53 protein-coding genes, 1 tRNA gene and 1 pseudogene (2 of these 55 cut by a window edge) are annotated in these 57,671 nt (G+C 32.4%); 48 read left to right on the top strand and 7 right to left on the bottom strand.

The window, feature by feature from the left end; all coding sequences use genetic code 11:
* Together ICJ83_RS03855 and ICJ83_RS03850 are read left to right on the top strand one after the other, a co-directional pair.
* Positions 1 to 108, top strand: partial view of a head GIN domain-containing protein gene (locus ICJ83_RS03855; protein WP_188229024.1) — the 3' end only. The gene continues 567 nt to the left of window position 1, outside the view; the window shows 108 of its 675 coding nt (coding positions 568–675); its start codon lies off the left edge, out of view; its stop codon occupies positions 106 to 108.
* Between the two features lie 138 nt (positions 109 to 246).
* On the top strand, positions 247 to 927 hold the full coding sequence (locus ICJ83_RS03850) for a LysE family translocator (protein WP_188229023.1): 681 nt from the start codon (positions 247 to 249) through the stop codon (positions 925 to 927).
* Between the two features lie 36 nt (positions 928 to 963).
* Here ICJ83_RS03850 and ICJ83_RS03845 read toward each other — a convergent pair.
* The 3 genes from ICJ83_RS03845 to ICJ83_RS03835 all read right to left on the bottom strand — a co-directional run bounded on the left by ICJ83_RS03845 (position 964) and on the right by ICJ83_RS03835 (position 1,821).
* Positions 964 to 1,035 (bottom strand) — tRNA-Cys (locus tag ICJ83_RS03845).
* Between the two features lie 204 nt (positions 1,036 to 1,239).
* Positions 1,240 to 1,611: a dihydroneopterin aldolase gene (gene folB, locus ICJ83_RS03840; protein WP_188229022.1), complete on the bottom strand. Its 372-nt coding sequence runs from the start codon at positions 1,609 to 1,611 to the stop codon at positions 1,240 to 1,242.
* A 3-nt stretch (positions 1,612 to 1,614) separates the two neighbouring features.
* Positions 1,615 to 1,821 carry a zinc ribbon domain-containing protein gene (locus tag ICJ83_RS03835; protein WP_188229021.1) on the bottom strand — a complete coding sequence of 69 codons (207 nt, stop codon included), beginning with the start codon at positions 1,819 to 1,821 and terminating at the stop codon, positions 1,615 to 1,617.
* Between the two features lie 138 nt (positions 1,822 to 1,959).
* Between ICJ83_RS03835 and ICJ83_RS03830 the strand changes: the two genes are divergently transcribed.
* The 10 genes from ICJ83_RS03830 to ICJ83_RS03785 all read left to right on the top strand — a co-directional run bounded on the left by ICJ83_RS03830 (position 1,960) and on the right by ICJ83_RS03785 (position 11,512).
* Positions 1,960 to 3,975 carry a glutamine--tRNA ligase/YqeY domain fusion protein gene (locus tag ICJ83_RS03830; protein ID WP_188229020.1) on the top strand — a complete coding sequence of 672 codons (2,016 nt, stop codon included), beginning with the start codon at positions 1,960 to 1,962 and terminating at the stop codon, positions 3,973 to 3,975.
* 298 nt (positions 3,976 to 4,273) lie between these two features.
* Positions 4,274 to 4,756 carry a DUF1761 domain-containing protein gene (locus ICJ83_RS03825; RefSeq protein WP_188229019.1) on the top strand — a complete coding sequence of 161 codons (483 nt, stop codon included), beginning with the start codon at positions 4,274 to 4,276 and terminating at the stop codon, positions 4,754 to 4,756.
* A gap of 72 nt (positions 4,757 to 4,828) precedes the next feature.
* Positions 4,829 to 5,977 carry a GNAT family N-acetyltransferase gene (locus ICJ83_RS03820; RefSeq protein ID WP_188229018.1) on the top strand — a complete coding sequence of 383 codons (1,149 nt, stop codon included), beginning with the start codon at positions 4,829 to 4,831 and terminating at the stop codon, positions 5,975 to 5,977.
* A gap of 70 nt (positions 5,978 to 6,047) precedes the next feature.
* The gene (locus ICJ83_RS03815; protein ID WP_188229017.1) at positions 6,048 to 6,275 is read left to right on the top strand and encodes a hypothetical protein; all 228 of its coding nucleotides are present in this window, start codon (positions 6,048 to 6,050) and stop codon (positions 6,273 to 6,275) included.
* A 155-nt stretch (positions 6,276 to 6,430) separates the two neighbouring features.
* Positions 6,431 to 7,126 carry a hypothetical protein gene (locus tag ICJ83_RS03810; protein ID WP_188229016.1) on the top strand — a complete coding sequence of 232 codons (696 nt, stop codon included), beginning with the start codon at positions 6,431 to 6,433 and terminating at the stop codon, positions 7,124 to 7,126.
* A 266-nt stretch (positions 7,127 to 7,392) separates the two neighbouring features.
* Complete coding sequence (locus ICJ83_RS03805) at positions 7,393 to 8,310, top strand: NAD(P)-dependent alcohol dehydrogenase (protein ID WP_188229015.1); 918 nt, start codon at positions 7,393 to 7,395, stop codon at positions 8,308 to 8,310.
* 15 nt (positions 8,311 to 8,325) lie between these two features.
* Entirely contained in the window at positions 8,326 to 8,676 is a 351-nt protein-coding gene (locus ICJ83_RS03800; protein WP_188229014.1) for an SdpI family protein, read from the top strand.
* A gap of 127 nt (positions 8,677 to 8,803) precedes the next feature.
* Complete coding sequence (locus ICJ83_RS03795; RefSeq protein ID WP_188229013.1) at positions 8,804 to 10,462, top strand: sensor histidine kinase; 1,659 nt, start codon at positions 8,804 to 8,806, stop codon at positions 10,460 to 10,462.
* Positions 10,449 to 11,081 carry a response regulator gene (locus ICJ83_RS03790; RefSeq protein WP_188229012.1) on the top strand — a complete coding sequence of 211 codons (633 nt, stop codon included), beginning with the start codon at positions 10,449 to 10,451 and terminating at the stop codon, positions 11,079 to 11,081. The genes ICJ83_RS03795 and ICJ83_RS03790 overlap by 14 nt, the downstream gene beginning before the upstream one ends.
* A gap of 101 nt (positions 11,082 to 11,182) precedes the next feature.
* On the top strand, positions 11,183 to 11,512 hold the full coding sequence (locus ICJ83_RS03785; protein ID WP_188229011.1) for a hypothetical protein: 330 nt from the start codon (positions 11,183 to 11,185) through the stop codon (positions 11,510 to 11,512).
* Positions 11,513 to 11,574: 62 nt separating this feature from the next.
* On the opposite strand, the gene ICJ83_RS03780 is transcribed toward ICJ83_RS03785, so the two are convergent.
* Complete coding sequence (locus tag ICJ83_RS03780; RefSeq protein ID WP_188229010.1) at positions 11,575 to 12,501, bottom strand: SPFH domain-containing protein; 927 nt, start codon at positions 12,499 to 12,501, stop codon at positions 11,575 to 11,577.
* Positions 12,502 to 12,577: 76 nt separating this feature from the next.
* Here ICJ83_RS03780 and ICJ83_RS03775 point away from each other — a divergent pair, with 76 nt between their 5' ends.
* Positions 12,578 to 13,261, top strand: a complete 684-nt coding sequence (locus ICJ83_RS03775) for a hypothetical protein (protein WP_188229009.1) — start codon at positions 12,578 to 12,580, stop codon at positions 13,259 to 13,261.
* 73 nt (positions 13,262 to 13,334) lie between these two features.
* On the opposite strand, the gene gltX is transcribed toward ICJ83_RS03775, so the two are convergent.
* Positions 13,335 to 14,846 (bottom strand): glutamate--tRNA ligase, encoded by a 1,512-nt coding sequence (gltX, locus tag ICJ83_RS03770; protein ID WP_188229008.1) that lies wholly within the window; start codon positions 14,844 to 14,846, stop codon positions 13,335 to 13,337.
* A gap of 95 nt (positions 14,847 to 14,941) precedes the next feature.
* Between gltX and ICJ83_RS03765 the strand changes: the two genes are divergently transcribed.
* The 10 genes from ICJ83_RS03765 to ICJ83_RS03720 all read left to right on the top strand — a co-directional run bounded on the left by ICJ83_RS03765 (position 14,942) and on the right by ICJ83_RS03720 (position 29,966).
* Positions 14,942 to 18,322: a DUF4175 family protein gene (locus tag ICJ83_RS03765; RefSeq protein ID WP_188229007.1), complete on the top strand. Its 3,381-nt coding sequence runs from the start codon at positions 14,942 to 14,944 to the stop codon at positions 18,320 to 18,322.
* A complete protein-coding gene (ybeY, locus tag ICJ83_RS03760; RefSeq protein ID WP_188229006.1) occupies positions 18,315 to 18,725 on the top strand; it encodes an rRNA maturation RNase YbeY in 411 nt (136 codons plus the stop codon). Before ICJ83_RS03765 ends, ybeY begins: the two co-directional genes overlap by 8 nt.
* Positions 18,726 to 18,811: 86 nt before the next feature.
* The gene (gene mnmG, locus ICJ83_RS03755) at positions 18,812 to 20,683 is read left to right on the top strand and encodes a tRNA uridine-5-carboxymethylaminomethyl(34) synthesis enzyme MnmG (RefSeq protein WP_188229005.1); all 1,872 of its coding nucleotides are present in this window, start codon (positions 18,812 to 18,814) and stop codon (positions 20,681 to 20,683) included.
* A gap of 100 nt (positions 20,684 to 20,783) precedes the next feature.
* Positions 20,784 to 21,644 (top strand): class I SAM-dependent methyltransferase, encoded by an 861-nt coding sequence (locus ICJ83_RS03750; RefSeq protein WP_188229004.1) that lies wholly within the window; start codon positions 20,784 to 20,786, stop codon positions 21,642 to 21,644.
* 228 nt (positions 21,645 to 21,872) lie between these two features.
* Entirely contained in the window at positions 21,873 to 22,388 is a 516-nt protein-coding gene (locus tag ICJ83_RS03745; protein WP_188229003.1) for an OmpH family outer membrane protein, read from the top strand.
* A 142-nt stretch (positions 22,389 to 22,530) separates the two neighbouring features.
* On the top strand, positions 22,531 to 24,906 hold the full coding sequence (locus tag ICJ83_RS03740; protein WP_188229002.1) for a TonB-dependent receptor: 2,376 nt from the start codon (positions 22,531 to 22,533) through the stop codon (positions 24,904 to 24,906).
* A gap of 3 nt (positions 24,907 to 24,909) precedes the next feature.
* Positions 24,910 to 25,764, top strand: a complete 855-nt coding sequence (locus ICJ83_RS03735; protein WP_188229001.1) for a DUF4249 domain-containing protein — start codon at positions 24,910 to 24,912, stop codon at positions 25,762 to 25,764.
* Positions 25,765 to 26,051: 287 nt separating this feature from the next.
* Positions 26,052 to 26,564 (top strand): RNA polymerase sigma factor, encoded by a 513-nt coding sequence (locus tag ICJ83_RS03730; protein ID WP_188229000.1) that lies wholly within the window; start codon positions 26,052 to 26,054, stop codon positions 26,562 to 26,564.
* 52 nt (positions 26,565 to 26,616) lie between these two features.
* Positions 26,617 to 27,537 carry a FecR family protein gene (locus ICJ83_RS03725; protein ID WP_188228999.1) on the top strand — a complete coding sequence of 307 codons (921 nt, stop codon included), beginning with the start codon at positions 26,617 to 26,619 and terminating at the stop codon, positions 27,535 to 27,537.
* A gap of 74 nt (positions 27,538 to 27,611) precedes the next feature.
* The gene (locus ICJ83_RS03720) at positions 27,612 to 29,966 is read left to right on the top strand and encodes a TonB-dependent receptor plug domain-containing protein (protein WP_188228998.1); all 2,355 of its coding nucleotides are present in this window, start codon (positions 27,612 to 27,614) and stop codon (positions 29,964 to 29,966) included.
* Here the strand turns inward: ICJ83_RS03720 and ICJ83_RS03715 are convergent, their stop codons facing one another.
* The gene (locus ICJ83_RS03715; protein WP_188228997.1) at positions 29,967 to 31,121 is read right to left on the bottom strand and encodes a DNA polymerase III subunit; all 1,155 of its coding nucleotides are present in this window, start codon (positions 31,119 to 31,121) and stop codon (positions 29,967 to 29,969) included. It lies immediately after the preceding gene.
* A gap of 162 nt (positions 31,122 to 31,283) precedes the next feature.
* Here ICJ83_RS03715 and ICJ83_RS03710 point away from each other — a divergent pair, with 162 nt between their 5' ends.
* The 4 genes from ICJ83_RS03710 to ICJ83_RS03695 all read left to right on the top strand — a co-directional run bounded on the left by ICJ83_RS03710 (position 31,284) and on the right by ICJ83_RS03695 (position 36,169).
* Complete coding sequence (locus ICJ83_RS03710) at positions 31,284 to 32,132, top strand: T9SS type A sorting domain-containing protein (RefSeq protein WP_188228996.1); 849 nt, start codon at positions 31,284 to 31,286, stop codon at positions 32,130 to 32,132.
* Between the two features lie 179 nt (positions 32,133 to 32,311).
* Entirely contained in the window at positions 32,312 to 33,499 is a 1,188-nt protein-coding gene (locus tag ICJ83_RS03705; RefSeq protein WP_188228995.1) for a phosphoglycerate kinase, read from the top strand.
* Positions 33,500 to 33,578: 79 nt separating this feature from the next.
* Positions 33,579 to 35,141 carry a LysM peptidoglycan-binding domain-containing protein gene (locus ICJ83_RS03700; RefSeq protein WP_188228994.1) on the top strand — a complete coding sequence of 521 codons (1,563 nt, stop codon included), beginning with the start codon at positions 33,579 to 33,581 and terminating at the stop codon, positions 35,139 to 35,141.
* Between the two features lie 20 nt (positions 35,142 to 35,161).
* Positions 35,162 to 36,169, top strand: a complete 1,008-nt coding sequence (locus ICJ83_RS03695) for a DUF4837 family protein (protein WP_188228993.1) — start codon at positions 35,162 to 35,164, stop codon at positions 36,167 to 36,169.
* 71 nt (positions 36,170 to 36,240) lie between these two features.
* On the opposite strand, the gene ICJ83_RS03690 is transcribed toward ICJ83_RS03695, so the two are convergent.
* Positions 36,241 to 36,420, bottom strand: coding sequence for a Sec-independent protein translocase subunit TatA/TatB (locus ICJ83_RS03690; RefSeq protein WP_317173253.1), 180 nt, complete (start codon positions 36,418 to 36,420; stop codon positions 36,241 to 36,243).
* Between the two features lie 119 nt (positions 36,421 to 36,539).
* Here ICJ83_RS03690 and ICJ83_RS03685 point away from each other — a divergent pair, with 119 nt between their 5' ends.
* The 21 genes and pseudogenes from ICJ83_RS03685 to ICJ83_RS03585 all read left to right on the top strand — a co-directional run.
* Positions 36,540 to 37,409 (top strand): M23 family metallopeptidase, encoded by an 870-nt coding sequence (locus tag ICJ83_RS03685; protein ID WP_188228992.1) that lies wholly within the window; start codon positions 36,540 to 36,542, stop codon positions 37,407 to 37,409.
* Positions 37,410 to 37,412: 3 nt separating this feature from the next.
* On the top strand, positions 37,413 to 38,906 hold the full coding sequence (locus ICJ83_RS03680) for a GH3 auxin-responsive promoter family protein (RefSeq protein WP_188228991.1): 1,494 nt from the start codon (positions 37,413 to 37,415) through the stop codon (positions 38,904 to 38,906).
* Positions 38,907 to 38,943: 37 nt separating this feature from the next.
* Entirely contained in the window at positions 38,944 to 40,632 is a 1,689-nt protein-coding gene (locus ICJ83_RS03675) for a DUF6909 family protein (protein ID WP_188228990.1), read from the top strand.
* An 11-nt stretch (positions 40,633 to 40,643) separates the two neighbouring features.
* Positions 40,644 to 41,720, top strand: coding sequence for a hypothetical protein (locus ICJ83_RS03670; RefSeq protein ID WP_188228989.1), 1,077 nt, complete (start codon positions 40,644 to 40,646; stop codon positions 41,718 to 41,720).
* 10 nt (positions 41,721 to 41,730) lie between these two features.
* A complete protein-coding gene (gene rfbB, locus ICJ83_RS03665; RefSeq protein ID WP_223154583.1) occupies positions 41,731 to 42,738 on the top strand; it encodes a dTDP-glucose 4,6-dehydratase in 1,008 nt (335 codons plus the stop codon).
* Positions 42,739 to 43,602, top strand: coding sequence for a glucose-1-phosphate thymidylyltransferase RfbA (gene rfbA, locus ICJ83_RS03660; protein WP_188228987.1), 864 nt, complete (start codon positions 42,739 to 42,741; stop codon positions 43,600 to 43,602). It abuts the gene before it with no gap.
* Entirely contained in the window at positions 43,599 to 44,156 is a 558-nt protein-coding gene (gene rfbC / locus ICJ83_RS03655) for a dTDP-4-dehydrorhamnose 3,5-epimerase (protein WP_188228986.1), read from the top strand. The genes rfbA and rfbC overlap by 4 nt, the downstream gene beginning before the upstream one ends.
* Positions 44,146 to 45,015, top strand: coding sequence for a dTDP-4-dehydrorhamnose reductase (gene rfbD, locus ICJ83_RS03650; protein WP_188228985.1), 870 nt, complete (start codon positions 44,146 to 44,148; stop codon positions 45,013 to 45,015). Before rfbC ends, rfbD begins: the two co-directional genes overlap by 11 nt.
* Positions 45,016 to 45,199: 184 nt before the next feature.
* On the top strand, positions 45,200 to 46,318 hold the full coding sequence (gene gmd / locus ICJ83_RS03645; protein ID WP_188228984.1) for a GDP-mannose 4,6-dehydratase: 1,119 nt from the start codon (positions 45,200 to 45,202) through the stop codon (positions 46,316 to 46,318).
* 5 nt (positions 46,319 to 46,323) lie between these two features.
* On the top strand, positions 46,324 to 47,406 hold the full coding sequence (locus tag ICJ83_RS03640; protein WP_188228983.1) for a GDP-L-fucose synthase family protein: 1,083 nt from the start codon (positions 46,324 to 46,326) through the stop codon (positions 47,404 to 47,406).
* Positions 47,399 to 48,046 carry an acyltransferase gene (locus tag ICJ83_RS03635; RefSeq protein WP_188228982.1) on the top strand — a complete coding sequence of 216 codons (648 nt, stop codon included), beginning with the start codon at positions 47,399 to 47,401 and terminating at the stop codon, positions 48,044 to 48,046. Before ICJ83_RS03640 ends, ICJ83_RS03635 begins: the two co-directional genes overlap by 8 nt.
* A gap of 102 nt (positions 48,047 to 48,148) precedes the next feature.
* Positions 48,149 to 49,729: a lipopolysaccharide biosynthesis protein gene (locus tag ICJ83_RS03630; protein ID WP_223154582.1), complete on the top strand. Its 1,581-nt coding sequence runs from the start codon at positions 48,149 to 48,151 to the stop codon at positions 49,727 to 49,729.
* The gene (locus ICJ83_RS03625; protein WP_188228981.1) at positions 49,726 to 50,781 is read left to right on the top strand and encodes an NAD-dependent epimerase/dehydratase family protein; all 1,056 of its coding nucleotides are present in this window, start codon (positions 49,726 to 49,728) and stop codon (positions 50,779 to 50,781) included. The genes ICJ83_RS03630 and ICJ83_RS03625 overlap by 4 nt, the downstream gene beginning before the upstream one ends.
* Before the next feature lie 15 nt (positions 50,782 to 50,796).
* A complete protein-coding gene (locus tag ICJ83_RS03620) occupies positions 50,797 to 52,539 on the top strand; it encodes a thiamine pyrophosphate-binding protein (protein WP_188228980.1) in 1,743 nt (580 codons plus the stop codon).
* Positions 52,540 to 52,566: 27 nt separating this feature from the next.
* Positions 52,567 to 53,700 carry a polysaccharide pyruvyl transferase family protein gene (locus ICJ83_RS03615; protein ID WP_188228979.1) on the top strand — a complete coding sequence of 378 codons (1,134 nt, stop codon included), beginning with the start codon at positions 52,567 to 52,569 and terminating at the stop codon, positions 53,698 to 53,700.
* Positions 53,701 to 54,570, top strand: a complete 870-nt coding sequence (locus ICJ83_RS03610) for a glycosyltransferase family 2 protein (RefSeq protein ID WP_188228978.1) — start codon at positions 53,701 to 53,703, stop codon at positions 54,568 to 54,570.
* 11 nt (positions 54,571 to 54,581) lie between these two features.
* Positions 54,582 to 55,265 carry a CatB-related O-acetyltransferase gene (locus tag ICJ83_RS03605; protein ID WP_188228977.1) on the top strand — a complete coding sequence of 228 codons (684 nt, stop codon included), beginning with the start codon at positions 54,582 to 54,584 and terminating at the stop codon, positions 55,263 to 55,265.
* Between the two features lie 14 nt (positions 55,266 to 55,279).
* Positions 55,280 to 56,341: an EpsG family protein gene (locus tag ICJ83_RS03600; protein WP_188228976.1), complete on the top strand. Its 1,062-nt coding sequence runs from the start codon at positions 55,280 to 55,282 to the stop codon at positions 56,339 to 56,341.
* Positions 56,342 to 56,345: 4 nt separating this feature from the next.
* The gene (locus ICJ83_RS03595) at positions 56,346 to 57,092 is read left to right on the top strand and encodes a glycosyltransferase family 2 protein (RefSeq protein WP_188228975.1); all 747 of its coding nucleotides are present in this window, start codon (positions 56,346 to 56,348) and stop codon (positions 57,090 to 57,092) included.
* A 347-nt stretch (positions 57,093 to 57,439) separates the two neighbouring features.
* Positions 57,440 to 57,595, top strand: a pseudogene (locus ICJ83_RS17115) (DapH/DapD/GlmU-related protein); the annotation flags it as partial.
* A gap of 47 nt (positions 57,596 to 57,642) precedes the next feature.
* Positions 57,643 to 57,671 carry the start of a glycosyltransferase gene (locus ICJ83_RS03585; protein ID WP_188228973.1) on the top strand. It continues 1,048 nt past the right edge of the window, so the window shows 29 of its 1,077 coding nt (coding positions 1–29); it begins with the start codon at positions 57,643 to 57,645; the stop codon falls past the right edge of the window.

Raw genomic sequence — 57,671 nt, 5'->3', positions numbered from 1 at the left:
CAGGTCGATGCAACCGTACGTGCTGGTGGAAATGTTTATATTTATGGAAAACCAACAACTATTAACGAAACGACTGTTATAGGAGGGAAAGTGCATCGAATGAATTAACAATCTTATTTTCAATATAGATGATAAACCGGTAACATAATTATCGGTTTTTTTTTGCTAAAATCTACCTGTGTAGCGGTCTAACATTTAATTTATAAAATATATTTCTTTACTTTGTGTTGAAACTCTCGCATAATTATGTTTGATGATATTTTAGCCGCTATTCCTTTTGGAATTGTGTTAGCATTTACTATAGGTCCTGTTTTTTTTGTACTTCTTGAAACGAGCATTACTAAAGGATTTAAAAGTGCCTTAATTTTTGATTTAGGCGTTATGTTAGCCGATGTCGTTTTTATTTTTGTAGCATTTTTTAGTACTAATAAACTACTGGATAAAATAAAAGACGATCCAAACTTTTTAATTTTCGGTGGCGTACTATTGGTTGTATACGGTATTATTTCATTTATGAAAACTTCAAAATCGTTTCGTGAAATCGTGCGTGAATATCATAAAGTACAGATAAAAAAGGGTTATGGAAAATTATTTTTAAAAGGTTTCCTTCTTAATTTTATCAATATTGGGGTACTGTTAGGCTGGGTGGCGTTTATTGTATTAGGAAATACGCTAACCACATCAAAAGATGGGGTAATTATTTTTTTGGCGACTATTTTAATAGTTTATTTTTTAATAGATTTAGTAAAAATTGCCGTTGCAAAAAAACTGCGACATCATTTAACACCACGCTTAATATTTAAAACCAAAAAAATAATTGCCTTAGTAATTTTAGGATTCGGTGTATTATTACTTACACAGGGATTCTTTCCGAAAGAAAAGGAATTGATTAAGGAAAGATTAGAGAAGATTAATCCTATAAATTAAAAAAACCTTCAAGATTTCTTGAAGGTTTTTTTGTTGAGGCGTCGAGCGGATTCGAACCGCTGTAGCAGGTTTTGCAGACCTGTGCCTAAGCCCCTCGGCCACGACGCCATTAAATTAACTGCAACGATATTAATTTCGATTACGAAGTAAATCTACAAAAAATATATGTACTGCCGTTAAGCGGATGCAAATGTAAAAAAAAATAAGACTTTACAATAGCTTAAAATTAATTTTTAATCGATAATAGAGATTAAAATTAACTCCGGCTTTATTTAAAAATAAAAAATTAACAAGTAGCGGGTAGATAGTATGTTAATCCTGAACAGTTTTGCGTCGGTCTATCATCTTGATAGTTACTTTTTCTACATCACCACCAATGGGAGGATTTAATTTACTTACCCAAACGGTCGCTTTTCTCACTAAAGCATCTTCTTTAAAAATTCGGTCTAAAATTCGGCGAGCTACCGTTTCTAAAAGGTGAGATGGTTTAGCCATTTCTTCTTTTATAATGCGATTTAATAAAACGTAATCTACCGTGTCTTTTAAGTGATCTGATTTTGCCGAAGGTTGCAAGTCGGCTTTTACTTCTAAGTCAACACGATAATCACTACCTATTTTAGTTTCTTCTTTTAAACATCCGTGATAAGCAAATACACGAATATTTTCTACTTTAATTATGCCCATGGATTATGTAAATAAATCAAAAATATTACTTAATGCGCTGGTTTTTGCTTTATAAAACTCGGTATAGGTACAATTGGAACAGGTTACCGAAGTGAATTTCTTGTTTTGAACATCAAAAATTTTCGACAAGGTACCACCAGTTGCACGTATTTCTCCAGTTTCAAAAGTTTTATTCGCACATTTAGGGCAAATGTAGTTAGTATTTTTCATTGTTTATAACGGGGTTTAGAAGATTTAAATTATTAGTAACGTTTAGTTAAATTTTGTTACGCTTATAGTCAATATTCCATTATAATAACTTGTTTTTATGTAATTTTGAGCCTTATTTAGTTGAAATAAAATTCACGTATGTCTGAAGAAAGAAAATCGCTCAATTTTTTAGAGCAAATTATAGAAGAGGATTTGGCTAATGGCATGCCAAAAAACAACCTTAGATTTCGATTTCCACCAGAACCAAACGGTTATTTACATATTGGTCATACTAAAGCTATAGGTATTAGCTTTGGTTTAGGAGAAAAATATAGCGCGCCAGTAAACTTACGTTTCGATGATACTAATCCAGCAAAGGAGGAGCAGGAATATGTCGATGCAATTAAAGAAGATGTGGCCTGGTTGGGTTATAAATGGGATAAAGAACTGTATTCTTCAGATTATTTTCAGCAGTTATACGACTGGGCGGTTCAATTAATTAAAGACGGAAAAGCGTATGTGGATTCGCAAACTAGCGAAGCCATGGCCGAACAAAAAGGAACTCCAACACAACCTGGTGTAGATGGGCCTTACAGAAATCGTACCATTGAGGAAAATTTAGATTTGTTCGAACGAATGAAAGCTGGTGAGTTTAATGAAGGTGAACATATTTTGCGTGCTAAAATAGATATGCAGCATCCCAATATGCTTATGCGCGATCCTATAATGTATCGTATTATGAAAAAGCACCATCACCGTACAGGAAACGATTGGTGTATTTACCCAATGTACGACTGGACCCATGGCGAAAGTGATTATTTAGAACAGGTATCACATTCGTTATGTTCTCTAGAATTTAAGCCTCACCGTGAATTATACAACTGGTTTAAAGAGCAGGTTTATAATTATAGTAAAAACGAATATCCGTTATTACCTAAACAACGTGAGTTTGCCCGTTTAAACTTAAGTTATACCATTATGAGTAAGCGCAAATTACTACAATTGGTTAATGATAAAGTGGTTGCTGGTTGGGACGACCCGCGTATGCCTACTATTTCAGGGTTACGCCGTCGTGGTTATACACCTGCGGCATTAAGAAAATTTGTTGAAACCGTAGGGGTAGCTAAACGAGATAATGTTATCGATGTATCACTTTTAGAATTCTGTATTCGCGAAGATTTAAACAAAACCGCACCGCGTGTTATGGCGGTTTTAAACCCGGTTAAAGTGGTTATTACTAATTATCCGGAAGGCAAAGAAGAGTGGTTAGATGCCGAAAACAATCAGGAAGACGAAAGCGCCGGATTTAGAAAAGTGCCTTTTTCTAGAGAAATTTATATTGAAAAAGACGATTTTAAAGAAGAAGCAGGAAGTAAGTTTTTCCGTTTGAAATTAGGTGGTGAAGTGCGTCTTAAAAATGCGTATATCATTCAAGCGAATAGTATAGTTAAAGATGATAACGGTGAGATCACTGAAATTCATTGTACCTATTCCGAAGACACGGCTAAAAAAGTAAAAGGAACGTTGCATTGGGTATCTATAAAACATGCGGTTAAAGCCGAAGTTAGAGAATATGATCGTTTGTTTATGGATGAAGCTCCCGACAGTCATCAGGATAAAGATTTTATGGAATTTTTAAATCCGAAGTCCTTAAAACTTATTGAAGCTTACGTCGAACCAAGTTTAGTTGATGCTAAAATCGGCGACCGATTCCAGTTCCAACGTCTGGGGTATTTTAATGTAGATAATGATTCAACGTCGGATAAATTAGTATTTAATAAAACGGTTGGTTTACGCGACACTTGGGCAAAACAAAAACCAGCTAATTCGCAAAATAATAATCAAAATACTAAGCCAAAAAATCAGCCACCAAAGAAAAAAGCTATTGATGTTATTCAGCAATTGGGTAAAAAATACACCAATTTACCCGAAGCTAAACAGCGAAAAGTAAAAACTGAGATTTTAGAATTAGCTAAAGAGGTACGTTACGAAGAACTTCAACCGTTATTCAATACGGCTATTAAAAAAGTTGGAACACGAATCGCCGTGACGCTTACTTTAGGTGTTTTATTGGATAATGGTTTAGAAAAAAATAGCGAAGTTCAGGAATTTATAGATAAAGCTTTAGAAGACAAAAACCCTATTTTAGTAACCGAGGCTCAGAGTATTAATTAGTGTTTCAAAGGCAAATGGCAAGCCATCGCGCTATACGCTATAGTTTTGTAAAATTAGGTTCTCGATACCAATTTTACAAAAGTTACCGCTGCTTTCGCTTTTGCAAAATTATAAGTCATTTGGAGTACAATGTAAAATAAATAATTTAAGTTTAGATAACCTTGAATGTATTGTTGTTTTCCAAATGACTTTCGTCTTTTAAATTTTGAACCGCTTAAGATTTTATTTTAAAAACGGACTTAACAAACTCAAGATTATTTTAGCTATATTTAGAGTATCTAACTATAACTAATTAATCATGGAATTTAATGTATTAGCAATTCTTGTTGCTGCAATTTCGGCCTTGGTCGTAGGATCAATTTGGTATAATCCTAAAGTTTTTGGTACTACTTGGATGAAGGCTGCCGACATGACTGACGAAAAAATGAAAGGCGCAAACATGGGCGTTATTTTTGGTTTAGCACTATTTTTTGCTTTTTTATTAGCCTTCGCACTTCAGGTTTTTACCATTCACCAAACAGGAGCAATAAGCATGGTTGGTGGCGATATAGATAATGCTTTACCCTCATTTCATGCATTTATGGAAGACTACGGTACGGCTCACAGAACTTTTGGTCATGGAGCTTTACACGGAGTCATAGCAGGTATTTTTGTTGCGCTCCCAATTCTGGGTACTAATGCCCTTTTTGAACGTAAAAGTGGAAAATATATAGTTGTCAATGCGGGTTACTGGATTGTAACATTAGCTATTATGGGTGGTATAATTTGTGCTTGGCAATAATTTTTGTAATTTTTAAAATTATATAGAGACTGAAGGAAACAACTTCAGTCTTTTTTATTTTCTTTGGAGCATATGTATAAAATATATAGCGATGTTACGCATTTACCCGATTCATGGAATTCGTTTGTTTCGCACGATATTTTTCTTCAATCTCAATATTTAAAAGCATTAGAGCATGCCTCGCCCGATAATATTAAGTTTTATTATATAGGTGTTTTTAAAGACAATGAATTAGCAGGTGTTGCTATTGTACAGCGTGTGAAGCTGTACTTAAAAGATATGTTTAGAACCACTCAAGTTTCCTGTGCTAAGGATTTTTTTAAAAATCAGGTTTCAAAAATTTTAAAAGGTAACCTTTTAGTGGTTGGAAATTTAATGCATACTGGTCAGCACGGTATCTATTTTGATGGAGCCTTGATAAGAAGTGATGTATTTTTAAATACCGTTTTTGAAGCCTTAGAAGATCTGGAAAAAAGCATATTTACCAATGAAAATAAAAAAATACGTGCTTTGGTATTTAAGGATTATTTTCTAGATGATGCTATAAATAATGAGCATCAATTTTTTAACCTGCATAACTTACATAAAGTAAAGGTGCAACCTAATATGATTATGGGAGTGTCTAAAAGTTGGGAATCGTTTAATGATTATTTGTCGTCGTTAAATAAGAAATATAGAGCTCGATACAAACGGGCTAGAAAGAAGCGTAATGGGGTATTAACAAAAGAGCTTGACTTACACGATATTAATCACCTTCAGGATAAGCTGTATTCCTTGTATTTAAATGTGTCTAATAATGCTAAATTCAATACGTTTATACTGCCAAAAAATCATTTTTATCAATTAAAACTTCAGCTAAATAATAGATTTAAGGTTTTTGGTTATTATTTAAATGATCAGCTTATTGGGTTTTATACCCTAATTTTAAACGATAAGGATTTAGAAACTTATTTTTTAGGGTACGACGCCGAGCACCAATATGAAAATCAGTTGTATTTAAATATGCTTTACGATATGGCTGAGTTTGGTATAAATAATAGGTTTTTAAATATAGTTTATGCGCGAACTGCAATGGAGATTAAAAGTTCGGTAGGCGCAGAGGCTAAACCAATGGTTATGTACTTAAAACACACCAATGGTTTATTAAACGCTGTTTTAAAACAGGTTTTTAAATTAATGAATCCTAATCAGCAATGGGAAGCAAGACATCCTTTTAAGTAGTGTTAAAATCCTTTTATAAACGCTTAAAAATTAATATATTAAGGAAGTCTTTAATTAATTTTATAATAATATGAAACCTTTAACCAAAACACTATCCAAAATATCGCATCTTATACGTTATATAGAAACTGATTATCCCGAACTTTATCAGCATTTAGATGAAAATCCGGTTACTTTAACCAATACTATGAGTCCTAAGTTGGATTTAGACATCGAATCCATGCAGAATTATTTAGATACTTTAAAATCTATTCTTCATAATTATAAACTGGAAAAAGGTATTATCGCTTCTTCATAAATAGTAATACGTCACGTTATTCTAATATAGAAAAATTTAGAGATCAATGTCTTATAAAAAAAAATAGCTTACGATTTTATAAATAATTTATTACAGTTTGAATTTGTACTTTAAGTAATACTCTTATATCTTAGAGGGAAACATGAATCAGAAGAATGAGATACATCAATCTAATTATAATTTTACATCTAACTCTTAGTTGTTCAAACCAAAAAGAAATAACGGAATTTGAAAAGATTTTAGGAAAAGAAAACAGCGCAACACTAACTTGTCTTGTGAATGACTTTGAATCTGACTTTTTAAAAAGACAATACCCTAATATAGGCATAAAAAAGGCTTACAATCAATTCTTAGCGGAATTATCTAAAGGAAAGACGGAGTATCGTCAAAACATTTCTGAAAACAGCAGGGAATATTTAAAAAGAAGCACATTAAGATTAGAAATTTACAGCGTTCCAGATTCTATTTGGATTGAAAGTGACCCTAAAAAACTGACTTTCTACAAAAACAGTGATGCGACGTTAAATATCCGACGAAAACATTTAAAGTCAGACGGAACATTTAGATATGAAACATCAGTATCAGATTTTCGATACAAAGAACCTATCGATGAAGATTCAATACTAGTCGAATCTCGAAAAAATTGGAGTGATATAAATTATGATGGAAGCTATTCGAGGGCATTAAACGCAATATCAAATAAATCGGATTTTCTAACGGAATATATTAAAATACGTGACGCTGCTGGAAAAATTAATCCTGATATTTTTGCTGAGCGAATGCTGGAATCAAAAGTTGATTTAAACGACTATTTCATAAAACGATTAATAATAACCGAAATAGTTTATTAAAAAAATAAATACGATTGTCCATAACGTGTATAATTAATTGCTTGGTTCTTTGTTACTCGGAAAATCCTTTGGATTTCTCTAAGGGTCAGTTTCCTTTTGTTAAATTAGTTGTGCGAGACTCGTAACTAAACATGCACCAACCGTTGCCATTCATTGTGACCAAACGCAAAAGAAATAATAATTTTAACCACATGAACAACAGAAATTTTTTATTAATTCTGATATTGGTAACATTTAAATAGTTCAACAATTTCTAAAAATTAACTATGAAAGCAGTAGTTCATGAAAAATATGGGCCACCAGAAGTCCTTAAACTAAAGGATATCGAAAAGCCCAAACCTAAAGATGAAGAAATTCTGGTAAAAATACATGCAGCTACCGTAACTACAGGAGATGTTAGACTAAGAAGTTTTGATTTCCCTTGGATATTTTGGCTTCCTGCAAGATTAATTTTCGGACTTTTCAAACCTAAGAAAAAAATTTTAGGACATGAATTGGCAGGAATTGTTGAAGAAACTGGAAATAGTATAACTAGATTTAATGTTGGAGATTGTGTATTTGGAACCACTACAATGTTAAAAACAGGTTCGTATGCTGAATATATATGTTTACCACAAAAATGGAAACACGGTGTAGTTGATTTAATGCCTAAAAACTTGAGTTTTCATGAAGCTGCGGCATTACCTGTTGGAGCAATGGCGGCTATATACCTTTTGGAGAAAGCTAATTTAAAAAAAGAACAAAACGTTTTAGTTTATGGTGCATCGGGAAGTGTTGGAAGCTATGCTGTTCAAATCGCAAATCAGAAAGGTGCCTCGGTAAAAGGTGTTTGCAGTGCTTCCAATTTTGATATGGTAAGATCATTAGGAGCTTCAGGTTTATTAGATTATAAAAAGGAGGACTATTCTAAAGGCGTTGAAAAATTCGATATAGTTTTTGATGCTGTTGGAAAAACTACAAAATCAAAAGCAAAGAAGGTGTTGAAAACAAACGGAGTATTTATTTCTGTAAAAATGCTAACCAAAGAGAAAGATGAACACCTTAAACTTATAAAAAAAATGGCCGAGAACGGGCAGTTAAAACCTTTTATAGATAAAACCTTTAAGCTTAATGATATAGTAAAAGCACATGCGTATGTTGACCAAGGGCGAAAAAGAGGAAATGTGACTATTGATATCTTATAATCATCATCCATAATTATGACGTTCAATTTTATCATAATATTTACAAGTATCCTGACGGGTTCTGTTGGATTAATTGCCGGAGCAATTTTAAAAAAATATCCTCCAAAAGACATTAATTGGTGGTATGGATATCGAACAAAACGAGCAATGGAAAGTCAGGAAAAATGGGATTTTGCACAGAAATGTGGAGCAGAGAATATGATAAAATATTCATTAATTTTATTTTTCACATCGATAGTAGGGTTTTTTATCGATGAACGAAATCACCTTCTATCTCTTGGAATAGTTATGTTTACTAACCTTTTGTGGGTGTTTTTGATTGTTTATAAAACGGAAGCAAAGCTGAAAATTACATTCGATAAATAGAAATTATCACATCAAAGATATGTTTAGTAAAACAACGTTCAAAAATAATGCTTAGATTAGTACTTCATCGTGTATACAGTGGTATTTGTATAATGTTAATCAATTTTTATCTCATTTCATTTTAATTATGCGCATTAAAACCCTTATAGTTGTTATCGTTAATAGCTTAATTTTTATAGTGGTTTTAATATTATCCATCACCTTTTATAATGAGTTTTCAAAGGTTATAGAGGACCGCATTTTACTTCAGTTAAATTCTATAAAAACGTTAAAAAAAGTTCAGATTGAAAAATTAATTCAAAATGAATGGAATACGTTTAAAAAAGACGGGGTTCCAGAAGATTCTGTGTTAATGTCAACACAAAAAATTCCACAGAATTTCAAATCTGGTATTTACGATTTATCCGAATACGATCAATCTGGTGAACCTGTCATTGGATTAATAAAAAGTGAAAATGAAAAAAGGTTTATAAAACAAATTGATTATAATAAATTAAAGTCCATTTTACTAGAGCGGACAGGCATGGGAAATACCGGAGAATCTTATTTGGTAGGTGCAAATTACACCATGCGTTCGCCTTCCAGATTTTGGCCAGATAAAATGCCTACTCAAATTACAGTAGACACAAAAGGCGTTAAAGAAGGTTTATCTGGAAATGAAGGCAGAGCTGTAATTAAAGATTACCGAGGCGTCGAAGTTTATAGTGTATACGGGCCAATTTCTATATCACATTTAAACTTAGCTATACTTTCTGAAATTGATAGGAGCGAGGTAATAGCTCCTTTACAAAAATTAAAAACTCGGCTTATTGGTTTAATTATCGTTACCATGGTTATAGCTGTTATTTTATCACTTTTTATTACACGTTATATCACGGCACCAATTATAAATATGCAAAGAAGTCTAAAAATTATGGCTTCTGGAAATTATCATAAAAGCAAAGGTTTCAATAAAAATTCTATTGAAATCAGGGAAATGTTTAATGCATTAGATAATTTAAAAAAGGCATTACAGGGAGCTGTTACCTTTTCTAAAGAAATTGGGGAAATGAATTTAAATGCGGAGTATACCCCAAAAGGAGATAACGATGTATTGGGGATAAGTTTATTAAAAATGCGTGATAAGCTTATTGAATTTAGGAATAACGAAAATAGAAATCGCATCAATACAAAACGATTAATGGTTGATGGATTGGAAAACGAAAGGCGTAGACTATCACGAGAGTTGCACGATGGTATAGGTCCGTTATTAACCTCTTTAAAATTTTATGTTGAAAATAGAATTGAGAATAAAAAAAAGCGAAAGGAAATGATTAAATTGTTGGATGCAACGATTTCGGAAATCCGATTAATGTCTAACGATTTAATGCCATCAACTATTGATGATTTTGGTGTTGGTGCCGCTTTGCGTAATTTCGTAGAAAATGTTAAACAATCTTCTGATATTGATATCGTATTTGAAGATTTAACGAATGCAGAAGAAAGTAGAATAACAAAAAATCAAGCTATTAATTTATTTCGAATAGGACAGGAATTGATAAATAATAGTCTAAAACATGCACAAGCCAAACATATAAGATTATCCTTGTCGGAGTTTGAAAATTTTATTTCCTTTTTTTATTTCGATGATGGTATTGGTTTCAATATGGAAACCGTAAAATTAGGTTCAGGTATAATTAATATTAAGGAACGCGTTGAAATATGTAACGGTAAAATAGATATAAATTCCCAGAAAGGAGAAACAACATTTGAAATAGAACTTCCCGTAAATTATGATTCCAATTAATCTTATTATAGCAGACGATCACGAACTATTTAGAAATGGTTTAACCGAGTTGTTAAAGAAATATGACGATGTTAATATCATTAAAAGTGTTGCCGACGGAAATGCCTTTTTTGAGGTTATTAAGGAACATCCAGAAATTGATATTGTATTATTAGATATTACCATGCCAAATATGGATGGATTTGAAGTATTAAAGCAACTAAAAAGCTTAAACTCTAAAATAAAGCCTGTAATCATTTCTATGCATGATGATGGTAACTATATAGCAAAATGTGCAAAAAGTGGCGCATATGGCTATTTATTGAAGAATACAGACCAGGACGAGCTTATTAAGGTTATTAGAATTGTAAATAAGGGTAAAAAATATTTTAGTCCGACAATTGCTGAAAAAATGATCAATTTTATGTCTGATCAAAAGGTAAGTGAAAATATTTTATCAAAAAAAGAAAAAGAAGTGTTGGGGTTAATAGCCGAAGGGTTGACAACAAAAGTAATAGCATCGCAATTATTTGTAAGTAGCCGAACGATTGAAACACATCGGGCTAACATTTTAAAGAAACTGGAAGTAAAAAATACCGCCGAATTAATTAAAAAAGCCACGCAATTAAATTTAATTTAAGGTCATTTATCCGTATTTATACGGATTAAAATTCCGTGATTTCGCATATCTCAAAAACATAGGTTTTGCATGTAACTTTGTAAAAACAAAATACATATATCATGAAAAATCTATTATTTATCCTTGCTTTTGTGTTTGTATCTTTTAGTGCATTTTCTCAAGATAGAAGCGATTTAAAAGGTCCAGCATATAAAAATTATAAACCTTGGAAACATAAAACTGAAGCCAAACCTGCTTTTACAAGCGAAACAAAGTCTAATTTAACAGGACCTGCTTATAAAAACAGAAAAGTTTGGAAAAAGGAATCCGATGCAGAATATACAAAGGTAGCTACAGGTCATGAAAGATCTGAGTTAATGGGACCTGCATATAAAAATTACAAACCTGGTAAAAAGGACAAAGAAGCTCGTATTTATACAGCAAGTAATTAGTAGTTACTTCATAATTGAAAACTAGATAAAAAGCCCTTCAATTGAAGGGCTTTTTTGTTTTATTAATCGTTAGTTTTTTTATTTTTCTGTTGTTTCATGGCTTCTCCAATTTGGTTGCTTGCGGTAAAACTGGCAACCATGTCGTTAAGCATGTTGCTTCCGGCCTGTGGCGCATTTGGTAGTAAAATTAAATTACTATTAGTTTCTTCTCCTAACGATTGTAAAGTATCGTAATGTTGTGTCACGACAATAAGGGCGGAGGCCTCCTGACTATTTATACCAACACGGTTTAAAACTTCAACCGATTCTTCTAAACCCCTTGCTATTTCACGACGTTGGTCGGCAATACCTTGACCTTGTAAACGCTTACTTTCGGCTTCCGCTTTGGCTTTTTCAACAATTAAAATTCGTTGCGCATCACCTTCATATTGTGCAGCTGTTTTTTCACGTTCTGCAGCATTAATGCGATTCATGGCTGCTTTAACCTGTGCATCGGGGTCAATATCGGTAACTAAAGTTTTTATAATATCGAAACCATAATCTAACATGGCGTCATTTAATTCTGCTTTTACAGCTAAGGCAATATCATCTTTTTTAACGAAAACGTCATCGAGTTTCATCTTGGGTACCTCGGCACGTACCACGTCAAAAACATAACTGGTTATTTGGTCGTGAGGATAATCAAGTTTATAAAAGGCATCATAAACTTTATCTTTTATTACTTTATACTGCACCGAAACTTTTAAGCGAACAAAAACATCATCTAAAGTTTTCGTTTCTACAATAACATCTAATTGCTGAATTTTTAAACTAAGTCTGCCCGCAATTCTATCAATAAGCGGAATTTTTAACTGAAACCCAGAATGGCGAATGCTCTGAAATTTTCCAAAGCGCTCAATAATAGCAGCGGTTTGTTGTTTTACGGTAAATACAAAGGAAATAAAAATAAAAGCAACGAGTATAACGACGGGAATGTAGAAGAAGTTCATGAGAATATTTAATTAAGTTATAATAAATTAAGATACAAAAATTATATGTTATATTTGGTTGATAAACTACTAACCAATGAATTTTAAACCTTTCTTTTTATTAGTAGCCATTGTGCTATGTTTTGTTACAAAATCTTTTTCTCAACATCGAAATTATCAAATCACTAATGGCTTTTCTATATTTGGAGCCATGACTCAATTTGATATTGCTACCGACAATTTTACTACCAGTAAAGAATGGGGTTTTTTAGGGGGAATGTGGGCTACTGTCGATATTCCACACCGCTGGTATAATGTTAGTTTTGGAATGCAACTTTCAGAGAGTAATATAGGTGTTTCTAGCCGTCCTGAAATTATCAGTAATGAACAGGAATTTGTAGAATATAAAATGTTTGCTGCTCAAATAGCATTATTAGGGCATATTAAATTAGGTACGCCTCATGTAACTTTAGATTTTGGGCCGATGTTACAGTATAATAGCGATTTGGAACTAAAGGATAAAGCCTATGAAGACTATTACGTTAATAATTATAACCTGTTACAGGCAGCAGATATTACAAGCATAACACGTTTTAATATTAATGGAGTTGCAGGTATTACTGCAGGGTATAAGTATGTAAAACTACGAGCCCAGTATTTGTACGGGGCCACCAATATGTTAAAGAAATTGAATTCGAAAAATTTAAATACCGACGGCGGAAAATCTACGTTTAAAGGACATCAAAATATGTTGGTGTTAGGATTAAATGTATCCTTTTAGTCAATCAAAATTTAGTTTATAAAAAAGCCATCTTCGTTTAAAGATGGCTTTTTTAATGTTATAGAGTATCAAATTATAATTGTGAAATTACAGATTGAATTCTTTTTATGGTTTCATTTTTACCAATCATGTAAATTATATCAAAAACATCAGGACCTTGTAACGCCCCAACTAAGGCTAAACGTAAAGGCATCATTACCTGACCAAAACCAATACTGTTAGAAGTTATCCAACCTTTAATCTCATTTTGAAGAGTGTCAACAGTAAAATCTTCATTGGCTTCAAGTATTGTAATAACCTGAGATAGAATTTCCTTAGTACCTTCTTTAAATGCTTTTTTAGAGGCTTTAGAATCATATTCTGTTGGAGCAATAAAGAAGTAATGACTTAATTCCCAGAAGTCGCTAACAAATGTCGCACGTTCTTTAACGAGACCGATAACCAACGAAATATAATTAATATCAATATGAGCTATTTCAGGTTGTTGGGATTTAAATGATTCTGCTAATTCGTCGTTATGCTGTTCTTGCATATAATGGTGGTTAAACCATTTAATTTTATCGGGATCGAAACGAGCTCCTGCTTTATTGACACGTGCTAAATCGAACGATTGTACTAATTCTTCTAAACTAAAAATCTCTTGTTCCGTACCTGGATTCCATCCTAAAAAGGCTAAAAAGTTTACTACAGATTCGGCAAAGTAGCCATCTTCTTTGTATCCACGTGATACATCGTTTGTTTTTGGATCTGTCCATTTTAGAGGGAATACAGGGAATCCTAATTTATCACCATCACGTTTGCTTAACTTTCCTTTTCCTGTTGGTTTAAGAATTAATGGTAAATGAGCAAATTCTGGAGCTTGCCATCCAAAGGCTTCGTACAATTGGTAATGTAATGCTAAACTTGGCAACCATTCTTCACCACGAATAACGTGGGTGATTTCCATTAAATGATCGTCTACAATATTTGCCAAATGGTATGTTGGCATTCCATCACTTTTAAAAAGTACTTTATCATCTAAAATATTAGTGTCTATTTTAATATCACCACGGATAATATCTTTTAAATGAAGCGTTTCATCTTGAGGGCTTTTAAAACGAATAACATAATCCTCTCCAGCATCTAATTTTGCATTTACCTCTTCAGCGCTTAGCGATAGTGAATTGTTTAATTTTAAACGATTATGCCAATTATAAATGAAAGTTTTTCCTTTTTCCTCATGATCCTTTCTATGTGCGTCTAAGGCTTCGGCTGTATCGAATGCATAATATGCTTTGCCATTAGCTATAAGTTGCTCGGCATAAGATTTATACAAATGTTTGCGTTCACTTTGTCTGTATGGGCCAAATTTTTCGTTTTTGTTAATTCCTTCATCATAAGGAATGCCACACCAGTTTAAAGCATCTATAATGTATTTTTCGGCACCATCCACATAACGATTCTGGTCGGTGTCTTCTATTCTTAAAACAAAAGTGCCGTTGTGTTTTTTAGCAAATAAATAATTAAATAATGCAGTACGAACACCTCCTATATGTAAAGGTCCTGTTGGGCTGGGTGCAAAACGCACACGAACATTTTTAGTCATGTTTGAAAAATTTGCTGCAAAGATACAATTAACACATTATTATAAACACTCTAAAAAATAAAATTGTAGATTTATAGGTTATAAAGCCAATATCTGTGACCAATTTTAACAATATATTACGAAAGCTTGAAGCCTTTATAAAACGTTATTATTATAATGAATTATTAAAAGGGGCTATATTATTTTTCTCAATAGGTTTTTTATATTTTCTATTAACATTATTCATTGAATATGCGTTATGGTTACCTACACATATTCGCACACTTTTATTTTGGCTTTTTATATGTGTTGAAGTTGGATTATTGTTAAAATTTCTAGTTTGGCCACTCGCTAAATTATTTAAAATTCAAAAAGGTATAAATTATGAGCAAGCTTCCAGAATTATCGGAAAGCACTTTCCTGAGGTGAATGATAAACTTTTAAATGTTTTACAACTTCATCGTAGCGATAACAAGAATGAGTTATTATTAGCAAGTATTGAGCAAAAATCGGTTGAGCTGTCACCAGTTCCTTTTAAACTCGCAATTAATTTAAATACCAATATTAAATATGTGAAGTATGCTGCTATTCCTGTTGTTCTCTTATTGTTAATTTTTATTAGTGGAAAAGCGGATGTTTTTGGTGAAAGTTACCAAAGAGTCATGGATTATAAAACGGCCTATGAACGACCAGCACCATTTAAGTTTTTTGTTGTTAATGAACATTTAAATGCAGTAGAAGACGATAATTTTAAGCTTGAAGTGAGAACCACAGGTGATGTGATTCCTGAGAATGTTGAAATAGTTTTTAATGATGAATCCTATTATTTACAGCAGAAGGGTTCTGGTGCGTTTGAATATGTTTTTTTAAGTCCTAAGGAATCCATAGAATTTCAACTCACGTCAAATAATGTAACATCAAAGCCATATCGATTAAATGTTGTTAAAGTTCCGAGTTTGTTGGATTTTCAAATGCATTTAAATTATCCATCATATACTAAAAAACAGAATGAAATATTAAAAAGTACTGGTAACGCTATTGTTCCTGAAGGCACAAAAATTGAATGGCGGTTAAATACAAAATCTACTGAAGAAGTAACGCTTATTGCAAACGATACTGTGCTATTTAAGCGAGATAATAGTGTTTTTTATACCAATAGGGAGGTTAGAAGGTCACTAAATTATACAATTAGTACCAGTAATGAACACTTGAAAAATTACGAAAGTTTAGGATTTAGTATTAACGTGGTAAAAGATGCTTTTCCCGAGTTAAATGTCACAAAAAAAATGGATAGTTTGGATTTACAAACTCTTTATTTTTATGGACAGGTTAGTGATGATTATGGTTTACGAGATTTACAATTGATTTATTATCCGGTAGATAATCCTCAATTGGTTTCCAAGGTGAATATTGATATAAAGAAATCCAATTTTGATGAATTTATATCAGCATTTCCAAATGATTTGGAAATAAAAGAAGGGATGGCGTATGAACTATTTTTCGAGGCCACAGATAATGATGCAATTAATAATTATAAAAGTGTTAAATCTGAAGTTTTCTCCTATAGAAAACGTACTGAGAAAGAAGAAACAGAAAAGCGTTTAAATGAGCAAAAGGAAACCATTCATGACTTAAATAAATCTCTAGAATCTTTTGAAGAACAGGAGAAGCAGTTAGAACAATTGTCAAATACACAAAAGGAAAAGGAATCTTTAAGTTTTAATGACAAAAGGAAGATAGAATCGTTTTTTGAGCGGCAAAAGCAGCAAGATGAAATGATGAAACTATTTAATAAAAAACTTAAGGAAAATATTCAGAAAATTCCTAATAATGAAAATGATAGTTTTAAAGAAGATCTTGAAAAAAGACTTGAAGAAAATGAACAAAAACTTAAGCAAGATGAGAAATTATTAGAAGAACTTGAAAAGTTTAAAGACAAAATTACTAAAGAACAATTGGCTAAGCAATTGGATGAACTAGCTAAACAAAATAAAAATAAGAAACGTAGTTTGGAACAATTGGTGGAACTAACGAAACGTTTTTATGTACAACAAAAATTAGATAGGTTGCAGCAGGATTTAATGAAACAGGCTATAAATCAAGATAAGTTATCAAATCAAAATAAAGATGAAAATACTAAGGAAAAGCAGGAAGATTTAAACAAGGGTTTCGAAAAATTAACCGAAGAACTAAATGAACTCAAAAAGGAAAATAAACAGTTAAAAAAGCCATTGGATGTACCTCAAGATAAATTAGAGGAAATGGATATAAAGGAAGAACAACATAAAGCTTTGGATGGTCTCGAAAAATTAGAAGAAAATAAACCTGGTGATAAGAATGGAAATGAGAATCAAACTAAAGAAGGTGGACTTAACGATGTAAAAAATAGTCAAAAGAGGGCTGCTCAAAAAATGAAAAAGTATGCCGAGAGCATGCAAATGTCTATGCAGGGTAGTAGCGGAGATCAATTGCAAGAGGATGTAGAAATGCTGAGACAAATATTAGATAATCTTGTTCTATTTTCTTTTGATGAAGAAGCGTTAATGAATCAGTTTAAAGGTATTGAAGATGGCCATAGTAAGTATGCCAATTATTTAAAAACACAAAATAATCTTAAAGAACATTTTGAGCACGTTGATGACAGTTTGTTTGCGTTGTCGTTGCGTCAACCTAAATTATCGGAGCAAGTTAATAAAGAAATTACAGAGGTGTATTATAATATAGATAAAGCATTGAATTCCTTATCTGAAGGACAATTGTATCAGGGCATTTCAAGTCAACAATTCACCATAACAGCAGCAAATAATCTTGCTAATCTCTTAAGTACTATTTTGGATAATATGGAAGAACAATTGAACATGTCTGCAAGTTCTAATGGACAAGGTGATATGCAGTTGCAAGATATTATTATGAGCCAGGAAGAATTAAATAAGATGATGGAAGAGGGAATGAAGAAGGGTGAAGAAGGTGAACCAAAGCAAGAGGAGTCCGAAGGCCAAAAGGAAGGACAGAAAGACAATAAAGGAAAAGAGAAAAGTGGTCAGGAGGGTAATGATAGTAAGGATGGTGAAGGTAATAATGAAGATCTTAATGGGTTGTTGTATGAGATTTATCAGAAACAACAGGAGTTAAGAAATGCTTTGGAAGAAAGGATTTCCAATCAAGGTTCTAATTCTAATACAGATCGTCTTACAAGATCTATGGAGCAGATTGAACTTGATTTATTGAATAAAGGTTTTAATCAGCAAACCCTTCAACGTATGACTAATTTAAAGCATCAATTATTGAAGTTAGAAAAGGCTGAATTCGAACAAGGAGAAGATAATAAAAGAAAGTCAGATACTAATCTTTCGCAATTTAAAAACAGTACTTCTAATCAACTACCAAATGCAAAACAATATTTTAATACTACTGAAATATTGAATAAACAAACATTACCTTTGCAGCCGGATTATAAAAAGAAAGTTAAAGTATATTTTAAACAACAGGATGATTAATTTTAATTACGAAACAGATTTTAAAATAGATAATGAAGACCAAATAACAAATTGGATTGTTACTGTAATTGAGACAGAAGGTTTTAAGTTAGAAGAAATAAATTATGTGTTTTGTGATGACGATTATTTATATAAACTGAATGTTGAATTTTTAGATCATGAGACACTTACTGATATAATTAGTTTTGATTATACTGTTGGTAAGTTAATACAGGGTGATATATTCATATCAGTGGAGCGTGTTAAGGAAAATGCTCAAGATTTTAATGTGCCTTTCAATAAAGAGCTTCAAAGGGTTATAGTTCATGGTGTGTTACATTATTGTGGTTATAAGGATAAATCAACTTCTGAAGCTAAGTTGATGCGGGAAAAGGAGGATTACTATTTGGAACAGCTTGCATAATATTCAGTAAATCAATGTATATTTGCAAATTCAAAATTTAAAAATCGGTTAGTGTTCCACGTGGAACACATAAAAAAAATAACGTTATGTTTAATGATGTTTATGATGTTATAGTTGTTGGTGCAGGTCATGCAGGAAGTGAAGCTGCTGCTGCTGCTGCTAACATGGGGAGTAAAACATTACTTATTACCATGAACCTTCAAAACATTGCTCAAATGTCTTGTAATCCTGCAATGGGTGGTATCGCAAAAGGGCAAATTGTTAGAGAAATTGATGCTTTAGGAGGGTATAGTGGAATTGTTTCCGATACTTCAGCTATTCAATTTAAAATGCTAAACAAATCTAAAGGACCGGCGATGTGGAGTCCAAGAGTGCAAAGTGATCGTATGCGTTTTGCAGAAGACTGGCGCATGCTTTTAGAAGGTACTCCAAATTTAGATTTCTACCAGGAAATGGTTTCAGGTTTACTCATAGAAGGTAATCAAATTGTAGGTGTAAAAACATCCTTAGGAATTGAAATAAAAGCGCGTTCGGTGGTATTAACCAATGGAACATTTCTAAACGGTTTGATTCATATAGGTGATAAAAATTTCGGTGGCGGTCGGGCAGGAGAGAAGGCCGCAACTGGTATTACGGAACAACTTGTGGATTTAGGTTTTGATTCTGGTAGAATGAAAACAGGAACACCGCCACGTGTAGATGGACGTTCTCTGGATTATTCAAAAATGACTGAACAGCCAGGGGACGATAATCCTGAAAAGTTTTCTTATTTAGATGTTACAAAACCATTAACAAAACAACGCTCTTGTCACATGACTTATACAAGTGAGTTGGTGCACGATTTGTTACGTGAAGGGTTTGACAGGTCGCCAATGTTTAATGGTAGAATTAAGAGTTTGGGTCCACGATATTGTCCATCTATTGAGGATAAAATTAATCGTTTTGCGGACAAGGACCGACATCAATTATTTATTGAACCGGAAGGTTGGAATACGTGTGAAGTTTATGTAAATGGTTTTTCAACTTCGCTTCCAGAAGATGTACAATTTAACGCCTTACGTTCTGTAGCTGGTTTTGAAAATGTGAAATTTTTTAGACCTGGCTATGCTATCGAATATGATTATTTTCCACCTACGCAATTAAAACACACGTTAGAAACTAAGATTATAAATGGACTTTATTTTGCTGGGCAAATTAATGGTACTACCGGTTATGAGGAGGCAGCTTCTCAAGGACTAATGGCTGGTATTAATGCAAGTTTAAGAGTTCAGGAAAAGGAACCGTTTACCTTAAAAAGAGATGAAGCTTATATTGGAGTATTAATTGATGATTTAATAACAAAAGGTACAGAAGAACCTTATCGCATGTTTACGTCTCGTGCGGAATACCGAACATTGTTACGTCAGGATAATGCGGATTTAAGATTAACTCCAAAAGGTTATGACCTAGGTCTGGCTTCTGAAAAGCGTTTACGACGTATGGAGGAAAAGCATGAAGCGGCTAAAGAATTTGTGTCCTTTTTTGAAGCGACAAGTGTAAAACCTGAGGAGATAAATCCTATTCTTGAATTAAAAAAATCGGCACCAGTAAAACAATCTGGAAAATTATTTAAAATTTTTGCCCGTCCTAATATCGAAATGGATGATGTTAGAAATATTGAAAGTGTAGAGAATTATATTCAAGAAAATAATTTAGATCGTGAAATTATAGAGCAAACCGAAATACAAGTAAAGTATTCGGGGTATATTGCAAAAGAGAAAAATAATGCCGATAAATTGAGTCGTTTGGAATATGTAAAAATTCCTGAGAACTTCGATTATTCTAAAATTAAATCAATGAGTTTTGAGGCTCGTGAAAAATTAAAAAAAGTACAACCAACTACAGTCTCTCAGGCATCACGAATTAGTGGTGTTTCTCCTAATGATATTTCTGTTTTATTAGTTTATATGGGAAGATAAATTTTAAACGTTCCACGTGGAACGTTTAAAAATATGTTGGATAAAACAGAAAGTTATTCGCGATAAAATCGTTTAAACTCATTAAAATTTAGTTTTATTCGTGGTAAAAGAAAACACAAAAAACGTGTATTTAAAAGTAAAAGACCATTCTGTTTCTGGAGAGGAGTTTAGTTTAATTGAAAATTCTGAATATGGATTTTTGGAAACGCATCCGCAACCCGATTTAAAATTACTTCCTCAATATTACAAAAGCGACGATTATATTTCGCATACCGATGCGAAACGAAATGTTTTTGAAAAAGCGTATCATCTTGTTAGAAGTTATGCCTTAAACAAAAAACTGCAATTAATAAATTCATTGCAAACCGATTCAAAAATTATTTTGGATGTTGGTTGTGGTACAGGTGATTTTTTACAAACAGCAAAAAAAAATGGTTGGTCTGTTTTTGGAATTGAACCAAACCTAGAGGCTAGGGGAGTTGCAAACAGGAAAACCAATAATGCTGTTTTTGATGTTAATCAGTTGTCCAAATTTGATTCCCATAGTTTTGATGTGATTACGCTTTGGCATGTTTTAGAACATTTACCAAATCTTGAAGTACAAATTAAATGTTTTAAAAAAGTACTAAAACCAAATGGTACTTTAATAATTGCTGTTCCAAATTATAAAAGTTACGATGCGGTATATTATAAATCCTTCTGGGCTGCTTACGATGTTCCAAGACACCTTTGGCATTTTAATGCAAAATCAATAGCTTCATTATTTTCAAAAATTGAAATGCATGTTAAAAACATTATTCCAATGCCTTTCGATGCGTTTTATGTGAGTCTCCTTTCTGAAAAGTATAAAACGGGAAAAATGAATTATCTCAAAGGTTTTGTTATTGGATTGCGCTCTAATATAAAGGCTATATCCTCAAAAGAAGCTTCTTCTTTAATTTATGTCTTGAAAAACAAATAAATCTAATTTTAAGGGTTTATTTTGGTTTTTTAGTGTGTTTTGCAGGGAAACACTAGACTTAAAAATAAAAACGTCTTAAAACGTCTTAAAACACGTTATTTTATATAAGTTCCTTTTATTGTATGTTGTTTTAGATATAGGAATTATTTATAATCTAAATAAAATATAAAATTTATCAACTTAGGCATTACTTTATTACATTTGAATTTAAAATTTAACAAACCTAACATGAAAAGAATTATTTACTTGGTAGCAATTGCCATTGCATTTTCTTCTTGCCAAAAACAGGCAAAAATTGGTTTTGTAGATAACGGAACGGTTATTAACGACTATCAAGAGAAGAAGGATGTTGAAACTAAATATGAAGAAAAGGAAACTGCTTTTAGAAAAAGGGCCGATAGTATAGGGCAGGCGTTTCAACTTGAAGCGCAAGAAAAGCAAGCTCTAGCACAACGTTCATCTCAGGCCAAGGCGCAGCAAATAATGGAACCGATTTATAAAAAGCAGCAGCAATTGCAACAACAAATGCAAATGGAGCAGCAAATGATGCAAAAGGAATTCCAGGCGGATATCGATTCTGTAATTAATCATGTTAAAGCGTTTGTGAAAGATTATGGCAAGAAAAATGGTTATACTTATATATTAGGTACAAGTGAAGCAGCCGCTACAGTAATGTACGGAACTGATGATAATGATTTAACAAAAACGATAACCGATGCTTTAAATGAGGCATACAAGAAATAATAGAATGAATTAATTCAAATAAACGGGCTCAGATTATTATCTGAGCTTTTTTGTTTGTGGCTTTTTTCTTTCATTATAAATTAATCCAGTTTAGGAAAATATCAATATTGATTTTTAAAATAACTTTAAGAAAGCAATTTATATGAGGCACATTGCGATATGCATAAGTATGTTATTTAGCTGTTTAATATGGGGGCAAGAAAAGTACACAATAAGAGGTACCTTAAAGGACATCTCCAATGGAGAAACGTTAATAGGGGCAACTATTTTCTTGCAAGGCACCAATAATGGTTCGATTACCAATGAATACGGTTTTTATTCATTAACAGCTCCAAAAGGAAATTACACCGTAATAGTATCGTATCTAGGATATAATACCATTACTAAAACAATTGATTTAAATGCAGATACCACTTTAGATTTTGAATTGGAGGAGTTTTCTACCTCTTTAGATGAAGTGGTTGTGGTTGCTGAAGAACCTGAACAAATTGCTATTAGAAAACCTCAAATGAGCGTTTCTAAGCTTAATTCCGGTACTATTAAACAAATTCCGGTGGTGCTGGGAGAAGTAGATGTTTTAAAGTCAATTCAAACACTTCCTGGGGTTACGAATAACGGCGAAGGTTCGGCTGGATTTAATGTAAGAGGAGGTGCGGCCGATCAAAATTTAGTGTTATTAGATGAGGCGATTATTTATAATACATCACACTTTTTTGGTTTCTTCTCGGTGTTTAATGCTGATGCGATTAAGGATATAAAGCTTTACAAAGGCGATATTCCTGCCAATTTTGGTGGGCGTGTATCATCTGTTTTAGATGTAAGGCAGAAAGACGGAAACAGCAAAGACTTTAGCTTTAATGGCGGCGTAGGATTAATTTCAAGTCGGTTAGCGGCCGAAGGTCCAATATTAGGCGATAAAGGCTCTTTTTTAGTTGCTGGTAGAGCTTCATATGCACATCTGTTAATGAAAATGATAGAAGATTTAAAAGATGATAAAATCTCATTTTATGATTTAAATCTAAAAACCAATTATCAAATAAATGATAATAACAGGGTTTACCTTTCGGGTTATTTTGGTCGTGATGTATTTAACCTTTCAAGTGTTATAAAAAACAATTACGGTAATGCATCGGGTAATTTAAGATGGAACCACATATTTAGCGACAAACTGTTTTCTAATTTATCCTTTATTTACAGTAAGTATGATTACCAAATTATACTCGATTTTATTGAACTCGACTGGTTAGCCGATATTAAAAATTATAACCTCAAATACGACTTAAAATATTACTTAAATGATAAAATAAACCTTGATTTTGGTGTTAGTGGTATTACTTATAATCTAAATCCTGGAGAAATTGAGCCGAGTACCGAAACCTCGTCCATTAATTATTTAAAATTAGATGAAAAAAGGGCTTTTGAAGGAGGATTATATGTAAGTGCAGAACACGAAATTAGCAATAAATTGTCCATGCAATATGGATTAAGATTATCTTCTTTTTTCAGATTAGGCGGACAAAGTATGACTAATTATGTTAACGATCAGCCGGTTGTTTATAATTCTAATTTGGATATTTACGAACGCGGTGAAGCTCAGGATGAAACCTATTATGAAAAAGGAGAGAGTATTAAGAAATTTAACAATTTGGAGCCGAGATTTGGACTTTCTTATCAGCTTAATAATAATACGGCTATTAAAGCGAGTTACACCAGAGCGGCTCAATATTTACATTTGCTCTCTAATACATCCTCGGTAACACCCTTAGACGTGTGGACGCCTTCAGGTCAATACATAAAACCACAACTTTCCAATCAGTATGCAATAGGTTATTTTACAAAATTCAAGAATAACACCTATGCTCTTGAATTAGAATCGTATTACAAAACGGTCGATAATAGAATTGATTATATCGACGGATCGGACCTGATTGGAAATAACAATATAGAAACCGAGATTTTAAATGGAGAGGCTCGTGCTTATGGTTTAGAGCTATTACTCCGAAAAAATAAAGGAGATTTCACCGGTTGGTTTGCTTACACTTTATCAAAATCAGAACAACGTACGCTCGGAGGTAAAGCTGGCGGGCCAGGAATAAATGGCGGAGCCTGGTATAATACTCCTTTTGACCGAACTCATGATATTTCGATAACAGGAAATTATAAACTTAACGATAAGTGGAGTTTTGGTTCTAATTTAATATTTCAAACAGGCCGTCCTGTAACGTATCCTAACGGACAATATACCTATGAAGGTCTTTCGGTAGCTACTTATGCAAATAGAAACGGAGATCGACTTCCAAGTTATCATAGGTTAGATTTATCGGCAACGTATAAGCCTAATAAAAAGCCTGATAATAATTGGAAAGGAGAATGGGTATTTGGCATTTACAACGTATATAATCGTAGAAATGCGGCTTCAATATCATTCCGCCAAAGCGACCAAACTGGACTTAATGAAGCGACACGTATTTCAATTTTTGGTGTTATTCCATCTGTTTCATATAATTTTAAATTTTAAAAAATGAAGAAGTCATATTTTAAACATATAGCAATTCTGGTGGCAGCGGGTTTAAGTTTGTTTTCCTGCGAAGATGTTATTGAGGTAGACGTTCCGGAAGGCCAAATAAGATTGGTTATTGAGGCCTCTTTAGACTGGGAGAAAGGTACACAAGGGAATAATCAAACCATTAAATTGAGTACCTCTACGCCATTTTTTGAAACAAACACCAGCACCTCTGTAACTAATGCTACTGTTGTGGTTACAAATACGGATACGAATGAGGTGTTTAATTTTACAAATCAAAACGATGGTACCTATACAACAACAGCTTTCAACCCGATTTTGAATAATTCGTATCAACTTGAGGTTATTTATAATAATGAAACATATCGAGCTACCGAGACACTAATGTCAGTTCCTGATATTAATGAAGTCAATCAATCTGTATCCGGAGGGTTAGATGAAGATTTATTAGAAGTAAATATCTATTTCGATGATCCTGCTGGTATTGATAATTATTATTTTATTCGATTTTATGAAGACGGTGATTTATTTCCTTATTTAGAAGTTTTTCCAGACGAGTTTTCCGATGGAAATGAAATTCGTTACTTTTTTGAAAAGGAAGATGATGAGGATAATGATCAAGCCGAATTTCAACCTGGAGATACAGTAGATATTGATTTTTACGGGATATCAGAAGGATACTTTAACTATATGCGTATTCTTGTTGAGCAATACTATTCGAGCGGAAATCCATTTTCTTCAAATGGTGTAAACTTAAAAGGAAACTGTGTTAATGTAACTAATAAGGAAAACTATTCTTTCGGATATTTTAGAGCCAGTCAGTTTGAAAGAACCAGTTACACATTTCAATAAAAAACTTAAAAGTGAAAGGATGCGAATTTGAAACAAAGTTTAGTTTATAAAGTTTGTAACAAATTCGCTATTCACTTCTCTAACTTAAAACATTCCTGATGTAGGTTAGCTATAATGCTAGATTTGGGGTTTACATTGGGAACAAAAAAAGGCTTAATGACTTAAGTAAAATTTAACTTATGTTAAGTCTTTCGTTTATTATAGAACAGTTAAAGTCTTCGATACCCTACTTTTTATTTATATTTTTTTAAATTTGGATGTCTAGCCCCTTAGGATTTTAGCAAATTATGGATCATAAAAACAAATCTGTTTGCGAACAAAATGTCTTTCAAAGTATTTATAATCAGTATTCTGACCTCTTATATCGATTTATTTATTACAAATGCGGAGATCGGCAGCAAGCTGAAGATATTGTTCAGGAAACATTCATTAAACTTTGGAAAAATTGCTCTAAAGTCCTGTTTACAAAAGCCAAATCATATATATACACGGTAGCAAGAAATTTGTTTTTAAATGAAGTAGCACATCAAAAAATAGTTTTGGAGCATCTTAATTTACAAGAACAAAAAAACGATTCAATCACACCTCAATATTTGTTGGAAGAAAAGGAGTTTTTGGGGAAATTAAAATTGGCTTTAGAAAAGTTACCCGATAAACAACGCGAAGTATTTTTGTTGAGTAGAGTAGATCAAAAGAAATATAGTGAAATTGCCGAGATTGTAGGTATTTCGGTTAAGGCTGTTGAAAAGCGTATGAGTCAGGCTTTGCAACAGTTAAGAGATCAATTAATTGATAATTAAAGTAGGGTACAACGGGTTTAAACTGTTTTAATGATATAACAACTATTCAGCAATGGAAGATTTTAATAAAGATGAATTATTTTTAGCGAGATGGATTGCTGGCGAATTAACAGCTGAAGAACTCGAAAAATTTAAGAATAGTAAGGATTACGAGATTTACAATAAAATCAATACGGCTACCGAAAGTATTAAAGGGCCGCAGTTTAATAAAATTGCTGTCTTTAATAAAATTGCAAATCGAACGTTTAATTCAAAAGATAATTCTAAGGTAAAATCGATTTCCAACTGGGCTTATATCGTTGCCGCAACAATTATTTTAGCCTTTGGGATTTTTTATTTCACTTCAAAAGATACACAATACGAAACAGGTTTTTCCGAAAAACTTGCTATTGTACTTCCCGATCAATCCAAAGTGCAGCTTAATTCAAATTCTAATATTTCATTTAAATCCAGAAACTGGAAAAACAATAGAGTAATTCAATTTAATGGCGAAGGGTTTTTCGACGTTGAGAAGGGGACGTCTTTTAAAGTTATTACCAATCAAGGTGAAGTAGAAGTTTTAGGTACCGAATTCAATGTAATCACACGCAATATGTATTTTGAAGTGTTGTGTAAAGAGGGTAAAGTTCGTGTAACAAGAAAAAATACGGGAGAATCTAAAATATTGCATCCAGGTAACGCTGTTCGAATATTTAATGATACCATTGAAACCTATAACTTTAATTTAAAAGAACCACTTTGGGTGGAAGGCGAAAGTTCTTTTTTTAACACCCCAATACAACAGGTTTTAATTGCTTTAGAAAATCAATACAATATTTCTTTCGATACCTCAAACGTTGATGTAAATAAGCGTTATACAGGAGGCTTTATTCATGATGATTTAAAATTGGCTTTACGCACTGTTTTAGTGCCTATGGAATTTGGGTACTCCCTTAATTCTGAAGAGGGTAAAATAGTCCTCAAATCAAAATAATCTTTCGTAAAATCGTAATAATATTAATTTATTTTAAATTTAGACTTTAGTTTTAACAAACTTTAGCCGAATTAATGACATATAAACTGGTATTATTTTTCTTTTTTATCTCATTTTTAATGTCTTCTCAGGTAAAGGTATCTGTAAATTATTCAGATGTGCCTTTATCGGAAGTGCTATTAGATTTAGAATCGAAATTTAATGTGAAGTTTGCCTATAATGCAAACTCCATAGGTCAGCAAAGTATTTCCCTAATAGCTCAGGAGTCGTTATTAGAAGATATTTTAATCGATATAGAGTCCATTTCTGATATATCGTTTACAAAGGAGACTAAACGTTATTATACAGTAAAAAAAATAAAGGATAAAAGTTTAACCGATACACAGCGTTTGCAGCGTGTTGTAGTTAAAAAATATATTGCCTCTGGTATAAGTGTCAATAACAATGATACCTCCATACAACTATCACCCAAGCGTATAGAAGTTTTACCGGGTTTAATTGAGCCCGATGTATTACAAACTATTCAGCTACTGCCTGGTATTCAAAGTCCTACCGAAACGGCTTCTGGTTTATTTATTCGTGGTGGCACCCCAGATCAGAATTTAATTTTATGGGACGGTATTAAAATGTATAACTCTGGGCATTTTTTTGGCACCATATCAGCATTAAACCCTTATATAACAGAAGATATCAAGTTATATAAAAATGGAACTAACGCAAAATATGGTAATAGAATATCGGGGGTTATTGATATTGCTTCTGATTCAGATTTAACATCAAAGTTTTCAGGAGGCGCAGGGTTTAATATGACTCATGGTGATGCGAATGTAAAAATTCCGATAAATGAAAAAGTTGGAATTATGTTAGCAGCACGTCGTTCTATTGCTGATATTGTCGATACAGAAACGTTTAAGAATTTGTCCAAGCGCGTATTTCAGGAAACAAAAATTTCAGAAGGGAATAAAGTCTTTGAAGATGATAATGTAACGACTACCATGGATTTATTTTATTTTAATGACGCGACACTAAAAGCCATCATAAACCCAAATGAGAATAACAGTATAGTGTTTAGTAATATTATCACAAAAAATAAATTAGATTATGGCTTTTTGATTGAAGAATATGATGAAGCTTCACAAGACCAATTAGATATTAGAAATGAGGGGTCTAGCTTGGCGTGGAATCGAAAATACAATAATTCTTTTTCACACGACATTAATGCTTATTATTCAAATTACAACTTAGAATATCAAGGCACAAATAGCATTACCAACGAGTTTAACGATAGACTTTACAAACAAAATAAAGTTACCGATGCCGGCATCTCTTTTAATGCGAATTATGTGTTAGATAGTATATCGAAACTTGGTTTTGGATATCAATATGCATCAAACAACGTAAAGTATGAACTGAGCTTTGAAGACAGTGAGAGTCCGGAAGATAATTACTTTGAAATGAGGGATAAAACGAATAATAGTCACGCTATTTATGCCGATTATAAATACACAATAAGAGATAAGTGGTTGGTTAATATAGGTGGTCGCACCAATTATTTTTCTTCTGTACGTAGATTTTTCTTAGAGCCTCGTGTGCAACTCGAAATGTATATGTCTCCTGCGTTTAAAATTAAAACATCCGTTGAAAATTTACATCAGTCCGTAAGCCAGGTGATTGAATTTAATACACAAGAATTTGGTTTAGAAAATCAGATTTGGGTTATTTCTGATACAGAAGAAACACCTGTATTAAACAGTTTGCAAATTACTTCGGGGGTTGTGTTCAACAAAAACAATTGGTATTTAGATATAGAAGGATATTATAAAAAAATAAATGGTCTAACGTCATTTACGCTGGGTTTTGACAACATAGACGATTTCTTCTCAAAGGGTAAAAGCAAAATATTTGGTTTAGATGTGCTGTTAAAAAAGAAAATTAATAGCTATAACACTTTGTTTAGTTATTCTTTTATGGATAATGATTTTACGTTTAACAGTTTAAATGATGGCGATCCATTTTCAGGAAATTCCGATATCACACATCATGTCATTTGGTCGCATAGTTACGACTGGAAAAATTTTAAAATGTCCCTAGGATGGAATTTTAGAACAGGTATTCCTTACACTAGGGCAAACGGGTTAATAGAAACCAATGAAGGGCCTGAAATCGATTTTGAGGCTACCAATGGTGCTAGACTACCCAATTATCATAAATTAGATTTTTCGGTAATCTATGGCTTTAATTTTACTAAAAACAGCACCTGGCGTGGAAAAGTAGGTCTGTCGTTCTTAAATATTTATAATCAAAAGAATGTATTAAGTCGCAAATATGAGATTAGGCAAAGCGCCGAGGACGATAGTTTTGTTTTAAGGGAAATCAATAAAAATGCTCTTGGATTTACGCCAAACCTGTTATTGCATGTCAACTTTTAATTATTCAGCTTTTTTGTGTAACAATCGCGTGAGTTTAATTGATAAATCGGTTAAAATGATTTTGGAATTTCCGTTACGCTCAATGTGATATATCGCATCCTGTAGTTCATTACTAATATCCATAATATTATTGCCATGCACAAAAGGCGCAAATTTTTCTAACTTAAAAGATTCGGTCTTCGGTTCCAGAAATACTAAATTGTTGGCGCTATAATTATAAAGTAAAGCTTGTCGGAAAAAATCAATGCAAAATTGAAGAAATTGTTTTTGGGTTTCCCTACCTGTTTTAGCAATGTCTTCACTCCAAGAAATTAAATCGTGAATAGCTGCTTTATTGCCTTTAGCCTTAAAGGCGCTTCGAACCCAAAAAATAAACCAGGTTTCAAATTGAATATCTTCGGAATCCTGATACACTAAATCGCAGGCTTTGTTAAAATTACCATTAGATTGATGCGCAATTTTGCTCGCGGCCGTATCGTTTAAATCGTATTTTGATTTAAGTGCTTCTTTTATGGCTTGTTCGGCCAATGGAGGAAAATGGAGTATTTGGCAACGAGAACGAATCGTATTTATAATTTGTTCTTCATCTTCGGCAATAAGAATAAATATAGTTTTTGATGGAGGCTCTTCAATAAGCTTTAACAGTTTATTGGCTGCTGCGGTATGCAGTTTTTCGGCCATCCAAATAATCATTACTTTATAGCCTCCTTCATATGATTTTAGCGATAAGGATTTTATAATATCCTGCGCCTCGTCCACACCAATTTGCCCTTGTTTATTATCAACACCCAGATATTTATACCAATCAAACAGATTACCGTAGGGCTGCTCTTTCAGCATTAAACGCCATTCTTCGAGATAGTGACTCGAAACAGGATGACTTTTAGCTTTATCGCTAGTTGTAACAGGAAATGCGAAATGTAAATCGGGATGTGAAAGATTACCAAACTTTAAATTACAGGATTCGTTTCCGGTGTTATTTTCTCCATTGCTATTCTTGCAAAGTATATATTGCGCATACGCAATGGCCATTGGTAAAGTGCCCGAACCCTCTGGGCCTACAAACAATTGTGCATGTGGTATTCTACCATTATCAACACTTTGTGTTAAATGGGATTTGATATAGTCTTGACCTAAAATTTCAGAAAATAACATGTGACAAATATAACCGAATTCATAAAAGATTAACTAAAAACAATTGCAATAAGGCTAATTAAAAAGCCGATTATCGAGTTTGTAAGGCATTTTTCCGTTTTTAATTTAGATTTGAATCTCCCTCGTTAATCTATTAAGTTTAAGTGAATTAAATTAATAATTATGAACAGAATTATAATAGCCTTTCTTATGTGTGTGGCCTGTTCATTTATGGTTCAAGGGCAAGCTTTTAAGCAAGATTTTGATGATACGAGCAGCGATAGTTGGGGTTTCACTTCGAATATTCCCTTTTATGAAAAAAATAATGGAACCGATATTTGGGGAAAATTTTCTAAAGCCAATGGGCGGATTCCACAAGCTTTTTCGGGACGAAACTATATAGCCGGACGCGATTTAGATAACGAGCATACACAAAAGTTAACCGGAAAATCTTCACCAGAACATATCCTGTTTTTCGACCCTATCCAATTAGCTGGGGTTGCCGCCGAAATTAAATTTCATGTGCAGTATGTTAATCTTAAATCCTCAGATTATATTTATTATGAAGTGGCCTATAACGATGGCGATAATTGGGAGACTTACGATGCCCATGAAGATATTTTTAAAACATCATTAGACGGTAAATACAGTTCCAGAGGGTGGAAAGAGGTTAAGTTTAATGTGCCTGCGGGGTATGAAAATGTTCGCATGAGATTAGTTATTTATCAAAATGGTAATGCTTATTTAGGATTCGATGATTTTGAATTAAATATGAAAACTTTATCGGCAAATCATATTAAGATTGACGGATTTTCTTTTGGTCCTAATCCAACCAGAGATGTCTTAAACCTTAAGGCCAATGTGATTTTAGACCAGATTTCTATTTATAATGTTTTAGGCAAGCAGGTACTGTCTCAGCTATGTAATAACTCTGAAGTTCATTTAGATGTTTCAAATCTTCCAAATGGCATTTATATCGCTAAAATAGATTCGGGTAATACTTCAGAAAGTATAAAAATAATTAAGAAATAATACGCTATTCAATAATAATTAGTTAGCCGTGTAAATTGCATGATTTACTCGGTTTTCTTTTTTAAATGATCGAATTTTAAAAAAATCTTTTAAAAGCTACATCGTTTTCGTGAAAAAAGGCGTTTTAAACCTGTTTTTAATTAGTTACATTTGTGAAACAAAATAAATTAACAATTCAAATGAAAACGCTAAACGATTTTAACTTCAAAGATAAAAAAGCATTAATTCGAGTAGATTTTAATGTGCCTTTAGATGAAAAATTCAATGTAACAGATACCACGCGTATCGTTTCTGCTAAACCGACCATTATAAAGATTTTAGAAGATGGAGGTAGTTGTATTTTAATATCGCATTTAGGACGTCCAAAGGGTGTTCAGGATGAATTCTCTTTAAATCATATCGTTGCTAAAGTTTCTGAAATTTTAGGTGTTGAAGTAAAATTTGTTACCGAATGTGTAGGTGAAAAAGCCGAAGCAGCAGCTGCAAACTTACAACCAGGAGAAGTGTTGTTACTAGAAAATTTACGTTTCCACGGTGAAGAAACTGCAGGAGATAAAGATTTTGCTTCTCAATTGGCAAAATTAGGAGATATTTATGTGAATGATGCTTTTGGTACAGCACACAGAGCGCACGCTTCAACAACAATAGTAGCGCAGTTTTTTCCAGAAAATAAATGTTTTGGAAGTTTATTGGCTCAAGAAATCGAAAGTATTGATAAGGTTATGAAAACAGGAGAAAAACCTGTTTTAGCCATTCTAGGAGGAGCAAAAGTATCTTCTAAAATCACAATTATAGAAAACATTTTAGATAAGGTAGACCATTTAATTATTGGTGGTGGTATGGCCTTTACTTTTGTAAAAGCACAAGGAGGTAAAATAGGAAATTCTATCTGTGAAGATGATAAAATGGATTTAGCTCTTGATATTTTAAAACAAGCCAAAGCAAAAAATGTACAGGTACATATTCCAGTAGATACTATAGCAGCAGATGCTTTTAGTAATGATGCCAATACACAAGTGGTCGATATTAACGCTATACCAGATGGCTGGGAAGGTGTAGACGCTGGTCCGGCATCCAGAAAGCAATTTCATGAGGTGGTAATGGCATGTAAAACGATTTTATGGAATGGGCCTTTAGGGGTTTTCGAGATGGAGAGTTTTGCTCAGGGAACTATAGAATTAGGAAATTCTATCGCTGAAGCAACTAAAAACGGAGCGTTTTCTTTAGTAGGCGGAGGAGATTCTGTAGCTGCCGTTAAACAATTTGGATTCGATGATAAAGTAAGTTATGTAAGTACCGGCGGTGGAGCTATGTTAGAAAGCTTAGAAGGAATTGTTTTACCCGGAATTGCTGCAATCCAGGAATAAATAGGATTAAGTTTTTAATTTAGCCTAAAAAATACGATTTTAGCCATATTATCGTTCAATAATGTAATGAATTGATTTTATGGCTTTTCGCTTTTTTATAATTATGTGTTTTGTGATGTTTTCGAGTGCATACTCGCAAACAAATGATGTCGTTGAAGTAAAACAGGATAGTATTTCTTACAATAAAACCAAGCAAAAGGACTCGTTGGTAGACGCTGCGACTCCTGTGGTTACTAAAGTTTTATTTCAAAATGATTCCCTTTTAATTCAGAAATTTGAAGATCATTTTCTTGCTGCTGAAATAGACGAAAAGTGGCTAGAAGAATTATACAGTAATTCGCTGTACGATACCGTGTATAATACGGTAACACAATTAGATTATAAAACCGTCGACTACCCAGAATTACCCACCGATACGCTTAAAGCGCGACTAGCTTTGTTAAACGCTAAAACGCCATTTAATGTTGAATACAACCCTAGTCTTGAAAGTGTTATTAAGCTTTATTTAAAAAATAGAAGGGAACTGCTGCAACGCTTAATAAATTTAAGCGCGTTTTATTTTCCAATGTTCGAAAGGGAATTAGATAATTATAATATTCCGCTTGAAATTAAATATTTAGCAGTAGTAGAGTCGGCACTTAAACCAAGAGCAAAATCTAGAGTTGGAGCTACCGGACTTTGGCAGTTTATGTTTAGCACTGGTAAAATGTATGGCTTAGATGTTAGCAGTTATGTAGATGAACGTAGCGATCCTATAAAATCTACCGAAGCCGCTGCAAAATACTTATCAAAATTATATGAGATATTTGGCGATTGGGATTTAGCCTTAGCGGCGTATAATTCAGGGCCGGGTAATGTATCGAAAGCAATTAGACGTTCAGGCGGGTATCAAAATTATTGGAATATCAGACATAATTTACCTCGGGAAACAGCAGGGTATTTGCCTGCATTTCTGGCTAATATGTACATATTTGAGTTCGCCGAGGAACATGGTTTTACCAAGCCAAGGCCTGAAGTGGCATATTTTGAAACCGACACTATCCGTGTTAAACAAATGATAACCCTCGATCAGGTGGCCGAAGTTACAGGGGTGCCGATGGAAGAGCTGCAGTTTTTAAATCCATCCTATAAGTTAGATATCATTCCTTACATTAAGGATGAAAACTATACGTTGCGATTACCTCGAACAGTTATTGGGGATTTTGTTACCAATGAGGAACAAATATATGCATTTGCTAAAGCAGAATTCGATGCACGAGAAAAACCATTACCTCAATTTTTTGATGCTGATGCCAAAACCGTTTACAAAGTAAGATCCGGTGATTTTTTGGGCAAAATTGCTAGAAAATATGGCGTAAGAGTAAGTCAGATAAAACAATGGAATGGTTTAAGAAGTAACGATATTAAAATAGGTCAACGATTAACTATATATCCTAGAAACCCGCATATGGCAGTAAACAGTAGCCAGTCATCTAGCGCTATTACTGGAAAAGTAACCACGTATGTGGTAAAAAGCGGGGATACTTTATGGGGCATTTCTCAAAAATTTCCTGGAATTTCTGTTCAAAATATTAAAGATTGGAACGGTATTAGTGGTAATAATTTAAAACCAGGAATGAAGCTTAAACTTTCTAAAGGATAATTCCTTAAATTTATCGAACTATGAAAAACTATATTGTTTCAATATTAACTCTACTTCTTATAATGTCTTGTGGCGATAAAAAATCGTCCGACAAAAAGATTATTTTAGATTCATCAGGAAACATAAATAATGTTTCAGTAATAATTGAAAATGAACTGTGGGGTGGTAGTATTGGTGATGCAATAAGAGAAGTGCTTGCCGCGCCTGTTTACGGCTTACCTCAAGACGAGCCTACATTTACGTTAAGTCAGATTCCTCCATCGGTTTTTTCCGGTTTTGTTACCAGAAACCGCACAATTTTAAAAATACAATTAAACAAAACGGCCGATGTTAAAATTTCAGATAATGTATATGCCCAACCTCAAAAGGTGATAACTATAACCGGTAAAGATAGGCAAGAGGTAATAGGGTTAATCAAAGAAAATGGCGATAAAATTGTCAGTATTTTTCGAAAAATGGAATTGGATGAAAGACAGCGTCAAATGGCTAAGTCACCGCACAAGCATGAATCTATTAAAGAAAAATTAGGTCTTACTATTAAATATGATGCTGCATATTTTTTAGCAAAAGAAACCGATGGGTTTTTCTGGATTCGAAAAGATATAACTACGGGTACAACAAACCTGATGATTTTTGAATTACCGCTCTCTGCAATTAAGCGAAACGATAGCTTAGGAAGTCGAATAATTAAAATAAGGGATTCCATTGCTAAAATATATATTAAAGGTAGGCAAGATGGTGAAATGAAGGCGAATGGCGAAAAAATAGAATCTTATATGACAACCGAAATGGCTTATGCGCCATTTGTTTCAGAAACAATAATTGATAATAAACCAGCTATTGAAACTCGAGGTATTTGGGACTTAAAAAATGATTTTATGGGAGGCCCTTTTTTAAATTGTGCAATTGAAGATAAAACCAATAACCGATGGGTTGTGATTGAAGGTTTTGCCTTTGCACCTTCGGTAGAAAAGCGCGATTATATGTTAGAATTGGAATCTATCATTAAATCGGTAAAAATAGAATAGAGTTTGTTTAAATATGGATACAAAAAAACCAGCTAACTAGCTGGTTTTTTTGTGTATCGATAAGAGATAATTTATTGTTTATCTTCTTTTTTTTCGTCTTTGCTCGCGTCTTTAAACTCTTTAATGCCACTCCCAAGTCCTCTCATTAATTCAGGGATCTTTTTGCCACCAAATAATAATAAGACTACAACGACTATTAAAATAATCTGAGGAGCTCCAATCATTCCTAAAAAAATACTTGATGAAATCATAATAACTAATTTTGTTCCACAAATGTAATAATTAAAAGTGTAATAAAATCGTTATTAACAATAACTTTAGAATAAAGGAAAGTCAATATGCAGTTATTTTAATTATTTTTGTTTTCACCATGAACGATAAAAAGAAAAGACCCAAAAAAATAAAGCGCAAATTACTCGATAAATATCGCTTGGTAATTCTTAACGAGAATACATTTGAAGAACGTTTATCACTCAAATTAACACGCTTAAACGTGTTTGTTTTGGCGTCGTTGTCGGCTATTTTTTTAATGTTTATTACTTGTTTAATTATTGCCTATACGCCGTTAAGAGAATACATTCCTGGATACTCTTCTACAGCCTTAAAAAAGAAAGCTACAGAACTAAGTTATAAAACCGATTCGTTGCAGCGTGCTTTAGCTTTAAACGATAGGTATTTTCAATCTATAAAACAGGTTTTAAAAGGCGATGTAAGCGCTAGCGATGTAAATAAAGATAGTATCATACAGGCAGTGAAACTGGAAGCGAGTCAAGTGGATTTTGCGCCAAGCGCCGAAGATTCTTTATTAAGAGAAAAAGTAGATAAAGAGGATAAATATAATCTTTTTGAATCGGCCACATCGTCTTCTAATTTTATATTGTTTTCGCCTGTAAACGGAACGATTAGTGAACCCTATAATTTAAAGGATAAGCATTACGCAGTCGATATAGTAGTGGCAAAAAACACCCCAATTAAAGCGGTTGCCGATGGTATTGTTATTTTTGCTGAATGGACGGCAAGTACCGGATATGTTATTATTATAGAACATAGTTACGGGTTAATTTCGGTGTATAAACATAATGCGTCTTTAACTAAGGCACAAGGCGATTTAATAAAAGCAGGCGAGGTTATTGCAACCTCTGGTGACGAAGGTGAATTATCGACAGGGCCACATTTACATTTTGAATTATGGAATGACGGCTATCCGGTGAATCCAACAAATTTTATAGATTTTAAATAATATATGATTTCATTAAAATCAGCTTTGGCAAAGCCATTTGCTAAACGTATATATAAAAAGGTTTCAAAATGGGCGAATAACCCTGTTGAGACTCAGGAAAAGGTGTTTCAAACACTCATTTCCGAAGCCACAAAAACAGTGTTCGGCCAGGATCACGACTTTGTGAGTATTAATAATCATGCCGACTTTATAAAAAGGGTACCAATAAGAGATTATGAGGATTTAAAACCATATGTCGAAAGGGTAGTGGCAGGAGAAGAAGATATACTTTGGAAAGGCAAGCCTTTATATTTTGCTAAAACATCAGGGACCACTTCTGGGGCTAAATACATCCCTTTAACCAAGGAAAGTATGCCTTACCATGTTGAGGCAGCTCGAAATGCCATTTTATTATACATACACGAAACAGGGAACAGTAAGTTTGTGGATGGTAAAATGATTTTTCTTCAAGGAAGCCCGGTATTAAAGGAGCAAAATGGTATTCAATTAGGAAGATTGTCGGGAATTGTCGCGCATTATGTGCCTAAGTATCTTCAGAAAAACCGATTGCCATCTTGGGAAACCAACTGTATTGAGGACTGGGAAACAAAGGTCGATGCTATTGTTGAGGAAACCTTGCCTGAAAACATGACCGTTATTTCTGGAATTCCATCATGGGTGCAAATGTATTTTGAGAAACTTCAGCAGAAAACAGGAAAAAAAGTTGGTGACGTATTTAAAAATTTCAATCTATTCATTTTTGGAGGTGTTAATTACGAACCTTACCGCGCCAAGTTTGAAAATCTTATAGGCAGAAAGGTGGATAGTATAGAGTTGTATCCTGCCAGCGAAGGCTTTTTTGCGTATCAGGATAAACAAAACGAAAAAGGTATGCTTCTGATGTTAAATTCCGGAATTTTCTATGAATTTATTAAAGCCGATGAATTTTTCAATGAAAATCCAGAACGTATTACGATTAAGGATGTAAAAATTGGAGTGAATTACGTAATGATTATTTCAACCAATGCTGGATTGTGGGGGTATAATATTGGCGATACGGTGCAGTTTACATCAACAAAACCTTATCGAGTTATTGTTTCGGGTAGGATTAAGCATTTTATTTCGGCGTTTGGTGAGCATGTTATCGGTAAGGAAGTGGAGCAAGCGATGCAAGATGCTATTATTAATACGTCCATTAGAGTGTCTGAATTTACAGTTGCGCCGCAAATAAATCCAAGTGAAGGGTTGCCTTATCACGAATGGTTTATTGAATTTGAAAACGAACCAGACGATTTATTGGAATTAGCTGAAAAAATAGATTTGTCGCTTCAAAAGCAAAACACCTATTATTTTGATTTAATTCAAGGTAAGGTACTAAGGCCTTTAGTGATTAGGAAAGTTAAAAAAGATGGCTTTAAGGAATATATGAAATCTATAGGCAAGCTAGGAGGGCAAAATAAATTGCCTAGACTATCTAATGACCGTAAGATTGTTGAGGGTTTTCCTCATATCGATTAAACGAAATAGTAGTATATTTGACCGATTAATTATACGTATGACTAATAAAAAACATCACGGAAGAACGCGAGCTCAGGAAAGCTCAAATGCCATCGAAAGGATGTATATTACCATGCGTCATTTATTTAATCGTGGGTTTTATAAACCCATGGGTGTTTCGGGTGAAACCTTAAGGCAATCGTTATTACTTTTACGCCCTGAAATATACGGGTCTATTGGCGATGAAAAAGCCGAACTCGAAGGGTTGTTGTATGTTATTGACCGGCTTCCTATGGGGATTGAAGAATGCATGTTTATCAACTTAACAAGTGATGAAGGCTATTTAAATTCGCATTTTAAGCCTATAATTCCTTCAAAAAGAAGACGAAATTGTTACAGGATTGATGCTGAACAAATGAATATTGAGATTACACGTGGACGCTCAGAAATCTATGATATTTTAACGCATTTAACCTTTCTGTTTGTTGAATCACATAAAATTAGTAAACGTGTAGTTATAAACGAATCAGGGGCTACAACACGCGATTGGTTAAAACTGGAAAAAGCAGTTTTAACCAAACAGGAATTAACTCAGGAAGAGCGCGAAGTAGCCATAACGCATACCGCTAATATTTTAGGAAGAACATTTAACGAATTGATGACAGTGTATCATCAGTTTGCTACAAAAAGTCAACCGGAACGCTTTTTACATATTATTTATTGGCTCGGAAAATTAGCTATAGAAGAGCAGACAACTACCAATAAGAGAACCGTTACTTTTAGTCCGATGTTAAGAGAACGTATCGGGCATCATATTCATGGTGAAATATGGGCAGATCACATAAAAGAAGTCTTGTTTAAGGAAGGGCTTTTGGAGCGACCTTTTCATATTATAAGCGCCAATATGCATAGTGTTATGAATACACTATTTGCACCTTCTGCATTAGGTGATGCTGTATCTCAAAAGGATGTTTTTACGATTTATGAAGCCTTAAGTGACAAAGAAAATGAGACGCTGCGGAAAACAGTGTTTGAAACGGCATCAAAAAGTGGTATGATTTATATTAAAGATACCTCAGGAACTAATATTGATGTTCAAATTTTTGACACAAATGTTATAGATTTCTCAAAAATAGATTTAAAAGAAGATTCTTCTTACTTAGAAAATAAAAAACCTGTAATTTTGGTCATGGATTATGCCTTTGGAGAACAGGCTTACGAAACCATTGACGAATTGTTGAAACCTTTTAAAGCGAAAGGTAAAAGTGTTCATTTAGATGTGGAGTCTATATCTGTTATGGGTAAAGCTGGAATTTTAAAAGGCGGTAAGGGAGATATTATGATTCCTTCAGCGCATATTTTTGAAGGTACAGCCGATAATTACCCTTTTGAAAACGAATTAAAGAAAGCAGATTTAGAAGGCTGTGGTGTCGATGTTTACGAAGGGAGTATGATCACTGTTTTAGGGACGTCTTTACAGAATAAGGATATCTTAAAATTTTTCCATAATTCAACCTGGCGTGTCATTGGTTTGGAAATGGAAGGTGCACACTATCAAAAAGCGATACAAGCGGCCTCGAAGGTGAGAGGAAGTATAAAAAAAGATGTAAAAGTTAGATATGCCTATTATGCGAGTGATAACCCTTTAGAAACAGGAGCAACGTTAGCATCTGGAGGTTTAGGGACCTCGGGGGTAAAACCGACCTATTTGATAACAAGAAAAATAATAGAACAAATATTCAATTAACAAAGTAGTATATGAGCAAAGAATTGCAAACCCCAAATCAGCCGTCTGAAGAAGTGGATTTAGGACAGTTATTTAAACTTATTGGTAATGCTTTCGACCGTTTTTTTAAGTTTATAGCGGGTATTTTTAAAGGTTTATTTAGAGTTGTTTTACTCTTGATGATTCATTTTTATAAGCGTTTTATCTGGTATGTAGGAGCGGTTGTTTTAGGAGTGGTTGTTGGTTTTATTATTGATAAAAATTCAGATACACTTTACGGGGCGAATATGTTTATTGAAACTAATTTTGAATCTACACGACAAGTTTATGAAAATATTAAAGAATTTCATCAATTAGCTCATGAAGATAAAGATACTTTGGAATTAGCAAAGCGCTTAAATATTACGCCAACAGAAGCTGCTCATCTAAAAGGGTTTTACATAAATCCAGATATCGATGAAAATAAGTTGTCTGAGATGTATTCTAATTTTTATCAACGTTTAGATTCTATATCCCAGTTAACCGCTTCATTTAAAGCGTTTAAAGAGTCATTAAACGCATATAACTTTAAAATGCATATGATTGGCGTTGCATCGACCGATAAAAGTTTATATAGTAAAATTGAAAAGGCCTTTGTAAAACAAATATCGAGTAATGAATATTTAAATGAATTGGTTGAAGTAACTCTGGAAAACCTTGAGCAAGAAGATATAACATTGCAGGAGCAAGTAAGAAAGAACGATTCTTTACTAAAGCAATACCTAGAAATTAGAATAAATGAATCTAATAAGGAATTAAATTCAAGTTTGGGTTCGGGAACGAATTTGTTTATGGGACAAGGTGAGTCTAATAATTTAATTGTAGATGAGTCTGTGCTTTTAGATAAAAGAATGAGTTTAGAAAGTCAAAGGAGAGCCATTAATGTTGCAAAGACAAAAAACAGAAAAGCTGTTAATGTAATAGCAGACTTTCCTGTTACTGGTTATGATATAAGTAAATGGACGAGTAAAAAGAAATTTGTTTTACCTATTTTGTTATTTGGAGTGACGCTTTTTGTATTTGTTTTACTTGGTTTAGGTAAGTATTTAAGAGAACAAGAAAATGTCTAAAAACCTAAATATGACGATTTTAATAACAGGGGGAGCCGGTTTTATAGGAAGTAATTTTATCAATTACTTTTTAAAAGAACACCCTAGTTTTAAAATTGTCAATTTAGATAAATTAACATATGCGGGCGACCTTACTAATGTAAAGGATTTACCTAATCATGCCGATTATACATTTGTAAAAGGCGATATTTGTGATAGAAGTCAACTAGAAAAGTTGTTTAAACAATATGACTTTAAAAGTGTTATTCATTTTGCAGCAGAATCGCATGTAGACAATTCAATTCATAATCCGGATGCTTTTATGCAAACCAACGTGCTGGGAACATTTAATCTTTTAGATGTAGCAAAAAATCATTGGATGCGGGGGTCTAGAACAATAAAGCAAGGGTATGAGGAAGCGAGATTTCATCATATTTCAACCGACGAAGTTTATGGTTCGTTAGGAGCAACGGGATTATTTACAGAAAACACGCCCTATGCGCCTAATAGTCCGTATAGTGCTTCAAAAGCATCCTCAGATATGGTTGTTAGGAGTTATTTTCATACCTATGGTATGAATGTGGTTACCACGAATTGTTCAAATAATTACGGACCCAAGCAACACGATGAAAAATTAATACCTACTATCATTCGAAAAGCATTAACTGGCGAACAAATTCCAATTTATGGCGATGGTAAGAATGTGCGGGATTGGTTGTATGTTGAAGATCATTGTAAAGGCATTGATTTGGTCTTTCAACATGGAAAACCAGGTGAAACCTATAATATAGGTGGAAATAACGAAAGAAATAATTTACATATAGCGCATACCATTTGTGAAATATTAGATAAAAAAGTTCCTAAAAAGGTATCCTATGAATCGCAAATAACATTTGTAAATGATAGGCCAGGGCATGATTTTAGGTATGCTATAGATGCCTCTAAAATCGAAAGAGATTTGGGTTGGAAAGCTAAAGAAAATTTTGAATCAGGTATTCAAAAAACGATAGACTGGTATATAGCTAAATACAAGAAATAAATGAAAGGGATTATATTGGCAGGAGGCTCCGGTACACGTTTATATCCACTCACAAAAGTGGTAAGTAAACAATTGATGCCAATATATGATAAACCTATGATTTATTATCCTTTAACGACGCTGTTGTCGGCAGGAATTAATGAAATTTTAATCATAAGTACTTCAAAGGATATGTCTAGGTTTAAAGCGCTCTTAGGTGATGGAAGTGATTATGGTTGCGTTTTTAATTATGCGCTTCAGGAAGAACCCAAAGGACTCGCCGAAGCTTTTATAATTGGAGAAGACTTTATCGGACGAGACGATGTTGCTTTAATTTTGGGAGATAATATTTTTTATGGTTCTGGTTTAAACGAAACCTTACAAGCTAGCTTAAAGCCTAAAGGTGGTGTTATTTTTGCTTATCATGTTTTAGACCCGAAACGTTATGGTGTGGTGGAGTTCGATAGTGAAAATAAAGCCATTTCTATTGAAGAAAAACCGGAGCATCCTAAATCTAATTTTGCTGTACCAGGTATTTACTTTTATGATAATTCCGTTATTGAAATAGCAAAAAATATTAAACCCAGCCGCCGTGGTGAACTCGAAATTACCGATGTTAATAAAGCTTATTTAGAGAAAGGTATGCTATATGTGAGTATTTTAGATCGTGGTACAGCCTGGTTGGATACAGGTACCTTTCAATCGTTGATGCAAGCCTCCCAATTTGTTCAGGTTATTGAAGAACGTCAAGGGCAAAAAATAGGTTGTATTGAGGAAGTTGCGTATAAAATGGGATTTATAGGTAAACAGCAGCTTTTAAAATTAGCAGAACCATTGCTTAAAAGCGGTTACGGCGAATATCTTCAGCAATTAATTAAAGAATGATTGTAGAAGAAACATACTTAAAAGGCTGTTTCATTATTACGCCTAAAATTTTTGAAGACGATAGAGGCTATTTCTTTGAGAGTTTCAACGAAAAATTGTTTGAAAAAGAAATAGGACAGCGAGTTACTTTTGTTCAGGATAACCAGTCTAAATCTTCGAAAGGCGTTTTAAGAGGCCTTCATTATCAAACCGGACAGTTTGCTCAGGCAAAATTAGTTCGAGTTATTAAAGGAAGCGTATTGGATGTGTGTGTGGACTTGAGAAGAGATTCAGAAACCTTCGGAAAACATTATTCAATAGTTTTAGATGACAAATCTCAACAACAACTTTTTATTCCTAAAGGATTTGCTCATGGTTTTGTGGTTTTAGAAGATGACACTTTGTTTTCTTACAAATGTGATGCGTATTACAATAAAGCTTCTGAAGCAGGTATCATTTTTAATGATAACCATTTAAATATCGATTGGGCTCTTCCAGAAGAAGACTTAATCATTTCCGAAAAAGATAAAGTATTGCCAACATTTAAAAAAAGCTTGAATTATCATGAATACTAAAGTGTTGGTGACTGGAAGCAATGGACAATTGGGACAATCTTTGAAGGCGTTGTCGAAGCAATACAATCAGATAGAGTTTGTTTTTACTGACTCTAAAGTATTGGATATTACAAATAAAGAACAGGTTAATCAATTTTTCGAAAAAGAGGTTTTTCATTATTGTATTAATTGTGCCGCCTACACAAATGTAGATCAAGCAGAAATTGAAAAGGAAAAGGCTTTTACCGTTAATGCGGAAGGTGTGAAAAATGTAGCTTTGGCCTGTAAAACTCATGGCGTTATTTTAATTCATATTTCGACCGATTTTGTTTTCGACGGCGAAAAAAAGGAACCTTACACTGAAACCGATGTGCCTAATCCAATAAATGTTTATGGCGCATCCAAATTGCAAGGGGAGGTTGAAATTCGGAAGATTTTAAAGGAGCATTTTATTATTAGAACCTCCTGGCTGTACTCGGAATACGGCAGTAATTTTATGAAAACTATGTTGCAACTGGCAAAAACACGAGATGAAATTTCAGTGGTGTCAGATCAAATCGGAACACCGACCTACGCAGTTGATTTAGTTCATGTGATCATCAAAATAATACGTTGTAAAAATAGCACCTTTGGTATTTATCATTTTAGTAGTGAAGGAGCTGTAAGTTGGTATGGTTTTGCGAAAAGTATTTTTGACAAGTTCAAAGTAAAGGTGAAGCTAAATCCAGTATCCACAGGAGATTATGTGACACTTGCTAAAAGACCTAATTATAGTGTTTTAGATACTGTGAAGTCCAAAGAAATATTGAAAGTTAATATAACAAATTGGGAAGACAGTTTAGAAAATTGTTTGGTAAATTTTAGAATGATTTCAAGTTAACATATTAGTTTTGAAATTTTTGTTAATCTTCTTAAATAAATAGGGAATTAATAATGAAGCTTGAGGTTTTATTTAAGTATTCATAAATATGTTATTAAAGAGGATTAAACAATCCGAAATATCTTGCAAAGCTTGGTTTATGTGTTATTTTTGCTATTAAATTAAGCTATTAATTCAAATATAAATGAAAAAGAAAGTTGCTTTAATTACTGGTGTAACTGGTCAAGATGGGGCCTATTTAAGTGAGTTCTTATTAAAGAAAGGCTATGAAGTCCATGGCGTAAAAAGAAGATCCTCTTTGTTTAATACCGATAGAATCGATCATTTATATCAAGATCCACATGTTGAGGATCGTAATTTTTTTCTTCATTATGGAGATTTAACAGACAGTACCAATTTAACCCGTTTAATTCAGGAGGTTCAGCCAGATGAGATATATAACCTGGCGGCCATGAGTCATGTACATGTGTCTTTTGAAATGCCCGAATATACAGGGAATGCCGATGGTTTGGGCACGTTACGTTTGTTAGAAGCCATACGCCTGTTAGGTATGGAAAAAAAGACACGAATTTATCAAGCGTCTACTTCAGAATTATATGGTAAGGTTCAGGAAGTACCTCAAACTGAAAAAACACCTTTTTACCCAAGAAGCCCTTATGCGGTGGCTAAAATGTATGCTTATTGGATTACGGTTAATTATCGCGAAGCCTATGGTATTTATGCGTGTAACGGTATTTTATTTAATCATGAATCGCCAATTCGAGGTGAGACGTTTGTGACGCGTAAAATTACAAGAGCAACGTCTAGAATTGCTTTAGGATTACAAGATAAATTCTATTTAGGAAACCTGGATGCACGACGCGATTGGGGGCATGCCAAAGATTATGTACGTATGATGTGGATGATCCTGCAGGCAGAAGAAGCTGAAGATTGGGTCATTGCAACGAATAAAACGACAACAGTTCGTGATTTTGTTAGAATGAGTTTTGCAGAAGTTGGTATCGAATTGGAATTTAAAGGAGAAGGGGTAGAGGAAAAAGCTTTTGTAAAATCCTGTAGTAATTCTGAATACCAATTGCCTATTGGTAAAGAAGTACTTTCCGTTGATCCTAAATATTTTAGACCTACAGAAGTTGATTTGCTTATTGGAGATGCAACAAAGGCTAAAGAAAAGCTAGGTTGGGTACCAGAATACGATTTACCAGCTTTAGTAAAAGATATGATGCGAAGCGATATAAAACTCATGAAGAAGGAGCAATATCTCAAAGAAGGCGGTTATCAAATTATGAATTATTTTGAATAAATCGAATGGATAAACAAGCTAAAATTTATGTAGCTGGACATCGCGGTTTAGTAGGTAGTGCTATTTTAAATAACCTGCAGGGTAAAGGCTATAACAATATCATCACAAGAACACATAAAGAACTGGATTTGACCAATCAGTTGGATGTGGCTTCTTTTTTTGAAGAAGAAAAACCGGAGTATGTGTTTTTAGCGGCAGCTAAAGTTGGAGGAATCGTTGCTAATAATGTTTACAGAGCTGACTTTATCTATGAGAACATGATGATTCAGAATAATGTGATTCATCAAAGTTATGTGCATCAGGTAAAGAAATTGTTGTTTTTAGGAAGTACTTGTATTTACCCTAAAAATGCCCCTCAGCCCATGAAGGAGGAGTATTTGTTAACTGATACTTTAGAGTACACAAACGAGCCTTATGCGATAGCAAAAATAGCTGGCATTAAGATGTGTGAAAGTTATAATTTGCAGTATGGCACGAATTTTATTTCGGTAATGCCAACCAATTTGTATGGTCCGAATGATAATTTCGATTTAGAAAAATCCCACGTACTACCTGCATTAATTCGCAAAATCCATTCAGCGAAGTTACTTTCTGAAACAAAATTTGATGAGGTTATTAAAGACTTAAACGTTTCTAATATAGAGGAGGCTAAAGCATACTTAGCAAAATTTGGGGTTTCTGAAAACAGTGTAGAAGTCTGGGGTTCAGGAAAGCCGAAACGGGAGTTTCTTTGGAGTGAAGATATGGCTGATGCCTGTGTGTTTTTGATGGAAAATAGAGATTTTGGCGATGTTATGGCGTCGCGTCACCCTGAACTTGTTTCAGGGTCTCTTAAACAACCAGAAATCCGAAATACACACATTAATATCGGGACAGGAGTTGATGTTTCCATTAAAGAGTTAGCCGAAACAATAAAAGATATTGTTGGTTTTAAAGGAAATTTAGTCTTTAATACCGAAAAACCTGATGGAACGATGCGTAAGCTAACCGATGTATCAAAACTTAATAGGCTAGGTTGGAAACATAAGGTGGAATTGAAGAAAGGAATTGAACAAATTTATAATTGGTATCTGGAAATTAATGAATAACAAAAATTTGTTAAGGTTTATTTCAAAATATAAGGAATTTAATTTTTGCTTAATCTTGTTGAATTTTTTTTACTATAAGATTTTTCACCAAAAAAAAATTTTAGTAAATAAGAACGTAGTAATCAAAGGAGTTAAAAATTTGTATTCTAACGATTTTTTAGAAATAGGTTTAAATAATAATGGGTTTACCCGTAAAGGTGAGTATACTTTTTTAAATCTTAGTGGAAAATTAAAATTCAAAGGAAAATATTCTATTGGTAGAGGGTGTAAAATTGATGTAGGAAAAGGAGCTGAGGTACAAATTGGATCGAATGGCTACATTAATTCCAATTCTAAATTAATAATTACAAATAAATTAACGATTGGTGATAACTGCATTATTTCATGGGATTGTCAGTTTTTAGATAATGATTTTCATGAAATTAGATACTTGGGAAAAAAAGTGGATGTAAATAATGAAATATTTATTGGGAATAATGTTTGGATTGGTTGTGGAGTTAAAATTTATAAAGGGACATATATTCCAGATGGATGTGTAATTGCCAGTGATTCTGTTGTTAAAGGAATATTTAAGGAAGAAAAATGTTTAATTGGTGGATATCCAGCTAAGGTCCTAAAGAGTAATGTTGAGTGGTGTTAATTTAAGTTAGATTTTAATGAAAAGAAAACTAAAGGATTTTGTGGAAGCTCACGAACATATGAAGGTTAATCCTTTAATTTTATAACCTAGTTAGTAAAGGGGTTGAACGGAAAAGTTAATTTAAACAAATCATTGGCAAAGAGAATCAAAACCAACAGTATAGCCAAAAATACTATAATGTTATATATAAGGCAAATATTAATTCTATTTGTCAGTCTATATACGGTTAGAGTCGTATTAAATGTATTAGGTCCTGAAGATTATGGGATTTATTCTGTAGTGGGGGGTGTTGTTTTATTATTTGTTTTTTTAAAGGGAACAATGGCTTCTGCAACTCAGCGTTTTTTTTCTTTTGAAATTGGGCGTAACGATGGCGTTAAATTAAAACAAACTTTTTCTGTTAATTTAGTGGTTTATGTTTCTATTGGTGTAATTGCTTTTTTACTCTTAGAATCAATAGGCTTGTGGTATGTTTCCGAAAAATTAAAAATACCATCTTATAGGTTTGATTCTGCTATATTACTGTTTCATTATTCTATTTTTACTTTCATCATGTCGGTATTGAATACACCTTTTATGGCAATTATAATTGCTCATGAAGACATGAAAATTTATGCATATATTTCTATTGTAGAAGTTTTAATGAAACTAGGTGTTGTTGTTTTATTGATGTATTTACCTTGGGATAAATTAGAGTTGTACGGATTACTTTTATTTGTTGTAGCTATTATAAACTTTAGTATTTACCTTAGTGTGTGTATAAAAAAATATGAAGAGTGCCAATTTAAAAAGTTTTATTGGGATTTAGGGCTGTTTAAAAATTTAATAAATTTTACAGGTTGGACTCTATTTGGACAATTAAGTGCAGTTTTTAGAAGGCAAGGTATTATTATTTTATTAAACCAAACCTTCAACCCTATTGTAGTTGCAGCTATGGCGATAGCAACAAATATAACTACCCAAGTAGGTTTATTCTCAGCAAATTTTAATATGAGCCTTTATCCTCCAATTATTAAAGCATTTGCTGCAGAGAAAAAAGAAGAAATGTTTACCTTAATTTTTAAAGGTTCACGCTTTACGTTTTTTCTAATATGGGTTTTCGCTTTACCATTGTTTTTAACAATGGATACAATTTTAATGCTTTGGTTAAAAGAGGTTCCTGAGCAGACTGTTCTATTTTGTAGATTATCTCTTGTAGAAGTATTAATAATGGCCATAGGATACCCTTTGACAACAGCAGCTAGGGCTCCAGGAAAGATGAAAATTTATGAATTAGTTTTAGGAACAATACAAATATTGATATTTTTTGTTTCTTGGATTTTATTTAAGTCTGGATTTGATGCTTATTATACTTTGTTGGTTGCCATCTTAGCTAATATACTTATGTTTATAATTCGATTAATAATTTTAAAATATTTAATCGAATTACAAATTGGTAAATATTTAAAGCAGGTAATGGTTCCTGTTATAGGTGTAATGCTATGTTCTTTAATTCCGTTACTGCCATTCTTTAAATTATTTATTGAAGATAAATTAATACTTAAATTTTTGTTAGTGGTTTTAAGTGTTCTTTTTTCATCGGTAAGTATGTACTTTATTGGTATGGATAAACATATGCGAAACAAGGTGCGTAATATTGTTTCTGATAAAATTATAATAATTAGAAAAGCATTTAAAAAATGAAAATTTTAATTTTAGGAGGAACTGGTGCTATGGGAGTTTTTTTAGTTAAACAATTGAAGAGCCTAAATCATCAAGTTGTAGTTACAAGCCGTAGGGACAAGATTAGTTATAAAAACATAACCTATGTTAAAGGAGATGCTAAAGATGTGTCTTTTGTTAAAGAATTATTAGGTAATAATTGGGATGTTATTGTTGATTTTATGGTTTATTCTTCATTAGAATTTAACGAGCGAATAAGTCTTTTTTTAGATAGTACTGCTCAGTACGTGTATTTGAGTTCGGCTAGAGTATTTAATAATTCAAAAACACCTCTTACAGAAACTTCTTTAAGGTTATTAGATAGTTTAGAAGATAAAGAGTTTTTAAGTACAGATGAGTATTCGTTAATAAAAGCAAAACAAGAAGATGTTTTAAAAACATCAGAAAGTAATAACTGGACAATTATAAGGCCTTACATAACTTACAGCGAAAACCGTTTTCAGCTTGGGGTTTTAGAAAAAGAAGAGTGGCTCTATAGAGTATTAAAAGGAAGGGCTATAGTTTTTTCAAAAGAACTCTGTGATAAGCTAACAACTATGACTCATGGGTTAGATGTTTCCAAAGGAATTCTTGCTATTTTAGGAAATAAAAAAGCATTGGGCGAGACTTATAATATTACAACAGGGACATCTTATTCATGGGGAGAGGTTTTAAATATCTATTTGGAGATACTAGAAGAAAAATTAGGATATTTGCCAAAAGTATATTTGTTAGAGTCTAATAAATTTATAGAACTAGTTAAAAATAATTATCAAGTTAAATATGATAGATGTTATGATAGAAGGTTTGATAACTCTAAAATTACCAAATTATTAGGAGACCATAATTATATTGAACTAAAGGAAGGATTAAGAAGTTGTTTGGAGTTGTTTTTAAAAAAACCAGAATTTTTAAGCATAAATTGGAGATTAGAGGCCTTAAAAGATAAGTTTAGTAACGAACATACTTCACTAAAGGAAATAAAAGGAATAAAGCCAAAGCTATCTTATATTTTAAATAGATATATTAAATAATTCTTAAAATAGAATATGGAAAAATTTTATTCAAATGAAAAAAGTGCACAAGTAGTAATAGCTCTATTAAAAAAGCATAGAATACGGAAGGTTATAGCTTCTCCTGGTACTACAAATATGACAATAGTAGCAAGTATGCAAAGTGATAATTACTTTGAAATGTATTCGGCTGTTGATGAGCGTTCTGCAGCCTATATGGCGTGTGGATTATCCGGAGAATCAAATGAACCCGTAGTAATATGTTGCACAGGAGCAACTGCTTCAAGAAATTATTTACCAGGATTGACGGAGGCGTATTACAGGAAACTTCCTATACTTTCTATCACTGCAACACCAGAAATTTCAAAGGTATCCCATCTTACAGCTCAAGTGATTGATAGAGGAGTTTTGCCAAACGATGTTTGTAAACTTAGTTTAACTTTACCTATTATAAAAGATGATTCTGATTTAAATGATTGCGAAATTAAAATTAATAAAGCAATATTAGAATTAAATAGGCAAGGAGGAGGGCCTGTTCATTTAAATTTTCAAACAACTTACAATCAAGAATATAACACTCAAGTGTTGCCCGATTTTAGAGTTATTAATCGAATTAGATTTAATGATCAAATTCCAATATTGAGAAAGGGTAAAATAGCAGTATTTGTTGGAGCACATAAAGATATGAATCAGGAAGAAACAAGAATTTTAGATGATTTTTGTGCAGCTAATAATTCAGCTGTTTTTTGTGATCATACAAGCGGATATAAAGGTAAGTACAGATTACAATATTCATTAGCGGCTTCTCAGCAATTAAGAGATACTTTAGCTTTTAATCCGGATATATTAATACATATTGGCGAAGTTTCAGGAGATTATTTTAATATACAAATTTCAGGAAAAGAAGTTTGGCGTGTAAGTGAAGACGGCGAAATTAGAGATACTTTTGGTAAATTAAGGTATGTATTTGAAATGCCAGAACAAACGTTTTTCAAGAAGTATATAAATATTGATTATCAGCCTCGAAATGACTTTTATCTAGCATGTAAAAATCATTTGGATAGTTTGTATAGTAAACTCCCAGAAATTCCATTTTCCAATATATGGGTGGCATCTAAAATGGCTAAATATTTACCAGAGAACTCTAGTATTCATTTTGGAATTTTAAATAGTTTACGATCTTGGAATTTTTTTGAGATACCTAATAGTATTAATTCAACATCATCTGTAGGAGGATTTGGGATTGATGGTAATGTTTCTACCTTATTAGGTGCTTCATTAGCAAACAGTAATAAATTATTTTACGGTGTTGTAGGGGATTTAGCTTTTTTCTATGATATGAATGCTATTGGGAATTATAATTTAGGTAGTAATATAAGAATACTTTTGATTAATAACGGTAAAGGTACTGAATTTAGACATTTTAATCATAAGGCGGCACATTTTGGACAGCAAGCGGATAAGTTTATTGCGGCAGCTGGTCATTTTGGAAACAAATCTGAAGTTCTAGTAAAGAATTATGCAGAAAATTTAGGTTTTGAGTATTTAACAGCTTCAAGTAAAGAAGATTTTAATGAGATCTACAAAAGGTTTTTGGAACCGAATATTACAGATAAACCTATGTTATTTGAAGTTTTTACCGATAGTGACAAAGAAAGTGAAGCTTTGGAGTTAATGGTTAACATTGAGAAAAACTCATCTCAATCTATAAAAAAAATAGCAAAACAGGTATTGGGAGAAGAAAGACTGAAGACCCTAAAAAACGTACTGAGAAAATAGCAGTTTTGCTTAGAGGCAAAAGAAATTATGAAAAAATTAAAAATAGGAATTTTAACTCTGCCTTTACATAGTAACTATGGAGGGTTGTTGCAGGCGTATGCTTTATTATTTGTACTAAAGGAAATGGGGCATGATGCTTGGTTGATTAATTATAGAAATAAAAAATCTAAGGTTAGGTTGGTCTTATCTTATTTAAAAAGGTATATTTTAAAGTATTTTTTAAAAAAAGATGTTAAAATCTCTCCGTTTAAAGAAGAGGAGTTCATTAGGAGTAATACACAACGATTTATAAATGAACATATTCAGCCACAAACCAAAGCTTTTTATACTCCAAAGGCATTATCTTCTAAAATTATTAGCTATAATTTTGATGCCTTTATTGTAGGAAGTGACCAAGTCTGGAGGCCTCAATATGTTACAAAAATAGAAGATTATTTTTTCGGTTTTGTTAAAGATAAACAGTTAAAACGAATGTCTTATGCTGCTTCTTTTGGCTCTAATGATTGGAATTATTCTGAAGAGCAAACAGAAAAATGCAAACGATATATTCAATTATTTAATGCCGTATCAGTAAGAGAAAATTCTGGACTAGAATTGTGTAAGGAACATTTTAAGGTTAACGCTACTCATGTTTTAGATCCGACAATGCTTTTAGATGTTAAAGACTACTTAAATTTAGTAAACATTAATAAATCTACCTATAAACCAAAAGGAGGTATTTTAATTTATATTTTAGATGAAACTCCCGATATAAAGATTACAATTGATAGTATTTCCAGTACTTTAAACTTATCTACATTTAAAGTAAATAATAATAAAACTTACGATAAAAAGGCATCATTAAAAGATAGAGTAGCCCCACCAGTCGAAGATTGGGTAATAGGATTTTATGATGCCGATTTTGTTATTGCCGATTCCTTCCATGCTTGTTTATACTCAATTATTTTTAACAAGCCATTTGTAATTTATGGAAATGCCAGAAGAGGCATGACAAGATTTACATCTATATTATCAAAACTTGATTTGGAAGATCGATTAATATATTCTTCTGAAGAGTTAAGACAGGAAGAACTTAATAATAATATTGACTGGAACAGTGTTAATAAAAAGTTAGAGAAATTAAAAGCGGATTCTTTTGCATTTTTAAGGGATAATTTATAAATGAAAAAAAGTGAAAACCCAGAAATATCAGTTATTATTCCTTTATATAATAAAGAACAGTTTATTTTAGAAACTATTTCTTCAGTTTTGAAGCAGACTTTTACAAATTTTGAATTAATTATTGTTGATGATGGATCTTCTGATAAAAGTTTAGAGCTGGTAAAGAAAATTAAAGATGACCGTATTACGATATTAGAAAAATTGAACGGAGGTGTATCAGATGCCAGAAACTTTGGAATAAAAAGGTCAAATGGGAAATGGATATTTTTGTTAGATGCAGATGATATGTTATATAAGGTAGCATTAGAAACCCTTATGAATTTAAAAAAAAAGTTTCCGGGCAAATTAGTTTATACTGGTAATTTTTGCACCTTGAAGTCTAATGGTCTTTTACTTCAATGTAAGGAAAGGTTTGAAGGTGTTGTGAATAATAATCCAAAAAAAATTTGGTTGAATAAGGTGTTTCCAAGAACTGGAAATACCTTATTAAGCAAATCAATATTTAATAAAATAGGATATTTTAATTCTAAGATATCTTATTTTGAAGATATGGAATTTAATTTGAGATTTATTGAGGGTTTTAAAATAGTTTATACTCCTATCCCAATTTTTGTATACAATACAACTAGCAGTGATTTATCTGTTAATTGGCGACCTTTATTTAAAGAGTTTAGTTATTATGCAACATTTAAAGGGTTTAGTTTTTATTCTAAATTAATATTAGGAAGAATAGTGTATTTTTCATTATTAACTAGATTAATTTTAAAAGATAAAACATCAGTATATTACCTTTTAAAAAGATATTTTTTTAACTTATTTTATGTACTATGCTCAATGTTATTAGGAAAAATATTAAAAGTTTATCGTTAAAAATTGTTTAAATGTTTCTAAGATTTTATTTAAAGTGGTTTTATATTTATTTATTAAAAATTAAAATAGCACACAAAAAAAAAACAATATTTGGTAGAAATTCAGAAATTGATAAAAGAGCCTTTTTTGAAGGGCGAAATTTACTTTCAAAAAATAGTCGTTTTATATCTTCATATTTAGGTTTCGCTTCTTATATAGGTGAGAATTCATCATTTAAAAGTACAAAAATAGGAAGGTATTGCTCAATTGGATCAAATGTTAAATGTGTAATCGGAAAGCACCCTACATCCAATTTTGTATCCACTCATCCAGCATTTTTTTCCTTAAGAAAACAACTAGGCTTTACCTATGTTAAGGAGCAATTATTTGATGAGTTTGAAAAACCATTGGATGAAAATGGTAAATATCTAATTTTAATAGGGAATGATGTTTGGATAGGGGATGGGGTTTCTATTATGGAAGGTGTTACAATTGGAGATGGTGCTATAATCGCTTCTAATGCATTAGTTGTAAAAGATGTTGAACCATATGCAATCGTAACAGGAGTGCCTGCAAGGATATTGAAGTTTAGATTTGAATCATCTGATATAGAGTTTTTAATCAATTTTAAGTGGTGGAATAAAGGTGAAGAATGGATTAAAAAATATTCTAGATATTTTAATGATATTAAAATTTTAAAATTAAAAGTACAATAACTACTCTTTGCTTTATGATTTTATATATATTATTTTATTTTATAATATTTTGTTTTTTAATTAATTATAATAGAAGTTTCAAGCTTAAATATTTTAATTATTGTTATAGTTTAGTTTTTTTGTTTTCAGCTTTCAGATTTGATGTAGGCTACGATTTCCCTTTGTATTATGGATGGATAAAAGGAGATTATAAGTTTATTGAAGATCAGCTTAATAGATTGGAGTTTTTGAGTAGGTCTTTAGTTGTTTTTTCTCATGATATAGGCTTTTATCAATTATTTTTTATAATAACATCTTTTATAATTATCTATTTAACCTATAGGTCGATTAAAGAATATAGTTCTGATTATGTTATTTCAACTTTAGTTTTTTTGTCTTTTCCAATTTTCTTTTTTAATTCCTTGTCAATTATTAGGCAATATGTGGCCTTATCCATTGTTTTTTATAGTTTCAAATATATAAGGTCTAGAGTTTTATTTAAATTTTTATCTTGTATCTTCATTGCATTTTTATTTCACAAATCTGCAATAGTAGCAATAATTTTATACTGGGTTTATAATATAAAATTTAAAAATGTTCATTTTTTGATTATTTATATAAGTGGTTTCTTCTCATCTCAATTAATTTATATTTTAGTAAAGAGTCTGTTTCCTTATTATTTGCCTTATTTAGATCAAAATATAGGAGTGGGAGGAGATAAAATTTTATTAGCTTTTCAAGTAATCGGTTTATTTATATTGTTCTTTGTAGACAAGAAACAAAACGATTACAATTATAGATTTTATTTAAATACTTTTTTTATCGGATTGTTCATTTGGTCTAGTTTAGCACCTTATGGTCATGCAGGATTTAGAGGGGCATTGTATTTTATGGTGTTTTTTATTCTCTTATTTCCTGAAATTATAATTCTTGTAAAAGAAAGAAAAGTATTAAAGCCTATGGTATATCTTTTATGTTTTTGTTTTTTTGTCTTTACGTTAATAATGGGAAAGTTAAATCCACATAAAGATCCAAATATCCCTTACAGAGTCTTTTTTCTAACTGATAAATCGGATTTTGAAAGTGTTAAAGAATAAAAAAATGCCTTTAGTAAGTATTATAACTATTACATATAACAGTGAATCTACTATTCGAGATACTATTGAATCAATTTTGAATCAAACGTATTGCAAGATTGAATATGTGATTATTGATGGAGCTTCAAATGATAATACGTTATCTATTATTAATTCATATAAAGAAACAATTTTAAAAAAGGGCATAAGTTTAAAGCTTGTAAGTGAAAATGATAATGGTATTGCTGACGCTTGGAATAAGGGGTTAAGGCTTTGCAGTGGTAATATAATAGGAATTTTAAACTCTGATGATTGGTATGAAAATAATGCCATTGAAAAAGTTGTTTCTTGTTTAAATGTCGATAAACCAGAATTATCATATGGTATTTGTAAGCGAGTTGATATACACAAGAATGTAGTTGAAACCATGGATCGAGTATTTAACCCCAAACGGATTTATTTAAATTTTGGTTTTTCACATACAACTTGTTTTGCAACTAAAAAGCTTTATAGTCAAATAGGGTTTTTTAAAGAAGATTATAAAATTGCATTGGATACAGATTTTTTACTTAGAGCATTCAAACAAAATATTAAATTTAAAAGATGTTCTAATATTACTTATATGAGATTGGGTGGTATTAGTACTAATTTTAAAAGTAAGGCTTTAAAAGAGCATGAAAGAGCTATGTTGAATAATGGTTTTAATCCTATGTTAATTTTTTTGTTCGGAATACTTAAACGAGGGATTCTGATAAAACAAAAATTTAATTAAAACTTATGGTAAAGAAAATTTTGTGGTATCCATTTTATTTTTTGATACACTATCTTCCTAATAATATAATTAATAAAATACCATTTTATTTTATTAGGCATTTTTACTATAGATATGTCGTAGGTATTGAATTAGGTAAAGGAAGTAGTATCCATATGAATGTAACCATTAATAAAAGAAAAATAAAAATAGGATTAAATTCAGCTATTAATAGGGGGTGTTATTTAGATGGAAGAGGAGGGTTAGATATAGGTGATAATGTATCAATTTCGCCAGGAGTTCAATTAATAACGGCTACCCATGATGTTAATAGTCCTGATTTCAAGTATATAACCAAAGAAATAAAAATAGAAAAGCATGTTTGGATTGGTACAAATGCTATAATTATGCCAGGAATTACATTAGGCGAAGGCGTTGTTGTTGCGGCTGGTGCTGTAGTTACTAAAAGCGTTGAACCATATCATATTGTTGGAGGAGTACCGGCAAAAGTAATATCGAAGAGAAATAAAAGTTTAAATTACAATTGTCGCTGGTTGCCACCTTTTGATTAATGAAAAAGAATAATATTTTAATTGTAGA

Origin of the sequence: Aestuariibaculum sediminum, from assembly GCF_014596945.1 — a bacterium.
GTDB lineage: Bacteria > Bacteroidota > Bacteroidia > Flavobacteriales > Flavobacteriaceae > Aestuariibaculum > Aestuariibaculum sediminum.
This window is presented reverse-complemented; position numbering and strand designations above follow the sequence as displayed.

What these genes read in the sequence shown, in the direction of transcription:
- ICJ83_RS03850 (WP_188229023.1), top strand. Translation starts at nt 247, where the DNA reads ATGTTTGATGATATTTTAGCCGCTATTCCTTTTGGAATTGTGTTAGCA.
- folB (WP_188229022.1), bottom strand. Translation starts at nt 1,611, where the DNA reads ATGGGCATAATTAAAGTAGAAAATATTCGTGTATTTGCTTATCACGGA.
- ICJ83_RS03835 (WP_188229021.1), bottom strand. Translation starts at nt 1,821, where the DNA reads ATGAAAAATACTAACTACATTTGCCCTAAATGTGCGAATAAAACTTTT.
- ICJ83_RS03830 (WP_188229020.1), top strand. Translation starts at nt 1,960, where the DNA reads ATGTCTGAAGAAAGAAAATCGCTCAATTTTTTAGAGCAAATTATAGAA.
- ICJ83_RS03825 (WP_188229019.1), top strand. Translation starts at nt 4,274, where the DNA reads ATGGAATTTAATGTATTAGCAATTCTTGTTGCTGCAATTTCGGCCTTG.
- ICJ83_RS03820 (WP_188229018.1), top strand. Translation starts at nt 4,829, where the DNA reads ATGTATAAAATATATAGCGATGTTACGCATTTACCCGATTCATGGAAT.
- ICJ83_RS03815 (WP_188229017.1), top strand. Translation starts at nt 6,048, where the DNA reads ATGAAACCTTTAACCAAAACACTATCCAAAATATCGCATCTTATACGT.
- ICJ83_RS03810 (WP_188229016.1), top strand. Translation starts at nt 6,431, where the DNA reads ATGAGATACATCAATCTAATTATAATTTTACATCTAACTCTTAGTTGT.
- ICJ83_RS03805 (WP_188229015.1), top strand. Translation starts at nt 7,393, where the DNA reads ATGAAAGCAGTAGTTCATGAAAAATATGGGCCACCAGAAGTCCTTAAA.
- ICJ83_RS03800 (WP_188229014.1), top strand. Translation starts at nt 8,326, where the DNA reads ATGACGTTCAATTTTATCATAATATTTACAAGTATCCTGACGGGTTCT.
- ICJ83_RS03795 (WP_188229013.1), top strand. Translation starts at nt 8,804, where the DNA reads ATGCGCATTAAAACCCTTATAGTTGTTATCGTTAATAGCTTAATTTTT.
- ICJ83_RS03790 (WP_188229012.1), top strand. Translation starts at nt 10,449, where the DNA reads ATGATTCCAATTAATCTTATTATAGCAGACGATCACGAACTATTTAGA.
- ICJ83_RS03785 (WP_188229011.1), top strand. Translation starts at nt 11,183, where the DNA reads ATGAAAAATCTATTATTTATCCTTGCTTTTGTGTTTGTATCTTTTAGT.
- ICJ83_RS03780 (WP_188229010.1), bottom strand. Translation starts at nt 12,501, where the DNA reads ATGAACTTCTTCTACATTCCCGTCGTTATACTCGTTGCTTTTATTTTT.
- ICJ83_RS03775 (WP_188229009.1), top strand. Translation starts at nt 12,578, where the DNA reads ATGAATTTTAAACCTTTCTTTTTATTAGTAGCCATTGTGCTATGTTTT.
- gltX (WP_188229008.1), bottom strand. Translation starts at nt 14,846, where the DNA reads ATGACTAAAAATGTTCGTGTGCGTTTTGCACCCAGCCCAACAGGACCT.
- ybeY (WP_188229006.1), top strand. Translation starts at nt 18,315, where the DNA reads ATGATTAATTTTAATTACGAAACAGATTTTAAAATAGATAATGAAGAC.
- mnmG (WP_188229005.1), top strand. Translation starts at nt 18,812, where the DNA reads ATGTTTAATGATGTTTATGATGTTATAGTTGTTGGTGCAGGTCATGCA.
- ICJ83_RS03745 (WP_188229003.1), top strand. Translation starts at nt 21,873, where the DNA reads ATGAAAAGAATTATTTACTTGGTAGCAATTGCCATTGCATTTTCTTCT.
- ICJ83_RS03740 (WP_188229002.1), top strand. Translation starts at nt 22,531, where the DNA reads ATGAGGCACATTGCGATATGCATAAGTATGTTATTTAGCTGTTTAATA.
- ICJ83_RS03735 (WP_188229001.1), top strand. Translation starts at nt 24,910, where the DNA reads ATGAAGAAGTCATATTTTAAACATATAGCAATTCTGGTGGCAGCGGGT.
- ICJ83_RS03730 (WP_188229000.1), top strand. Translation starts at nt 26,052, where the DNA reads ATGGATCATAAAAACAAATCTGTTTGCGAACAAAATGTCTTTCAAAGT.
- ICJ83_RS03725 (WP_188228999.1), top strand. Translation starts at nt 26,617, where the DNA reads ATGGAAGATTTTAATAAAGATGAATTATTTTTAGCGAGATGGATTGCT.
- ICJ83_RS03720 (WP_188228998.1), top strand. Translation starts at nt 27,612, where the DNA reads ATGACATATAAACTGGTATTATTTTTCTTTTTTATCTCATTTTTAATG.
- ICJ83_RS03715 (WP_188228997.1), bottom strand. Translation starts at nt 31,121, where the DNA reads ATGTTATTTTCTGAAATTTTAGGTCAAGACTATATCAAATCCCATTTA.
- ICJ83_RS03710 (WP_188228996.1), top strand. Translation starts at nt 31,284, where the DNA reads ATGAACAGAATTATAATAGCCTTTCTTATGTGTGTGGCCTGTTCATTT.
- ICJ83_RS03705 (WP_188228995.1), top strand. Translation starts at nt 32,312, where the DNA reads ATGAAAACGCTAAACGATTTTAACTTCAAAGATAAAAAAGCATTAATT.
- ICJ83_RS03700 (WP_188228994.1), top strand. Translation starts at nt 33,579, where the DNA reads ATGGCTTTTCGCTTTTTTATAATTATGTGTTTTGTGATGTTTTCGAGT.
- ICJ83_RS03695 (WP_188228993.1), top strand. Translation starts at nt 35,162, where the DNA reads ATGAAAAACTATATTGTTTCAATATTAACTCTACTTCTTATAATGTCT.
- ICJ83_RS03690 (WP_317173253.1), bottom strand. Translation starts at nt 36,420, where the DNA reads ATGATTTCATCAAGTATTTTTTTAGGAATGATTGGAGCTCCTCAGATT.
- ICJ83_RS03685 (WP_188228992.1), top strand. Translation starts at nt 36,540, where the DNA reads ATGAACGATAAAAAGAAAAGACCCAAAAAAATAAAGCGCAAATTACTC.
- ICJ83_RS03680 (WP_188228991.1), top strand. Translation starts at nt 37,413, where the DNA reads ATGATTTCATTAAAATCAGCTTTGGCAAAGCCATTTGCTAAACGTATA.
- ICJ83_RS03675 (WP_188228990.1), top strand. Translation starts at nt 38,944, where the DNA reads ATGACTAATAAAAAACATCACGGAAGAACGCGAGCTCAGGAAAGCTCA.
- ICJ83_RS03670 (WP_188228989.1), top strand. Translation starts at nt 40,644, where the DNA reads ATGAGCAAAGAATTGCAAACCCCAAATCAGCCGTCTGAAGAAGTGGAT.
- rfbB (WP_223154583.1), top strand. Translation starts at nt 41,731, where the DNA reads ATGACGATTTTAATAACAGGGGGAGCCGGTTTTATAGGAAGTAATTTT.
- rfbA (WP_188228987.1), top strand. Translation starts at nt 42,739, where the DNA reads ATGAAAGGGATTATATTGGCAGGAGGCTCCGGTACACGTTTATATCCA.
- rfbC (WP_188228986.1), top strand. Translation starts at nt 43,599, where the DNA reads ATGATTGTAGAAGAAACATACTTAAAAGGCTGTTTCATTATTACGCCT.
- rfbD (WP_188228985.1), top strand. Translation starts at nt 44,146, where the DNA reads ATGAATACTAAAGTGTTGGTGACTGGAAGCAATGGACAATTGGGACAA.
- gmd (WP_188228984.1), top strand. Translation starts at nt 45,200, where the DNA reads ATGAAAAAGAAAGTTGCTTTAATTACTGGTGTAACTGGTCAAGATGGG.
- ICJ83_RS03640 (WP_188228983.1), top strand. Translation starts at nt 46,324, where the DNA reads ATGGATAAACAAGCTAAAATTTATGTAGCTGGACATCGCGGTTTAGTA.
- ICJ83_RS03635 (WP_188228982.1), top strand. Translation starts at nt 47,399, where the DNA reads ATGAATAACAAAAATTTGTTAAGGTTTATTTCAAAATATAAGGAATTT.
- ICJ83_RS03625 (WP_188228981.1), top strand. Translation starts at nt 49,726, where the DNA reads ATGAAAATTTTAATTTTAGGAGGAACTGGTGCTATGGGAGTTTTTTTA.
- ICJ83_RS03620 (WP_188228980.1), top strand. Translation starts at nt 50,797, where the DNA reads ATGGAAAAATTTTATTCAAATGAAAAAAGTGCACAAGTAGTAATAGCT.
- ICJ83_RS03615 (WP_188228979.1), top strand. Translation starts at nt 52,567, where the DNA reads ATGAAAAAATTAAAAATAGGAATTTTAACTCTGCCTTTACATAGTAAC.
- ICJ83_RS03610 (WP_188228978.1), top strand. Translation starts at nt 53,701, where the DNA reads ATGAAAAAAAGTGAAAACCCAGAAATATCAGTTATTATTCCTTTATAT.
- ICJ83_RS03605 (WP_188228977.1), top strand. Translation starts at nt 54,582, where the DNA reads ATGTTTCTAAGATTTTATTTAAAGTGGTTTTATATTTATTTATTAAAA.
- ICJ83_RS03600 (WP_188228976.1), top strand. Translation starts at nt 55,280, where the DNA reads ATGATTTTATATATATTATTTTATTTTATAATATTTTGTTTTTTAATT.
- ICJ83_RS03595 (WP_188228975.1), top strand. Translation starts at nt 56,346, where the DNA reads ATGCCTTTAGTAAGTATTATAACTATTACATATAACAGTGAATCTACT.